At 35.8% G+C, this 57,671-nt stretch carries 58 protein-coding genes and 1 pseudogene (1 of these 59 running past the window's edge); 31 read left to right on the forward strand and 28 right to left on the reverse strand.

Annotated features, from left to right (window positions below; genetic code table 11):
• Positions 1–1,133, forward strand: a 1,133-nt coding sequence (locus tag CY0110_RS07515) for a pentapeptide repeat-containing protein (RefSeq protein WP_008274781.1), incomplete at its 5' end; no start/stop codon positions are given.
• Between the two features lie 354 nt (positions 1,134–1,487).
• Positions 1,488–3,095, forward strand: a complete 1,608-nt coding sequence (locus CY0110_RS07520; RefSeq protein ID WP_008274782.1) for a CTP synthase — start codon at positions 1,488–1,490, stop codon at positions 3,093–3,095.
• 154 nt (positions 3,096–3,249) lie between these two features.
• On the opposite strand, the gene CY0110_RS07525 is transcribed toward CY0110_RS07520, so the two are convergent.
• On the reverse strand, positions 3,250–3,750 hold the full coding sequence (locus CY0110_RS07525) for a MogA/MoaB family molybdenum cofactor biosynthesis protein (RefSeq protein ID WP_008274783.1): 501 nt from the start codon (positions 3,748–3,750) through the stop codon (positions 3,250–3,252).
• 131 nt (positions 3,751–3,881) lie between these two features.
• A complete protein-coding gene (gene psb28 / locus CY0110_RS07530) occupies positions 3,882–4,217 on the reverse strand; it encodes a photosystem II reaction center protein Psb28 (protein ID WP_008274784.1) in 336 nt (111 codons plus the stop codon).
• Between the two features lie 110 nt (positions 4,218–4,327).
• On the opposite strand from psb28, the gene CY0110_RS07535 reads away from it, so the two are divergent.
• Positions 4,328–5,839: a helicase C-terminal domain-containing protein gene (locus CY0110_RS07535; protein ID WP_008274785.1), complete on the forward strand. Its 1,512-nt coding sequence runs from the start codon at positions 4,328–4,330 to the stop codon at positions 5,837–5,839.
• A gap of 179 nt (positions 5,840–6,018) precedes the next feature.
• On the opposite strand, the gene psb34 is transcribed toward CY0110_RS07535, so the two are convergent.
• Complete coding sequence (psb34, locus tag CY0110_RS29885; RefSeq protein WP_008274786.1) at positions 6,019–6,189, reverse strand: photosystem II assembly protein Psb34; 171 nt, start codon at positions 6,187–6,189, stop codon at positions 6,019–6,021.
• 206 nt (positions 6,190–6,395) lie between these two features.
• Between psb34 and CY0110_RS07545 the strand changes: the two genes are divergently transcribed.
• Positions 6,396–7,748, forward strand: a complete 1,353-nt coding sequence (locus CY0110_RS07545; protein ID WP_008274787.1) for a 2-succinylbenzoate--CoA ligase — start codon at positions 6,396–6,398, stop codon at positions 7,746–7,748.
• 84 nt (positions 7,749–7,832) lie between these two features.
• Here CY0110_RS07545 and CY0110_RS07550 read toward each other — a convergent pair whose 3' ends face one another.
• Complete coding sequence (locus CY0110_RS07550; RefSeq protein ID WP_008274788.1) at positions 7,833–8,132, reverse strand: ferredoxin; 300 nt, start codon at positions 8,130–8,132, stop codon at positions 7,833–7,835.
• Positions 8,133–8,234: 102 nt separating this feature from the next.
• Positions 8,235–8,540: a ferredoxin gene (locus CY0110_RS07555; RefSeq protein WP_008274789.1), complete on the reverse strand. Its 306-nt coding sequence runs from the start codon at positions 8,538–8,540 to the stop codon at positions 8,235–8,237.
• Positions 8,541–8,951: 411 nt separating this feature from the next.
• On the opposite strand from CY0110_RS07555, the gene CY0110_RS07565 reads away from it, so the two are divergent.
• Entirely contained in the window at positions 8,952–9,950 is a 999-nt protein-coding gene (locus CY0110_RS07565; RefSeq protein ID WP_008274791.1) for a Gfo/Idh/MocA family protein, read from the forward strand.
• A gap of 90 nt (positions 9,951–10,040) precedes the next feature.
• Here the strand turns inward: CY0110_RS07565 and CY0110_RS07570 are convergent, their stop codons facing one another.
• Positions 10,041–10,919, reverse strand: coding sequence for an MBL fold metallo-hydrolase (locus CY0110_RS07570; RefSeq protein ID WP_008274792.1), 879 nt, complete (start codon positions 10,917–10,919; stop codon positions 10,041–10,043).
• A 196-nt stretch (positions 10,920–11,115) separates the two neighbouring features.
• On the opposite strand from CY0110_RS07570, the gene CY0110_RS07575 reads away from it, so the two are divergent.
• Both CY0110_RS07575 and CY0110_RS07580 read left to right on the forward strand, forming a co-directional pair.
• The gene (locus tag CY0110_RS07575; RefSeq protein ID WP_008274793.1) at positions 11,116–12,663 is read left to right on the forward strand and encodes an efflux RND transporter periplasmic adaptor subunit; all 1,548 of its coding nucleotides are present in this window, start codon (positions 11,116–11,118) and stop codon (positions 12,661–12,663) included.
• A gap of 60 nt (positions 12,664–12,723) precedes the next feature.
• Positions 12,724–13,182, forward strand: coding sequence for a DoxX family protein (locus CY0110_RS07580; RefSeq protein WP_008274794.1), 459 nt, complete (start codon positions 12,724–12,726; stop codon positions 13,180–13,182).
• A 28-nt stretch (positions 13,183–13,210) separates the two neighbouring features.
• Here CY0110_RS07580 and CY0110_RS07585 read toward each other — a convergent pair whose 3' ends face one another.
• The gene (locus CY0110_RS07585) at positions 13,211–15,928 is read right to left on the reverse strand and encodes a CBS domain-containing protein (protein WP_008274795.1); all 2,718 of its coding nucleotides are present in this window, start codon (positions 15,926–15,928) and stop codon (positions 13,211–13,213) included.
• Positions 15,929–16,095: 167 nt separating this feature from the next.
• The gene (locus CY0110_RS07590) at positions 16,096–16,806 is read right to left on the reverse strand and encodes a C40 family peptidase (RefSeq protein ID WP_008274796.1); all 711 of its coding nucleotides are present in this window, start codon (positions 16,804–16,806) and stop codon (positions 16,096–16,098) included.
• 419 nt (positions 16,807–17,225) lie between these two features.
• On the opposite strand from CY0110_RS07590, the gene CY0110_RS07595 reads away from it, so the two are divergent.
• A complete protein-coding gene (locus CY0110_RS07595; RefSeq protein WP_035798826.1) occupies positions 17,226–17,714 on the forward strand; it encodes a GNAT family N-acetyltransferase in 489 nt (162 codons plus the stop codon).
• Here CY0110_RS07595 and CY0110_RS07600 read toward each other — a convergent pair.
• Both CY0110_RS07600 and CY0110_RS07605 read right to left on the reverse strand, forming a co-directional pair.
• On the reverse strand, positions 17,671–18,465 hold the full coding sequence (locus CY0110_RS07600) for a sensor histidine kinase (RefSeq protein WP_008274798.1): 795 nt from the start codon (positions 18,463–18,465) through the stop codon (positions 17,671–17,673). The two genes, CY0110_RS07595 and CY0110_RS07600, sit on opposite strands and share 44 nt — an antisense overlap.
• Positions 18,465–19,064, reverse strand: a complete 600-nt coding sequence (locus CY0110_RS07605; RefSeq protein ID WP_008274799.1) for an L-threonylcarbamoyladenylate synthase — start codon at positions 19,062–19,064, stop codon at positions 18,465–18,467. The genes CY0110_RS07600 and CY0110_RS07605 overlap by 1 nt, the downstream gene beginning before the upstream one ends.
• 96 nt (positions 19,065–19,160) lie before the next feature.
• On the opposite strand from CY0110_RS07605, the gene CY0110_RS07610 reads away from it, so the two are divergent.
• Positions 19,161–20,834, forward strand: coding sequence for a tetratricopeptide repeat protein (locus tag CY0110_RS07610; protein ID WP_035798829.1), 1,674 nt, complete (start codon positions 19,161–19,163; stop codon positions 20,832–20,834).
• A gap of 217 nt (positions 20,835–21,051) precedes the next feature.
• Positions 21,052–21,201 (forward strand): annotated as a pseudogene (locus CY0110_RS30820) (type II toxin-antitoxin system HicA family toxin); the annotation flags it as partial.
• Positions 21,202–21,316: 115 nt separating this feature from the next.
• Here CY0110_RS30820 and CY0110_RS07615 read toward each other — a convergent pair.
• The 4 genes from CY0110_RS07615 to CY0110_RS07630 form a co-directional block, all read right to left on the reverse strand.
• Entirely contained in the window at positions 21,317–22,453 is a 1,137-nt protein-coding gene (locus tag CY0110_RS07615) for a type I restriction endonuclease (protein ID WP_008274803.1), read from the reverse strand.
• A gap of 158 nt (positions 22,454–22,611) precedes the next feature.
• The gene (locus CY0110_RS07620) at positions 22,612–23,196 is read right to left on the reverse strand and encodes a Uma2 family endonuclease (protein ID WP_008274804.1); all 585 of its coding nucleotides are present in this window, start codon (positions 23,194–23,196) and stop codon (positions 22,612–22,614) included.
• A gap of 35 nt (positions 23,197–23,231) precedes the next feature.
• Positions 23,232–23,912, reverse strand: a complete 681-nt coding sequence (locus tag CY0110_RS07625; protein ID WP_008274805.1) for a Uma2 family endonuclease — start codon at positions 23,910–23,912, stop codon at positions 23,232–23,234.
• Positions 23,913–24,000: 88 nt separating this feature from the next.
• On the reverse strand, positions 24,001–25,581 hold the full coding sequence (locus tag CY0110_RS07630) for a glucose-6-phosphate isomerase (RefSeq protein WP_008274806.1): 1,581 nt from the start codon (positions 25,579–25,581) through the stop codon (positions 24,001–24,003).
• Positions 25,582–25,990: 409 nt separating this feature from the next.
• On the opposite strand from CY0110_RS07630, the gene CY0110_RS07635 reads away from it, so the two are divergent.
• The 4 genes from CY0110_RS07635 to CY0110_RS07650 all read left to right on the forward strand — a co-directional run bounded on the left by CY0110_RS07635 (position 25,991) and on the right by CY0110_RS07650 (position 28,421).
• Positions 25,991–26,629, forward strand: coding sequence for a hypothetical protein (locus CY0110_RS07635; protein ID WP_008274808.1), 639 nt, complete (start codon positions 25,991–25,993; stop codon positions 26,627–26,629).
• Positions 26,630–27,068: 439 nt separating this feature from the next.
• A complete protein-coding gene (locus tag CY0110_RS07640) occupies positions 27,069–27,740 on the forward strand; it encodes a type IV pilin protein (RefSeq protein ID WP_008274809.1) in 672 nt (223 codons plus the stop codon).
• 187 nt (positions 27,741–27,927) lie between these two features.
• Complete coding sequence (locus tag CY0110_RS07645) at positions 27,928–28,143, forward strand: hypothetical protein (protein WP_035798833.1); 216 nt, start codon at positions 27,928–27,930, stop codon at positions 28,141–28,143.
• Complete coding sequence (locus tag CY0110_RS07650) at positions 28,140–28,421, forward strand: type II toxin-antitoxin system RelE/ParE family toxin (protein ID WP_008274811.1); 282 nt, start codon at positions 28,140–28,142, stop codon at positions 28,419–28,421. The genes CY0110_RS07645 and CY0110_RS07650 overlap by 4 nt, the downstream gene beginning before the upstream one ends.
• 216 nt (positions 28,422–28,637) lie before the next feature.
• On the opposite strand, the gene CY0110_RS07655 is transcribed toward CY0110_RS07650, so the two are convergent.
• On the reverse strand, positions 28,638–29,051 hold the full coding sequence (locus CY0110_RS07655) for a type II toxin-antitoxin system VapC family toxin (protein ID WP_008274812.1): 414 nt from the start codon (positions 29,049–29,051) through the stop codon (positions 28,638–28,640).
• Positions 29,048–29,323, reverse strand: coding sequence for a hypothetical protein (locus tag CY0110_RS07660; RefSeq protein ID WP_008274813.1), 276 nt, complete (start codon positions 29,321–29,323; stop codon positions 29,048–29,050). The genes CY0110_RS07655 and CY0110_RS07660 overlap by 4 nt, the downstream gene beginning before the upstream one ends.
• A 355-nt stretch (positions 29,324–29,678) precedes the next feature.
• On the opposite strand from CY0110_RS07660, the gene CY0110_RS29890 reads away from it, so the two are divergent.
• The gene (locus CY0110_RS29890; RefSeq protein WP_008274814.1) at positions 29,679–29,849 is read left to right on the forward strand and encodes a hypothetical protein; all 171 of its coding nucleotides are present in this window, start codon (positions 29,679–29,681) and stop codon (positions 29,847–29,849) included.
• A gap of 16 nt (positions 29,850–29,865) precedes the next feature.
• Here the strand turns inward: CY0110_RS29890 and CY0110_RS30365 are convergent, their stop codons facing one another.
• From CY0110_RS30365 to CY0110_RS07680, 4 genes are all read right to left on the reverse strand, one after another.
• Complete coding sequence (locus CY0110_RS30365) at positions 29,866–30,000, reverse strand: DUF3368 domain-containing protein (RefSeq protein ID WP_008274815.1); 135 nt, start codon at positions 29,998–30,000, stop codon at positions 29,866–29,868.
• A gap of 311 nt (positions 30,001–30,311) precedes the next feature.
• A complete protein-coding gene (locus CY0110_RS07670; RefSeq protein WP_008273672.1) occupies positions 30,312–31,661 on the reverse strand; it encodes an IS1380-like element ISCysp11 family transposase in 1,350 nt (449 codons plus the stop codon).
• Positions 31,662–31,788: 127 nt separating this feature from the next.
• Entirely contained in the window at positions 31,789–32,106 is a 318-nt protein-coding gene (locus CY0110_RS07675) for a hypothetical protein (RefSeq protein WP_008274816.1), read from the reverse strand.
• Positions 32,107–32,391, reverse strand: a complete 285-nt coding sequence (locus CY0110_RS07680) for a UPF0175 family protein (RefSeq protein ID WP_008274817.1) — start codon at positions 32,389–32,391, stop codon at positions 32,107–32,109. It lies immediately after the preceding gene.
• A gap of 97 nt (positions 32,392–32,488) precedes the next feature.
• Here CY0110_RS07680 and CY0110_RS07685 point away from each other — a divergent pair, with 97 nt between their 5' ends.
• From CY0110_RS07685 to CY0110_RS31625, 3 genes are all read left to right on the forward strand, one after another.
• Positions 32,489–32,764, forward strand: a complete 276-nt coding sequence (locus CY0110_RS07685) for a ribbon-helix-helix domain-containing protein (RefSeq protein ID WP_083794060.1) — start codon at positions 32,489–32,491, stop codon at positions 32,762–32,764.
• A gap of 14 nt (positions 32,765–32,778) precedes the next feature.
• On the forward strand, positions 32,779–33,105 hold the full coding sequence (locus CY0110_RS07690) for a type II toxin-antitoxin system PemK/MazF family toxin (protein WP_269719935.1): 327 nt from the start codon (positions 32,779–32,781) through the stop codon (positions 33,103–33,105).
• A 91-nt stretch (positions 33,106–33,196) separates the two neighbouring features.
• On the forward strand, positions 33,197–33,355 hold the full coding sequence (locus CY0110_RS31625; protein WP_083794062.1) for a HepT-like ribonuclease domain-containing protein: 159 nt from the start codon (positions 33,197–33,199) through the stop codon (positions 33,353–33,355).
• Between the two features lie 261 nt (positions 33,356–33,616).
• Here CY0110_RS31625 and glmM read toward each other — a convergent pair whose 3' ends face one another.
• Positions 33,617–35,074 carry a phosphoglucosamine mutase gene (glmM, locus tag CY0110_RS07695; RefSeq protein ID WP_008274820.1) on the reverse strand — a complete coding sequence of 486 codons (1,458 nt, stop codon included), beginning with the start codon at positions 35,072–35,074 and terminating at the stop codon, positions 33,617–33,619.
• Between the two features lie 126 nt (positions 35,075–35,200).
• Positions 35,201–35,689, reverse strand: a complete 489-nt coding sequence (locus CY0110_RS07700; RefSeq protein WP_008274821.1) for a molybdenum cofactor biosynthesis protein MoaE — start codon at positions 35,687–35,689, stop codon at positions 35,201–35,203.
• Between the two features lie 143 nt (positions 35,690–35,832).
• Between CY0110_RS07700 and rpsB the strand changes: the two genes are divergently transcribed.
• From rpsB to CY0110_RS27910, 6 genes are all read left to right on the forward strand, one after another.
• Positions 35,833–36,648: a 30S ribosomal protein S2 gene (gene rpsB / locus CY0110_RS07705; protein ID WP_008274822.1), complete on the forward strand. Its 816-nt coding sequence runs from the start codon at positions 35,833–35,835 to the stop codon at positions 36,646–36,648.
• A gap of 128 nt (positions 36,649–36,776) precedes the next feature.
• The gene (gene tsf, locus CY0110_RS07710) at positions 36,777–37,439 is read left to right on the forward strand and encodes a translation elongation factor Ts (RefSeq protein ID WP_008274823.1); all 663 of its coding nucleotides are present in this window, start codon (positions 36,777–36,779) and stop codon (positions 37,437–37,439) included.
• Between the two features lie 170 nt (positions 37,440–37,609).
• Positions 37,610–38,485, forward strand: a complete 876-nt coding sequence (locus tag CY0110_RS07715) for a hypothetical protein (protein ID WP_008274824.1) — start codon at positions 37,610–37,612, stop codon at positions 38,483–38,485.
• A 113-nt stretch (positions 38,486–38,598) separates the two neighbouring features.
• Positions 38,599–39,294, forward strand: coding sequence for a metallophosphoesterase family protein (locus CY0110_RS07720; protein ID WP_008274825.1), 696 nt, complete (start codon positions 38,599–38,601; stop codon positions 39,292–39,294).
• A gap of 439 nt (positions 39,295–39,733) precedes the next feature.
• Positions 39,734–41,443, forward strand: a complete 1,710-nt coding sequence (locus CY0110_RS07725; RefSeq protein ID WP_157464553.1) for an iron uptake porin — start codon at positions 39,734–39,736, stop codon at positions 41,441–41,443.
• Between the two features lie 317 nt (positions 41,444–41,760).
• Positions 41,761–42,408 (forward strand): type IV pilin-like G/H family protein, encoded by a 648-nt coding sequence (locus CY0110_RS27910; protein ID WP_157464554.1) that lies wholly within the window; start codon positions 41,761–41,763, stop codon positions 42,406–42,408.
• Positions 42,409–42,420: 12 nt separating this feature from the next.
• Here the strand turns inward: CY0110_RS27910 and CY0110_RS07735 are convergent, their stop codons facing one another.
• Entirely contained in the window at positions 42,421–43,767 is a 1,347-nt protein-coding gene (locus tag CY0110_RS07735) for an ArnT family glycosyltransferase (RefSeq protein WP_008274829.1), read from the reverse strand.
• Positions 43,768–43,993: 226 nt separating this feature from the next.
• Between CY0110_RS07735 and CY0110_RS07740 the strand changes: the two genes are divergently transcribed.
• Together CY0110_RS07740 and cobM are read left to right on the forward strand one after the other, a co-directional pair.
• Complete coding sequence (locus CY0110_RS07740) at positions 43,994–45,712, forward strand: alpha/beta hydrolase (protein WP_008274830.1); 1,719 nt, start codon at positions 43,994–43,996, stop codon at positions 45,710–45,712.
• Positions 45,705–46,478 carry a precorrin-4 C(11)-methyltransferase gene (cobM, locus tag CY0110_RS07745; RefSeq protein WP_008274831.1) on the forward strand — a complete coding sequence of 258 codons (774 nt, stop codon included), beginning with the start codon at positions 45,705–45,707 and terminating at the stop codon, positions 46,476–46,478. Before CY0110_RS07740 ends, cobM begins: the two co-directional genes overlap by 8 nt.
• A 134-nt stretch (positions 46,479–46,612) precedes the next feature.
• Here the strand turns inward: cobM and CY0110_RS07750 are convergent, their stop codons facing one another.
• The 4 genes from CY0110_RS07750 to CY0110_RS07765 form a co-directional block, all read right to left on the reverse strand.
• Entirely contained in the window at positions 46,613–47,470 is an 858-nt protein-coding gene (locus CY0110_RS07750; RefSeq protein WP_008274832.1) for a 3'(2'),5'-bisphosphate nucleotidase CysQ family protein, read from the reverse strand.
• A gap of 126 nt (positions 47,471–47,596) precedes the next feature.
• Positions 47,597–48,199 (reverse strand): superoxide dismutase, encoded by a 603-nt coding sequence (locus tag CY0110_RS07755; protein WP_008274833.1) that lies wholly within the window; start codon positions 48,197–48,199, stop codon positions 47,597–47,599.
• 356 nt (positions 48,200–48,555) lie between these two features.
• Positions 48,556–49,056 (reverse strand): TIGR00725 family protein, encoded by a 501-nt coding sequence (locus tag CY0110_RS07760; protein ID WP_008274834.1) that lies wholly within the window; start codon positions 49,054–49,056, stop codon positions 48,556–48,558.
• Positions 49,056–49,628, reverse strand: coding sequence for a Uma2 family endonuclease (locus tag CY0110_RS07765; RefSeq protein WP_008274835.1), 573 nt, complete (start codon positions 49,626–49,628; stop codon positions 49,056–49,058). The genes CY0110_RS07760 and CY0110_RS07765 overlap by 1 nt, the downstream gene beginning before the upstream one ends.
• A gap of 127 nt (positions 49,629–49,755) precedes the next feature.
• Here CY0110_RS07765 and CY0110_RS07770 point away from each other — a divergent pair, with 127 nt between their 5' ends.
• Positions 49,756–50,067 (forward strand): BrnT family toxin, encoded by a 312-nt coding sequence (locus tag CY0110_RS07770; protein WP_008274836.1) that lies wholly within the window; start codon positions 49,756–49,758, stop codon positions 50,065–50,067.
• Positions 50,054–50,263: a BrnA antitoxin family protein gene (locus CY0110_RS07775; protein WP_008274837.1), complete on the forward strand. Its 210-nt coding sequence runs from the start codon at positions 50,054–50,056 to the stop codon at positions 50,261–50,263. Before CY0110_RS07770 ends, CY0110_RS07775 begins: the two co-directional genes overlap by 14 nt.
• Positions 50,264–50,311: 48 nt before the next feature.
• Here the strand turns inward: CY0110_RS07775 and cobN are convergent, their stop codons facing one another.
• On the reverse strand, positions 50,312–54,061 hold the full coding sequence (cobN, locus tag CY0110_RS07780; protein WP_008274838.1) for a cobaltochelatase subunit CobN: 3,750 nt from the start codon (positions 54,059–54,061) through the stop codon (positions 50,312–50,314).
• A gap of 107 nt (positions 54,062–54,168) precedes the next feature.
• Here cobN and CY0110_RS07785 point away from each other — a divergent pair, with 107 nt between their 5' ends.
• The 3 genes in view from CY0110_RS07785 to CY0110_RS07795 are tightly spaced (at most 36 nt apart) and all read left to right on the forward strand, a layout consistent with a single transcriptional unit that may run on beyond the window.
• Positions 54,169–56,463: a hybrid sensor histidine kinase/response regulator gene (locus tag CY0110_RS07785; protein ID WP_008274839.1), complete on the forward strand. Its 2,295-nt coding sequence runs from the start codon at positions 54,169–54,171 to the stop codon at positions 56,461–56,463.
• Positions 56,464–56,499: 36 nt separating this feature from the next.
• The gene (locus CY0110_RS07790; protein ID WP_008274840.1) at positions 56,500–57,168 is read left to right on the forward strand and encodes an N-acetylmannosamine-6-phosphate 2-epimerase; all 669 of its coding nucleotides are present in this window, start codon (positions 56,500–56,502) and stop codon (positions 57,166–57,168) included.
• 11 nt (positions 57,169–57,179) lie between these two features.
• A protein-coding gene (locus CY0110_RS07795; protein WP_008274841.1) for an RDD family protein crosses the window boundary here: on the forward strand, positions 57,180–57,671 show its 5' portion. Its footprint extends 114 nt past the window's final position; 492 of the gene's 606 nt are visible here — the first part of the coding sequence; its start codon is at positions 57,180–57,182; the stop codon falls past the right edge of the window.

The following is a 57,671-nucleotide window of genomic DNA, read 5'->3' on the forward strand; positions in this document are numbered from 1 at the left end:
CTAATTTTAGCTACGCTGATATTCGTGGAGCTGATTTTAGCGGTGCAATTCTTAGAGAAGCAAATTTCAGTCATGTCAAAGCTGGCTTAAGATTTTCTGGGTTATTGTTAATTATTACAGTGAGTTTAATAATTATTGTTGTAATTTTGGTCTATTTAACCAGTTCGATGCTATCGAAAGCAGATTCAACCGATTATGGAAATCCAGATACAGCAAAAAACTTGGCTATGGCAATGGGAGCTATAGTGCCTATAGTGGGAATGGCAATCGCACTTGTCACAGAAATATGGCTAGCAGCTAAGTCTAAAGTAACAAATAAAATTTTAGTACAAAGAGCAAGTCATAGATGGACTGTCGATCAATTGGTACTAATAGTTGTAACTGTGTCTATTTTAGTGACAAGTATTTGTACTGTAATAGCGATGAAAGACTTAATGGCTATTTGGGACTATACCAAAGCTTCCGACGGAAAATTCTGGATTTCAAGAGGTTCTTTAATGGAATTTTCCCCTTATGACGATATTGCTTTCAGTATCCTTGCAGTTTTGCTTGGTATTGTAGCAGGTTCTCAAATCTATACTCTAATTAGATACCCAATTCTTCGGGGAAACTCTATTTGGAGACATCTGTGTCTAGTAAGCTTGGTAGGGATTTTAGGAGGAGCCGAGTTCGGATATGGGTTCTTTCTTGTGTGCATCGTGTTAATAATATTGATTGTATTTATACTTTGCATACCTCTTCAAGTTTGTCTCGGTTTAATAAATGTAATAACGAAGGGTCACGCAATAACAGCAATAAACGAGATATCAATTCCTTCTACTATTTTCAATCCTTATTTCACGTTTATAGTAGCTTTGCTAGGACTTGTTGCCTTAAGAGTAGGAAAAAAGACCCGATGGCGGCTTAGTGCATCTTTTTTAATTGCCTTTTTTACTAGCAGTCTCGCTAGAGAGGGATTGGGATTAAATCCTGAACTTATTGCTTACTGTATAGCTCTATTTACAGCACTTATTTATTCCTTTGTCCTTGCTCTTGCGACAGAGAGAACAAACTTTCAAAAAGCTGATTTAACTGATGCGAATTTCACGAAAGCTAAGGTTAAATACGCCGATTTTACTAACACCAAAGGGTAGAGAGTTGAAAATTCCGAAAAATTGTCAATTTTTTATGTCGTTTAGCAGTTCTTCTAGAAATTGAAAATTTATATAACAATAGTAATAAACATATCTATTTGAAAAAATATTTTTTCAAAATAGATTAATTGTCAATTTGTTTAGTTTTTTTAGAATATAATATTTAATTTGCAAATTTATTAAATCAATTCTAATCGTCATTATTACTAATTTTACGAAAAAGTGTGTCAACAGGTCATGTATTTAACTAAGATATTAAGTATAAGGAATTTCTGAAATGTTATAAATGTCTGTCAATTGTTGATTATACTTTTAGTGATTATCTTGTCGATCCTATAACCTAGAAAAATTTTTATGACTAAATTTGTTTTTGTGACGGGTGGAGTTGTCTCCAGTATTGGTAAAGGTATTGTAGCAGCGAGTTTAGGCTGTTTATTCAAATCGAGAAATTATTCCGTTTCTATTCTCAAACTTGATCCTTATATTAACGTTGATCCTGGTACCATGAGTCCCTATCAACACGGAGAGGTATTTGTAACCGATGACGGGGCCGAAACGGACTTAGACTTAGGCCATTATGAACGGTTTACCGATACCCCGATGTCCCGTCTTAACAGCGTTACGACAGGATCAATTTATCAAGCAGTCCTCAATAAAGAAAGACGCGGGGCCTATATGGGAGGAACCGTACAAGTTATCCCCCATATTACTAATGAAATTAAAGAACGGATTCATCGGGTGGCCAGAAATACCAATCCTGATATTGTTATCACTGAAATTGGTGGAACCGTCGGGGATATCGAATCTTTGCCCTTTTTAGAAGCAATTAGGCAATTTCGTAAGGATGTGGGTCGTAATAACGTTTTATATATGCACGTTACTCTAATTCCCTGGATTCCTGCTGCTAGGGAAATGAAAACCAAACCCACTCAACATTCTGTTAAAGAGTTGCGATCTATTGGTATTCAACCGGATATGTTGGTGTGTCGTTGCGATCGCCCTCTTAAAGAAGGGATGAAGGAAAAACTGTCAGAATTCTGTGATGTCCCCGTAGAATCAGTAATTACAGCGCAAGATGCTAGTAGTATTTATGAAGTGCCGTTAGTGGTAGAAAAAGAAGGTTTAGCCCAACAAACCTTAGAATTATTACACCTCGAACCCCGTAAACCAGATTTAAGCCAATGGCAAACCTTAATCCAACGGATGCAGGCCCCAAAACGACAAATTGAGGTGGCCTTAGTAGGGAAATATGTCCAACTCAGCGACGCTTATTTATCGGTGGTAGAATCCTTGGTTCATGCGGGTATTGCTACCGATAGTGAGGTTAAGTTACGGTGGGTGAGTGCTGAAGATATCGAAAATTATGGCGCGGATAAATACTTAAATGATGTCAGTGGAATTATTGTTCCAGGTGGGTTTGGTATTCGAGGAGTCGACGGTAAAGTTAGAGCGATTGAATATGCTAGAAAAGAAAAAATTCCCTTTCTCGGACTCTGTCTAGGAATGCAATGCGCTGTCATTGAATGGGGACGTAATGTTGCTGGTTTAAATAGTGCCAATAGTGCTGAATTTGAACCAGAAACCGCGAATCCTGTTATTAATCTTTTACCTGAACAACAAGACGTGGTGGACTTAGGAGGAACCATGCGTTTAGGACTGTATCCTTGTCGTATTACTCCTGATACGTTGGCTGCTTCTTTGTATAGACAGGAAGTCATTTATGAACGTCATCGTCACCGTTATGAGTTTAATAATGCTTACCGCAATTCGTTACTTGAAACAGGATATAAAGTGAGTGGTACGTCTCCTGATGGTCGTTTAGTTGAGATTATTGAATTCTCAGATCATCCCTTTTTTATTGCTACCCAATTCCATCCAGAATTTCGTTCTCGTCCTAACTGCGCCCATCCTTTGTTTTTAGGGTTTGTTAAGGCTGCTATTGATCAGACTAAAAGCAGTTAATGATAAGAAAAATATAGTGCTAAACCCTGTCCATCTTGAAAACTGTAGTTTTCGAGATAGATCGAGATAGATTAAGTATGATAATCTTCAAGTCAAACGAAGAAATATTTACTCATTTTTTAAGAGTCGCATAGTATAGTCTCTATTTCCAACCTTAACCCCGTATTTGGTTCGTTAAATGAATCAATTCGGGGAGAATTAATTTATCTAAAGCTAATTTAACTGCATTAGATGATCCAGGCAAAGAAAAGATCAAAATATTATTGTAAATTCCTGCGATCGCCCGTGAGGCCATGGCCCGTGAACCAATTTCTTGATAACTCAAATAGCGAAACAACTCCCCAAACCCTGGCAAATTCTTCTCCAATAACCCCTCTAATGCGTCGTAGGTGGTGTCTCTAGGGGCGATTCCCGTGCCTCCATTGAGGATTATGACATTTATCCTATTCTCTTCTTTTAATTGCTGTACATGGGTGATTATGCTGTGGGGTTCATCCTTGAGGATGTCATAATTAATGATTTGATGGCCTGCTTCTGTCAGACGTTGTTTAAGAAGTTGCCCACTGCGATCGCTTTCAGGGGTACGAGTATCACTCACCGTAACAATAGCACAAGCAAGACTAATAATTTGGCGATCGGGGTGAGGAAGGGACATGGGGTGAAATGTAGATATTTTATGGTTAAGTGAGCAGGGAAAAAAAGGGGAAAGTATCTTAATCTCTGACTCCTAACTTCTGTTCCCTAGAGCCGGAGCGGAGCGAAGAACTCCTGACTCCTAAAAAGAGATTAAGCTTTAGAAAATCCTAACCCGTTTTCTTGTGCATAACGTTCCATAAAACGCATAAACCGATCCCATTCATCTTGTGAGTTCATGATTAGAATAGCCTCAACTGAGGTAGGTTTTCCGTTGATAAATTTTCCTTTAACTTCACGGGTAACGATCTCTCCCTCTTCATCCACTAAATACATTCCTGTAATGTCATCGGTACTCTCAGCATCTAGAATGGTAGGAGATTCAAAGCGAAAGGTTGCGGTTCCACTGTTACCACTTTTAGCACGAGTTAGACGCACTTCGGGAACCACTGGTTCAGAAACACCACGAGAAAATTGAATTTGAGCCATGCTTGTTATCCTTAAATTAAATTTACATAATGATCAATTTATCATTTCATCAACTCCTTAGGATAGAAATCATTGCCTAAGAGCTATCTATTCTGGTCAAATTATTGCCTATGACTCTTTTAGAAGCAGAAGTTCATATTTCCTTACGGGAATTTTTACGAGATCAGGGGGAACCCTTATGGGATCACCATTTAACTATGGCCCGTTTGGTTTCTCGTGCTTTACGTTTAGATCGATCTGCTTTAATTCAAACAGGAAGCACTTTTTCTCGTTATGGATTAAGTTATTTAATGCCTTGTTTATTGAGCGATCGCCCTATTTTATTGGTGGTTCCTTTAAGCCTTCAAAAGCAATTAATCGAACAAGATATTCCCTATCTTCAGGAATGGTTAAATACGAATAAAACTATTGTTCATCAATCCCAAAAGGTTAATTTTGATGAATTTAAGGGGTTATTTATCGCTTCTCCTAATGTTTGGTTAGGCGATCGCTTAGAAAATGCGAGTCAGTTTCCTGATGATATTGTTACCTTAATTGATCAAGCTGATTATTTAGAGGAATGGACAAAAGATTATTTAACCCTAACTATTTCTCCTAATCATTGGCAACAATTACAAAAACAGTATCCTGCTTATGGTAACTTAATTCAAGAAGTTAGGTTTTTTCTGCAAAAATCAATTTTCAGTCATCCTTCTAGCCCCTATCAATGCTGTTTACTTGATCAAGAAGAAAAAGAAAGTTTATTGCATCTTTGTAAAACCCTTAACAAAAATCCTTTATTACACAGTTTTGCTCAATCTCTTAATAATGAAAATCAACTTTTATGGGCATCTATTAATCGAGAAGAAAACAACTTTTTTATTCATGTCAGTCCCCTAGATATTTCTTCTATTTTATCTCCTTATTTAGAAAATTCTACTATTGTTTTAATGGGGGGATTTCTTGACAGTCAAAAAGTAGCCCCAACTTATCGAAAAACTATTGGCTTAACTCAGGATATTTTATGTTTAAAATTTTACCCTCATCGTCAAAATGAGTTGATTAATTTATACATTCGCGATCGCTTACCGATGCCCAATACTCCAGAATTTCAAAGGGTATTACTTCAAGAAGTCAAAAAGCTGGTTTTTGGGGGTTATGAAAGCTTAAAACCCATTACGATTATTGTTGATGATGTTCCTTCTAAAGCTCAAGTTGCTACCTTTTTAGCTGCGGAGTTTGGCTCACAAGTGAAGGTCGAAAATGCAGAAATCGATAATCATAGTATTTTAATTAGTGGCTGGAAATTTTGGCATGAGCATCAAAGTCGATTACCGACTCCTAAACTATTTATTATTGCAACTTTACCCATTCCGTCCCTAGAAAATCCCTTAGTAGCTGCCCAAGTTAATTATTATAAGAAACAACATAAAGATTGGTTTAGATTATATCTTTTACCAACAGCGTTAAAAGAAATTCAAAGAGCAGTTATGCCGTTAAGAGAGTCTCAAGGAATTGTGGCTTTATTAGATAATCGAGTTAATTATCGTAGTTATGGTAATCGTATTTTAACAGCATTAGAACCCTACGCTAAAATTAATTATATTGATAGTAATTGGTTAAAAGATCAAAACCTCTTTTAAGTTGAAATCTATCCTTTTTTCTCTTCAAGTTTGAGATGGTTTGTTATCCATAAGTAGCATAAAGAAAGATGCGAACTTGTGTTGGATTATTCCATAAAATACCCCTATAGTAGTCTTTCACTTAAGCTCACTATAGAGGTAAAGTTTTTGTCAAAACTATATCTAGAAAAAGATTCTTTTTAGCTAATAATAGCAGATACCGCTACTAAGCCGGTTACGAATAATGTTGCGATTGCTCCTTGAACTAAGTAACGGCGTTGTTGATAAGGTGCTGGATATTGAGCATAATAAGACTTGGGTTCAATAGCGTAGGTGTTGGTTAATCCGTTATCAAGTTGAGTTGTGTACATAACGATTCATCCTCTTTTCTTATCTTTCTATTACTCAACTTATCAAATTGCTTATGAGTTGTAAAGATAAGTTTATAAAATATTTTAAATGTTATATATAATTTTATTTTATAAAAGCTAGTCCCTTAAATCACATCTTGCACCTGCGTCATAAAGTATTGGTAAGGATAGGGTGTAGGGTGTAGGGAGAATTTGTAAATTTTATAATGAATTATATTTTAGAAACGATTAAAAATCGATTACATCAAGAATGGATAATAGGTTGTAATTCTAAATATTTTTATCAACTAATACAAAGTTATCTTGAGCAATTAACAGAATTAAAAATAAAAATCAATAAACCTAGAATTATTATAGTTCAAAAAGATGATAACTATATTGGATTTTTAGCTGCTTTTTTGGCAAGTATTATAAGCAATTGTCATGTTTTTTTATGTGATAAAAGATGGAAAGAGAAAGAATGGAAACAAGTTTTAAATATAGTTCAACCTCACTTAATCATAGGAATTGAACTTGATTATAGTATAAAAAACTATCAGACTGACTCAGTATTACTTCATCAAAGTTTGATCATGATTCCCACAGGAGGAACATCTGGGAATATTCGTTTTGCTATTCATACTTGGGAAACTTTATCAGCATCTGTTCAAGGTTTTGGTGAGTTCTTTGATACTAAAAATATTAATTCTTTTTGTATATTACCCTTACATCATGTTAGCGGTTTAATGCAATTTATTCGATCTTTTATAACTCAAGGTAAAATTATGGTTTATCCTTACAGTCACTTAAAAAAAGATATTCTACCATCGTTGAATCTTGAAGATTTTTTCATTTCCTTAGTTCCCACTCAGTTACAATTGCTATTAAACTTAAATCCTAAATTTTTAAGCCAATTTAAAACAATTTTGCTAGGAGGCGCACCTCCTTGGAATTCTTTATTAACTAAAGCGAGAGACTACAAACTTAACCTTTCTCCTACCTATGGAATGACAGAAACAGCCTCACAAATTGTTACCTTAAAACCAGAGAATTTTCTGCAGGGCAATAATAGTACAGGACAAATTTTACCTCATGCACATATTACAATAAATCAAGAAAAGATTATTAAAATCCAAGCAAAATCTCTCTACTTTGGTTATTACCCCAATCATGAAAATAAACAATATTTAATAACTGATGACTTAGGTTATTTTGATTATAAAAACTATTTACATATTTTAGGAAGAAATAGCCAAAAAATTATTACAGGGGGAGAAAATGTTTTTCCGAAAGAAGTTGAAAATGTTATTTTAGAAACCCATTTAGTCAAAGATATTGCTATTATTGGGATGCCTAATGAACAATGGGGAGAAGTGGTAACAGCAATCTATGTTCCCCAAGACGAGAAATGTGATCTTAATGTAATTAAAGATGCGATTAAACAACAACTAAGTCCTATCAAACAACCCAAACATTGGATTGAAGTTAAACAATTACCACGAAATCAACAAGGTAAGTTAAACTATCAAACATTACAAAAAATTGCTTCGACCTACCCTAGACAAGAAAATTATTTATAATCATGACAGTAAAGCAGGGACTTCTAATTGTCGCCCCTGCTATAATTCCCTGAATGATTCAGCTATTTGAAAAAATAGCTGAATTTAATACAATGCTTCTTCTTGGTGAGTTTCGATAGTGCAATCAGAAGTAGGATAAGCGACACAAGTTAAAACAAATCCTGCTTCGATTTGATCGTCATCTAAGAAAGATTGATCCCCTTGATCAATGCTGCCACTGACCAGTTTACCAGCACAGGTAGAACAAGCACCAGCACGACAAGAATAAGGTAATTCAATCCCTTCTTCTTCTGCTACATCGAGTATGTACTCATCTTCAGGTACATCGATGGTGGTGTTAATTCCTTCTGCTTCGTTTTTTAAGGTAACTTTGTAAGTTGCCATAATTTTGTCCTCTTTTCCAATGAAATAGGTTGATTTGCTTTAATGCAGAGCATTTTTCAGTATCGTTGTTAAGACTTTGCTGAAATGCCTTCATCAAAAGACTTAGTACAATGCTTCTTCTTGGTGAGTTTCGATGGTGCAGTCAGAGGTAGGATAAGCAACACAAGTTAAAACAAATCCTTGTTCGATTTGATCATCATCTAAGAAAGATTGATCGCTTTGGTCGATGCTACCACTAACGAGTTTACCGGCACAGGTAGAACAAGCACCAGCACGACAAGAATAAGGTAAGTCAAGACCTTGTTCTTCTGCTACATCAAGAATGTACTCATCTTCAGGTACTTCAATAGTCTGGGTACTCTTTCCATCTTCGGCATTGATATTTAAAGTAACTTTGTAAGTTGCCATGAATATGTCCTCTGCTCAGGTAATAAAACAGTTGTTCTTGACAGTGAAGCTTACAGAAATAAGCCTCAACAATAAGCTCATTTCTGATACTAAAGGAAAAAGAGCCAGAGTAAATAAGGCATTAGTAATGAGATTCTTAAATAAACTTAAAATAAGTTTTGCTTATATATTGAAGTCGAGAAGGGAGTGGGAAATGTTGTCAAAATTGTATCCTCTCTAACCTACGGTAGATAGTGCATAACACCAAATCCGTCTATTAAATTTTCCCAGTCTATTTCGCAACTTATTAGTATTAGTTATATTTATCATAGTGATTCATGACTTAAGTGGATAAATAGGCTAGGGATTGAGTTTACCATTTCAATAGAGTGGGATAATGGAGTGTTGAATATTTATTGAGGTAGGGTAAGGATGTCTGTTGCTTCTGGGCTGTCTCTTCCTGTTAAAGTTGGTATTGTTGGCACTGGGTACGCAGCTAAACGAAGAGCCGAAACTTTTATCGAAGATAAGAGGTCGCAACTTTGTTATGTGACAGGATATACCCGTGAGAATGTCGTTGATTTTTGTCAGTCTTACAATATTTCCTCTTATGATAACTGGGAAGATTTAGTAACAGACGATAGTTTAGATTTAGTCGTCATATGTAATGTTAATCAACTTCACGGAAAAATAACAAAACTTGCTTTAGAAAATAATAAAAATGTTATCATCGAATATCCTTTATCTTTAGACTATACTGAAGCATTGGAATTATTACAGTTAGCCCAGAAAAAAGAGAAATTATTACACATTGAACACATTGAAATTTTAGGTGGGATGCACCGAGCTATACAGAAATATTTACCACACATTGGCGAAGTATTTTATGGACGTTACACAACCATTGATAGTAAGAATCCTGCTCCTATAAGATGGACTTTTAATGAGCAATTATTTGGGTTTCCTTTTAAAGCAGCTTTACCAAGAATTCACCGTTTCACTCACTTATTTGGAGAAGTTAAAACAGTAAATTGTCATCACAAGTATTGGAGAAGAGAAGAAAAGGACTATTATCATGGCTGTTTATGCGATGCTCAATTACTATTTAAAAATGGGTTAATTGTAGATTTAGTTTATGGGAAAGGAGATATTTTTATAGAAAGCGATCGCACCTTTGAAATTCATGGAGAAGAAGGTAAGATAATTTTTGAAGGAATAGAAGGAAAATTAATTACAAAAGAAGGAACCCAACCTATTGAGTTAGAAAGTCGTCGGGGTTTATTTGCTTTAGATACAAAAATCGTTTTAGATCATTTATTTAATAATAAACCTCTTTACATTAATCCAGAATCGAGTTTATATGCTTTAAAAATTGGAGAAGCTGCTTATCAATCTGCTATATCAGGAAAAACAATATCAGTCTCTGAATAGAAGCGATCGCATAATTTTGGCCAATTGACTACAATTCTAGCTAATTTTTTGCTATTTGACCTTATCTAAAACATAGACATTTTGTATCCTTCAAGTTAACCACAAAGGTTTGCAAAATTCCTGTTTTAAATCAATAACTAAACTTTCTTTGGCTAAAATTGCATGAGGAAAAACTTGTTGAACTTGTTGTTTAATATCATCCAAAAAATCATCATTATGAGAAGGATCATGATGAAACAAAACTAATTTTTTAACCTTAGCAGATTTAGCTATTTTTACCGCTTCTTGCCAAGTAGAATGGCCCCAACCGACTTTACTTAATTTTGGGTCATAATATTCCTGATCAGTATAAGTGGTATCGATGATTAAAACCTCTGCATCTCTGGCTAAATGGAGAACATTATTATCTAAACTATCTGGAAAGTGTTCCGTATCTGTAATATAAACTGCCGTTAAATTTTTATACGTTACTCGATAGCCTAACGCTTCTCCAGGATGATTTAATTTGCCGGTTTCTACCGTCACATCATTAATATTAATTATTTCTCTGGCTTCAATATCATAAAATTCTAAATGAGCTTGCATAATTTGCAAAGGAACGGGAAAATTAGGGTGTAACATTTGGTCGTGAAGACGCTGTTTAATGGTTGCTCCATTGGGTGCCGGTAAACCATAAATATGAAACTTATTACCAGGAATAAATGCAGGAGCAAAAAAAGGAAACCCTTGAATATGATCCCAATGAGAATGGGTAAAAAAGAGATGACCAGTAACTGGCATCTCTGATAATAAAGACTCCCCTAATATTCTTAATCCGGTTCCTCCATCAAAAATTAATCTTTCCTTACCGACACGCATCTCAACACAGGAGGTATTCCCCCCATAACGGACGGTTTCGGTTCCGGGACAGGGAATACTTCCTCGAACTCCCCAAAATTTGATCTCAAAGCGATCGCCGTTGCTAAACATTATCTTCTGCACAGAAGAGGCTAATAATACTACTAGGTTATCAAGAATCTTGCGCTAGAGGGAATAGGGAACAACAAACAGCTATCAATTACCACATCCTACTCAGGCTTTTGGTTAACAGTTGGTAAAATTTGTAAATAAAAATTAATATAAATTAAAATTGTATAAATATTGTACCCAACTTTAAACTAAGGCTATGAAATCTACCGACCTATCTTCAGAACAATCATCAGATTCAAAGCTTGAATTTGAAGAACAGCAAGAAGAAAATAGACAAAATACAACGAAAAATAAACAATTTCCTAGATGGTTAATCCCTATCGTCATTTTAGGTGGAGGCATCACCCTATGGCAAATATTCAGCCCTTTAGTGATACCAACAACGGAAACAAACAATCAAACCCCACCTCCTAAACCCGTGGAAACGGTTCTCTTAAGCTCAGGACAAGGGAACCGACAGGTTAGATTATTAGGACAAGTTGAAGCAGGAGCAAAAGCCACCCTTAGCTCCCAAGTTTCGGGAACGGTAGAGAAAATTTTAGTTAAAGAAGGGGATAGCATCACCTCAGGGATGATAGTGGCTATTCTAGATGATGCTGATGGTAAAATTGCCTTAGCTGAGGCTCAAGCCAGATTAGTACAAGAACAGAGCAACCTCGAACGCTTAGAAGTGGGAACCCGTTCTGAGATTATTGCTCAACGCAAGGCAGAGTTAACTTCAGCCCAAGCGAGAGAACAAGAAGCACGAGATAATTTAGAGCGTTTAATTGCCCTGCAACCTGATTTAATTGCCCAAGGTCAAGCAGAACTTGAATCAGCCAGAAGTCGGGAAAAAGAGGCACAAGATAATTTACAACGGATTAAAGGATTAAGCTTAGAAGGGGCTTTATCAGAAAGGGCATTAGTGGAAGCAGAGGCCAGGGCTGATGAAACTCGTAACCAAAGACTACGGGCTGAAGCTGCTCTAAAAGCAGAAGAAACCTCAACCCGTCAAGATATCGCCCAAGCACAAACTCGTCTCGATAATGCCAAAAGCGATCGCCTTCGAGCCACCGCTATCTTAGCAGAAGCCCAAGCCGGGCCAACCCAAGAAGAAATTGATGCACAACGAGGGGTGGTTAATGCTGCACAAGCTGCCGTAGAACAGGCAAAATTGCGCCTAGAGCGGACAAAAATCAGGGCTTCTGTGTCTGGGGTCGTTCAGTCCCGTCAAGCCGACCCTGGGGATTATGTAGAGGTCAACGACCCGATTTTAAGTTTAGTTAGCGATCGTTCTTTGGATATTTTCTTAGAAATTCCTGAAAGTTTAAGTGGGCAAATTAGCGAAGGAATGCAAGTCAATTTGTTTGCCAGGGCATTACCTAACTGGGAAAAACTAACCCAAATTACCGCAGTTGTACCCTCAGCAAATAGTAACTCTCGTCGACAATTAGTGAGAGTTAGCCTTAGTAACCCACCTCAAAAATTATTGCCAGGGATGGCAATTCAAGCTGATTTGATTATGCCTATAATTGATAAAGATACGTTTACTGTTCCTAGAGATGCTTTAACAAGACGGGGCGATCAATGGTTATTATTTACGGTTAATAATAATCAGGCAGAACAATTAGAAGTGAAATTAATTGAGGATCTTGGAAAAGATGTTATTATCAGTCATCCTCAACTTAGAAAAGGTCAATCAATTGTTATTAAAGGAGGAGATGGATTACAAGATGATGCTACGGTAACGATTATTAAAAGTTAGTTATCAGTGATCAGTGATCAGTGATCGGTTATTAGTAAATAATTATCTACTATTAAGATTATGTTAGACAGTAAACCAACCATTAATAATAAACCCCAAATTAGTTTAAGAACTAAAGATATTGTGGCAGCTTATACTCTGCTGAGAATTGTAGTAGGGGTTAACTATTTTAACCACGGATTTACAAGAATTTTTGATGTACCTAGCTTTATCAATAGGATGGTTAATACCATGCAAGATTCGGGAATTCCTGAATTTTTAGTTAGAATTAATGCTGGTTTAGTACCTCCTGTTGAGTTAATTGTTGGAGTTTTAATTACGGTAGGATTTTTAACCAGAAGTGCTTTGATTGCTTGTTTTGTTCTTATGATTATTCTTATGTATGGTATTACGATTATTCAAAATTGGGATGGAGCAAGTAGTCAATTAATTTATAATATTATCTTGTTTATTCTTTTAGCTGGGCTCAATTTTAATAAAGTTTCTGTTGATAATTGGCTGAGAAATAGGCCTAATTAATTTCTATTCTTGATTTACTGTATTGATTTTAGTTTAACTGCTTCATCATTTCCTCGACTATCATTTCTGCTTCTTCTTTGCTTTGAATTTCTCCATCTAAAGTTAAACTTAATAACTTATCTAAAACTACCTTATATTTAGGTCCTGGTTTATATCCCATGCGTTTTAAATCATTACCATTTAAAGGGGTTTCAACCTTTGACCATTGGGTTAAATATTGCCAAATAATACGCCTAATTTTTTTGCTGGAATTAACAGCAACTAAAATTAAATCAGGTAATTTATGGCGATATAGCTGCTTATATTTTTCGCTGACTTTTTGACAATTTATTAAATTTTTTTGCAGTTCTGAATGAAGTATGTTGACTATTTTTATTCTTTCTATACTTTCTTTCGGTAGCTGTAAATTAAGAGCAAGTTGTTTTCTTTCTTTGAAGTTTATTTGAGAGATTAATATTTCTAGACGAATCAACCAATGACCAATATTATTATCGGGATCAAGGTATTTTAACCAACGAGAAGCGCAGCGAATCTGCCACCAGATTTCTTCATCTAAAGTAACTTGATAGTGCAAACATTTTAAAGCATCTAAATCTGAGAGTAATTGTAAAGCTGGTTTCCAATAATTTGCTTCCAAAATATATTTTAATTCGGCTTTTAATCGTGTTGTTAAAGCAGGTGCGACATGATTTTTAAGTCGTAATTTCTCATAGATTCCACTTTCGATAGCATAACGAATATAAGCTTCTGTTTGAGGTTCAATTTCAAAGTTTAAACGCACAGCAAAACGGACAGCACGATAAATTCTTGTAGGATCTTCGATGAAACTATTGGCATGAAGTACCCGAACTTCTTTCGCTTTTAAATCTAAAATACCGCCAAAAAAGTCGAGTAATTCCCCTTCTCTGGGTGGGGTTAATCTCACTGCTAAAGCATTAATAGTAAAGTCCCGTCTATATAAGTCTTGACGAATAGAACTTGCTTCTACTTCTGGGTTGGCAGCAGGGTAAGGATAAAATTCAGTTCTTGAGGTCGCAATATCAAGCCATAGTGACCCAAATTCGGGATCTTTATGCCATAATAAAGCTGCTGTTTGAAACTCACCATGTACTGATAATCGACAGTTTGAGTATTTTTTTTGTATACTCGAAGCAAGTTCAACCCCTGCCCCAACATCAGCAGAACGGTGAAAACCATCCACAACTAAGTCAATATCTTGAAGGAGAACTTTTTCATTATTTTGTGTTAGTAATAAGTCCCGAACAGCCCCACCAACAATATATAAATGCCAACCTTTATGTTCTGCTTCTTGGGCAATTTCTTCTAATAGTTTCCAGATAGAAGGTTCTAAAGAGTTACGAATCGAAGGTAATAAACAGGAAACCGTTGCCACTTTTTTTCCATTTTCGTCTTTAACTTCTTTTCTCTGTTGATGAATCTGCCTTAATAAGTCAGTTCGGGTAACAATTCCTAATAATTTATTATTATCAATAACCGGTAATCTTCCCACATCATAAGTCACCATAATTGATTCAATATCGGGTAATAAAGTATCAGGATCAATTGTTTTTAAGTTTTTGCTCATATATCCTTTTACGGGTGCATGACTAAACCCATGATGCAAGGCTAAATCTAAATCTCGGCGGGAAATAACACCTACTAAATGATCGTTTTCATCCACCACTGATAACCCTGAATGACCATAGCGAAACAATACCCTTTCTGCTTGTTCTATGGTGGTTTCTGGACGAATTGTTCTCACCGGTGAAGACATTAAATCTCTAGCAGTTAAAGGGTGAGGAATTTGCTTAATTAATTCTTCTACTAATTGTTTTAATTTGTCTTCAGGTTCGACATTTCTTAACATCAAAGAAGCAGCTTGACTATGGCCACCGCCTCCATAAACTGAGAATAATTGATTGAGGTTAGTTCCTTCAATACGAGTGCGGCCAATAATAATTAAACGGTTGTCAGGATAAGGCTTATTGTTATGTCGTTTGTGATAACTATGGGCAAATAATAAAGCATCACTTTCCGTTAATTCGATTAATCTTTCGGCTAAATTGGATAATCCTGATACAAAATTTTCTGTTTCAATGAGTACCCAAGCAACCTGATATCCTCTAATATTTTTTGTTTCAAATTTATCTAACGCTTCACTAAAAATTTCTTGTAATTGAGGGGTAAAACCAGGGTCACAATATTCAGCAATAATCTTAACACTAGCCCCCATTTCCATTAGCCAAGCTAAGGCTTTAGCATCCCTAGCAGTGGATTGATGGAAGGTTAAAGATCCTGTATCAACATGAATTCCTAACGCCATAATCGTTGCTTCAATGGGATTAGGATTAATCTTTTCTTGCTGCATTTTTTCCACAATTAACGTTGTGCTTGCCCCCACTGGTTCAATTTGTTGAAAAGTAGCAGGAATATCGGATTTACTGTTAAGATGATGGTCATATAATTCCACACTTTCAATGTGAGGTAAGCTAAACCAATCAGAGGCTTTTCCTAAACGATTTAGTTGTTGATTATCGACTACAATTAAGTGACGAATTTGCTTGGGGTTAACACTTCTTAACTCAAGAAGGGGAATTTCGTCTCGATGCAATGCTAGAAAATCTTTAACCGTTGGATGGGCCCCACCGGTTAAAACAATACGACTGCCTACTTTGAGACGAGACAAACCAACGGCTGCCCCTAATGCGTCAAAATCAACCGTTTGATGGCATAAAATTAAGTCCATAAAGTCCCTTTAATGAAGTCAGAAGTTAGAACCTACAAGTTCCCGACTACGTTGAAACGCAACTCAACAGAAGTTGTTTTTATAAATATTCTGCCTTAAAAGACAAGATATAATCTGCTGGTATCTTGATCCATTAGCGATCGCTGAACTTCTTTTTCTATAATAATCTAGGGATAATAACTTTCCATCACTCGCCCAAAACTGTAAATTTTCTGATAATAGTATGTGCTAACTTTATCACCTCGATCGCAAAGATGATCAATCGCAATTTTATTCCGTCCAACTTCTTGACCTGAACTGTGAATATAATAACCATTCCCTAAATAAAGGGCAACATGGTCAACTCTAGTGGTGGCAAAAAAGATTAAATCTCCTGGTAATAATTCCTCATAAGAAATCTTCTTAACAAAAGCTTGTTGTTGATAAGAATCTCTAGGTAACCAGATTCCTGATGCACAAAAAGCAGCTTGCATTAATCCCGAACAATCATAATTAGGGGCAATTGTACCACCCCATAAATAATAATTCGGCTGTTTCATTGCTGCTTTAGTAAACGCAATTATATTCGGAATCTTTCTTTCAATTTTACGACGGGAAATCTTTTGAAATTGATAATTTTCTTTAGCCGAGTCTAAAGTTTGTAAATCACTTAAAGATAACCAAGCTAAGTAACCATCTTCGCACAATTGAACCCGTATAAATTGATTAGTTAGGGTTGCTTCTAATAATTTGAGATGCCTCCCTGTTGCGACTTGAGTAGCTAACTCTTTCCCTGTTGCTGAATTATATAAATTAAGGGAAATCCGACAGCGATATTCTCCAGAAATCGATGGGGGTAACAAGTCTAGGGACGTTGCGGGGGAAGACAATACTAACATATCCTCGTCAGAACCGATAAGATAAAATAAGATGGGTAGGTTTTCGCCTTGATGGTACTAAATATTTTGGCTTTGGACACACTTAATTTTGAATTAATTTCAACTGATTAGAAGACCATAAGCCCTAAAAAACCTATGCTATGGCATTAAGTCTCTATTCGGTTTTTTCACCAGAAAACCGATGTAAATGACCTCTAATCAACTACTAGCACCATCACAGACAACGACAGGTAAGGATTGCCAGATGTTCCACAAATGTCAAGAAATAGACACAAACTCACTCAAAAAGTGATTGTTTTTTTTGTAAAATTCGCTACAATTTTCTTAGCGTCTCAAAAATAATCGTTTCAGTTCTTTTAATTTGGGTTGTTATCTAAACCCATTATTCTCTCAATCAACATTCATAGGAATTACTAACAATGGATTGTAGTAATATTCAGTTTTCTCTGCAAAAGTCAAACGTTGATTATCCCCAACTACAAATATTGTTTAATCAAGCAGCATTTTGGGCTAGAGAACGAACCATACAAGACTTAAAAACTGCGGTTTTAAATAGTAATCCCGTGGTGACAGTTTGGGATGGTAAAACAATGATTGGTTTTTGTCGTGGAACCTCTGACGGAGTTTATCGGGCTACTATTTGGGATGTGGTTATTCACAAAGATTACCAAGGATTAGGATTAGGTCGTAAGTTAGTCGAAACCGCATTAAGTCATCCTTTGATGAGTCAAGTCGAAAGGGTTTATCTAATGACAACCTATCAACAAAACTTCTACCAAAAAATCGGATTTCAAGAAAATAAATCGACCACAATGGTTTTACAAAATGCCTATGAAATTAACCCCATTTCTTTAGGAGATGGTTCTACGATTGCCGAATCAAAGGCATTAGACACTGCAAGCGTGTAAAAGTTTCTGGTTCATTTTCGGGGGAAATATCTAAAATAGTTAAGCTTCCCCCCATTTTTTTTAATAAAGTTTGACACAATATCAAAGTCATGTCTGGAGACAATTTTAAGTTATTGTTCCATTCTTTCAGAGCAGTTAACGTTAATCCAGCAGTTTGTAAGTCTTCTTGTTGTTTTTGCCAGTTCTGAAAACAACAGGGAATATCAATAAACAGTTTGGCAATATTTTCTCTTTCATTTAATTGACTGGTGATTGTAATTGTCCCTTTCTCCATTAAGGTAAGGGCTGTATCCAGCAAAGTAGTTAATCCTTGAATTAAATGCTCTTTATCTGCTTGAATAAAAATATCAATTTCAGGCTTTTTTACGTCAATTTTATAACTATAATTTTTTACTTGAAATTCAATTAATTCGCAAACTTTTTCGATAACCTTATCTAAGGAAGTTCTTTCAATATTTAGGGAAATTGAACCATAATCAATTTTAGAAATAGTAACAATTCTATCGATTATTTTTACTAATTTTTTAGCAGATTCAAAGCCTTGCTGTAGAAATTCTTTTTCTTCTTCGGGATTTTCGCATAAATCCTCTAAAATCAATTGATGTAAACCCATCAAACTGCTTAAAGGAGAACGTAATTCGTGAGCAGTTTTGACTAAATAACTGCTTTTGAACTGACTAATTTGTGCAGTCATTTCGTAAGCTAACTGAGTAACTTCAAGTTCTTTTTGTAGAGTTTCGATCTCTTTCATTATTGATTACCTGTTAATTGAATACTACCTTGACGCAAAATTTCCCATCCTCTATTTGTCCATTTTGCCACAGTCGAAGGTAGGCCACTACCGTATTTTTTCTGATTCTTTATCAATTCTTCATTTAAAACTAAAACATCAGGAAAAATTAAGGCAATGTCACTTAAGTTTTCTATGGGTGGTTCCCCAGATAAATTTGCGCTAGTGGTAGCTAAACACCCCGTTTGTTTAAGTATATTTTGGGCAATGATGGAATTAGGAATACGGACTCCAATGGTACTCGGATCAAGAGGATTTATCCCTTGAGGAACTAACTCTGAAGCTGGTAAAACAAGAGTTAATTGGCCCGGCCAATATTTGTTGACAATCTTTTCCCAGATCCGAAATTCTTCGGGAGTTCCTTTAACATATTTCCAAATAGCTTCAGAAGATGACCCCATCAAAATCAAAGGTTTATCAGGGGGTCGTTTTTTGGTAGCAAAAATGAGAGAAGCAGACTCAGGTAAGGCAGCTAAAGCAGGAACCGTGTCTGTAGGAAAACTAATGACTTTTCCCTCTTTTGCTCCTGTAATTAATTCCTGTTGAGAAACATTTGGCATTGGATATTTTAAGATTGATTTAGAATTTTAATTCAAACCATAAGTTAATGTCTATAATTTTGGTGTTTCCATCAATTTAAAACTTATTGTAATGTTATGAAACTAAAATTCCCTAAGAAATTCCGTTTTTATTTTACCTTTACTGTGGCTTTGTGTTTAATTCTTAATATAGTCCTGGTGACTCAGGTTCAAGGGTTCAACAACACTACTAGCGATCGCACAGTTCCTCTATTAAATAATTTAGGGAAGCATCATCATGAGATTACGACTTCTTCTCAGGTTGCCCAACAGTATTTTGATCAAGGATTGATGTTTATCTATGGTTTCAACCACAAAGAGGCTTATCTTTCCTTCCAAGAAGCCACGAAACTCGATCCCAATTGTGCGATATGTTACGCAGGAATGGCTTTGGCTTTAGGTCCTAATATTAACGCGCCAATGGATGAAAAAGCCATGCCAACCGCTTACGAAACCATCGAAAAAGCCCATCAATTAAGCAAAAATGCCTCAGCAAAAGAACAAGCTTATATTGAAGCCTTGAGACAGCGTTATTCCCCCCAACCTGTGGATGATCGTTCTTCTTTCGATCTCGCCTATGCCAACGCCATGAAAGAAGTGGTTAAACAGTACCCCGATGATTTAGATGCAGCTACCCTCTACGCAGAAGCGTTAATGGACTTGATGCCGTGGAATTATTGGTTAGAAGGAGGAGAACCCAAACCAGAAACCAAAGAAATTGTTGCAACTTTAGAATCTGTCTTAGCCAAAAATCCCCAACATCCAGGGGCCACCCATTATTATATTCATGCCGTAGAAGCCTCTAACCAGCCTGAAAAAGCAGAAGCAGCAGCCGATAATCTCCGTGATACGGTTCCAGGTTCCGGTCATTTGGTACATATGCCATCCCATATTTATCTACGCATTGGTCGTTATCATGATGCAGCTTTAGCCAATGAAAAAGCGATGAAATCTGATGAAATCTATTTAGCCAATACCCAAGAAAAAGGCATTTATTCAGCCCTTTATTATCCCCATAATATTCATTTTTTCTGGTCGGCTGCTAGTATGGAAGGCCGTAGTCAAGATGCGATCGCTGCTGCTAGAAAATTAGTTAATAAAGTGTCTAATTCTCAAATTCAAGGATTTCCTTGGTCTGAAATCTTTTTACCCAGTCCTTACTTTTCTTTAGTACAATTTCGTCAATGGGATGAAATGTTAACCGAACCGAAACCTCCTGAAGAATTTACCTATACTAATGTAATGTGGCATTATGGTCGAGGTATGGCTTGGGTTGGAAAAGAACAATTAGATAAAGCAGTTATAGAAGAGAAAGCAATGAGTCAATTATTGTCAGATAAATCTTTAGAAAAAATAGAAGCCACTGGTGTTCCTGCAACACAATTGATTAATATTGCTGACGAATTATTAAAGGGAAATGTTTCTACATTGAAAGGGGAAAAAGAACAAGCGATCGCTCATTATCAAACGGCTGTTAAATTGCAGGATAATCTACCTTATATGGAACCTCCTTACTGGTATTATCCCACCCGTTATTCTTTAGCAACTGCCCTATTTCAACAAGGAAAATTCACAGAAGCAGAAGCGGTTTATCGTCAAGATTTACAACAACATCCTCACAATGGTTGGTCTTTATTCGGTTTAGCAGAAACTTTAAAGGCGCAAGGTAAAACCGATGAGATAATGACTATTGAAAAGGAATTTAAGGATGCTTGGAAACACGCAGAGTTTGAGTTAAGTTTGTCGAATTAATTACGTAGGGTGGGCAATTTCAAAAATATTTATAGTAGTTTGGGATCATTCTATATTTTGCTCACTCTTGTATCTTTTAATTTTTGAAACGATTAGATATAATGATTAATAAAACATCTAGGTACAGTTACTAATTAGTAGCATGAGCGACCGTTTATCATCTATTACAGCTAAAAAAGCTTTGCGTAAACTGAAAAAAGCCTGATTTGAAAAACATCATCAGAAAGGTAGTCATTTAGTTCTAAAACATTGTGATGGTCGTATGGTTGTCTTACCTATCCATGCTAAAGACATTTCTAAAGGTACACTATATAATATTATTGTTAATCAAGCTCAATTAACTATCGAAGAATGGAAAAATCTTTAGAAATAATATAAAGTTCTTTTGATTAAAAATACTCCGAATTTATGAAGGTGCATTAAAATAATATAATACACCCTCAATTTAGACTAATTACTCATCTATCATTACATTAGAAGCATTAGATTATCTCAGATTGTTCTGGTTGACTTACATAACTATCTTGAGTTAGATGTTTAATTCTAGCTTTAAGAAATTCAGAAAAACCGTAAATTTCATCTAAATTTGAAACACAATGTTTTGCTTCTTTTCCTTTTCCGTCAAGAACACCAATCACTTTTTTATTATTGGTAAATCTTAATCGACAAATTGTTTTAGTTACCTTACCATCTAGATTGATCCCAAAATATGCTATTGTATCCTTATAAGATAATCGAGATGTATCAATAACTTCACGCAAAATGGATTTAACTAAATAAAAGCCTTCTAGTTCTTCTGGAGTGGTGACAATTCTATTATCCTTTTTATTAGATTCTTCTTCATCTGAATTTTCTGAATCGTCGATAACAGGATCTACTGGAGATATCTTGCCATTATCTTCATCATTACCCATAGCAGATTCTAATCTTTCTTTTATACGTTCATTAATGTATTCTTTGAGAGAACACTTCGTTATTTCAGTAAACTTTTCAATGACTGCTGCTGTCTTTATGCCAGGATAAACACCATCAATAACGTATTTCACCAAACCAGGAGACGGATTTGTAAGTTCATCCGCAATAACTCTCTTTATCTCTTTAGTGTATAAAAGATTTTTTGCAACGTCCCCTAATTCATCATGATTAAAGTTAGACTTAGAAAACCTTTTAAGTTCTTTAACCGAAGACTCATCAAAGTTTGATATATCAAACTCAAAAAAAGGCTTGTCATCCATGACATTATCTTTATCGGTATCTGTATAAAAACGATAAAGAATACCATTGGTTAAAATTGCGATTTTTGTATCTGTTACATGAAAATATCGGTGTAACTGAGAACGATGTTTAGGGTTGTCTAAATTTTCCTGACAATGTTTACATTCCATTAAGATAATGGGTTCATCATCGGCAAAAATGGCATAATCGACCTTTTCTCCCTTTAATTCTGGTAAATCAGCCGTATATTCGGGATGTACTTCCATCGGATTAAAAACATCGTAACCCAATGCTTGAATAAAAGGCATGATAAAAGCCGTTTTAGTTGCCTCTTCTGTCTGAATTGAAGAACTTAGCTTTTCAATTTGTTGAGAGATGGTTTTGAGTCGATCAATTAAGTCCATAATAATTGTCAAATGTCTTCAAGGGTTTATATTGTAATAGTTCCCCATTTTTCTGAATTTCTAACATGACAAACTAATTAAAGTTATTGATCGCTTCTTCTTTCTTGTATTAATGATTTCTTGGTCTCAATGAAAAGACTTAAATTCATAATTGAGATTTAAACTTTCTTATCAAAATTAACTCGTTTATATAACTCATCTAAACTAATTTCAAAATCAACAGAATTTAAAGATAATTTATTTTCTTTTGTTTCATATTCCGTTAACATCCATTGATGATCAGCAGTTTTCACAAAATGCTCAACTAATACACTATATTGATCGATTAAGATGTATTCTTTAAAATTAGGAATGGATCGATAAAAACGAAATTTATCCCCTCTATCTCTTGCTTGAGTAGATTTAGATAAAACTTCTACGATAATAGTCGGATTAGTAATAGTTGTGGTTCCTGGAGGGTGATAAACGGGTTGTCCTTCAACTACCATAATATCAGGATAAGTGTACTCACGATAACGAGGAATCCATAAACGAACATCTCCTACAAATACCTCTGCATTTTGTTCTCTTAAAGCAAAATTTAAGTAAGTACAAAATTCAAGAACAAGACGATTATGGTTAGTCGTTCCTCCAGTCATTAGAACAATTTCTCCGTTACGATATTCATGTTTTTCTTCTGATTCTTCTTCTAATTTTAAGTATTCTTCTGGAGTATAAATTTGTTTATCTGCTGCAACAGTCATAATATTTTTCCTAAAATTTTTAAATGTTGATGATTCTATTTTAACAAGTTTTGTCTAAAATTTTGATACTCTCTTGTTTTCATTCCTTCCTGTAATATTTCTAAAACCTTCAATAAATTACCTGTTAATAACGCTTCAACATCTAGCCATAAACCAGGATAAACATCACTTTTGATAATTTCATTTTTATCTATTTTTAATTTAGTATACTGCCCTTCTTTTAAAGCAAACCAGTCAATTTCATTATCATAAACTCGCCATACTAAATATTCTTTAACTTGATTTCGCTCATAAGCTTTAAGTTTATCATGTAAATCAATAGAAACCGTACTAGCTGCAATTTCTACTATTAATTCTGGCGCACCTTCTACATAATCATCTTCACTAATAACTGAGTTTCCTCCTTTATCTATACGAAGTAAAGCATCAGGTTGAGGAACATTTTTGTTATCTAATCTTACGGTTGCATTATCAGCTAATTCAACCCCTAAAGTTACTGCTTCATATTGCGCTAACCAACCAATCATATGAGCATGAGGTTGACCATGTTGTCTAAACCTTAACGTAGCCGGCATATAAACTAAACCCTCAATTAATTCAGCTTTTTTAACATTAGACATTAACTGATAACGATGTTCAAATTCAAAAGAAGTTAAGTGATCGCCATTTTCTAAAGGGGGAATAGATGGATCAGATTTTGTTAAATTTAAAGTCATAATTAAACTTAAAACTAAACTAATATATTAATACTATTATAGTTTTTTTATAAAAATTAAGTAAGGTGGGCAATGCCCACCCAAGAGATTAACTAGCAGAAACTTTCAATGTTTTTAGATCAGTTAAATCACCAGCTAAAGCAACACCTCGCCCATTGGCTGCTAAATGACGGACAATTTTATAAACAAATTCTACTTCATCAGGAGAACCTGCTTTTGCTGCTAAGGTTTCTATATCCAAAGCTTCAGATGTTTCTTGAATCACCGTTTGTACCTTAGTTTGTAAGTCCAAAATAGAGGCCGACATTTTCTTACCAGCTTCTACTCCAGGTTGATGATAAGCATTAATATTCACTAAAGAAGCATAGAAACTAACCGCCCTTTCATACAAGGCGATTAAAGCCCCAACAGTACGAGGATTAACCTGTGGAATGGTAATCGTAATGGAGTCTCTACTATTCTCAAATAACGCTTGTCTGGTTCCTTGTAAAAACCCTGATAAAAAGTCACCAGATGTCACTCCAGGTTCAATTTCAAAATGGGTATCTCTGCCATCTTCTAAGACTTCGATAAAAGTAGCAAAAAAGTTAGGAACCCCTTCCCTTAATTGCTGTACATAAGCGTGTTGATCTGTCGATCCTTTGTTACCATAAACCGCAATGCCTTGATACACTGTATTGCCGTCAAGATCCTTTTCTTTACCTAATGATTCCATCACCAACTGTTGTAAATAACGACTAAACAACAGCAGACTATCTTTATAAGGAAGAACTACCATATCCTTTTCTCCCTTACCATTGCCTGAATAATACCAAGCCAAAGCCAATAAAGCAGCCGGGTTGGTTTTGAGATCCTTTACCCTAGTGGCTTCATCCATTTCCTTGGCCCCGATCAACATTCCATCAATATTGATCCCTTGCAAAGCAGCCGGTAATAAACCCACGGCAGATAGTTCTGATGTTCTTCCCCCTACCCAGTCTTGCATAGGAAACCTTGCTAACCAGTCGGTAGCTATTTTGTCCATCTTACTGCCTGGCATGGTAATAGCAACGGCGTGGGGTTCAAAAGCTAATCCCTTGCTTTCGTAAGCGTGTTTGACTTCTAACATCCCGTTACGGGTTTCTGGGGTTCCCCCTGACTTGGTGGTAATGAGAACTAAGGTACTTTTGAGGCGATCGCCGATATTTTTTAAGGTACTATCGATGCCGGCAGGATCAGTGTTATCGATAAAATGGATGGTCATGGGAGGATTTTCTGAGGGTAACGCCTCAGCCACAAACTGCGGGCCTAAAGCTGATCCTCCAATACCTACCGAGAGAATATCCGTAAACTTGTCTGCTGTGGGGGGTTTAATGGTTCCCTGGTGGACTTTTTTGACAAATTGGGCAATATTGGCTAAAGGTTCAGTGATTTCTTTTCTTGCCTCTTCATTGGGGGCTAATTCTGGGGCCCGCAACCAATAATGTCCCACCATCCGGCCTTCATCAGGGTTAGCGATCGCCCCAGCTTCTAAGGCTTCCATATCTGCGAAGGCTTTCTCAAATTTAGGGGTTAGTTCTTTAACCAATTGATCATCAAATCCCATTCGGCTAATATCAACATAGAATCCTAACCCTTTGTGATAATAAAGCCAGTCTTGGTAACGTTGCCACAGTTGTTGTTTATCCATACAAAATCTTACACAAGTTCTTTACGCAGGGGGAATTTTTTCACACTCCCTCAATTCATCATAGATATATCTGCTAAGAAAATGGGGTTAAGATTTCGTTATTTTTTTGAGAAATGATTACAATTTTTGATTCTTTTTTATCTTAAATTAGATTATTTTATTTTTATCTCTCAACCAAATTCCATGCTCTACTTTTTTGTTATCGATTCATCATAACCATCGTCTTTCTTAATTTTCGTCATGTTTCGTACCACAGGAATCATAAATATTTAAAATTTATAATATTTTTTTAATAAGCAGGGATAAACTTACGCCCTTACCATAAAGTTGAAAAAAAAGATATATTATTGTAAACTTTAATAAAAATAAGTTAAATTTAAAATTTAATATTTATATTAGTCCATTTTTAATGAATTTATTACATCAAACGAAACCTATTTTAAGACGAAAGCAAAGGGATCTCTATTGTCAAGAATATCAATCTTTAGTCAGTCTTTATCTAAAAATAGCAGGGAAAACCATATATTCTGGCCTATATAGCTGTTTAGATCAAGTTTGCCTGATCTGGGGGCTGATTGTAGCTGCTATCTTTTTAACGGCTCAATTTTCTCCCATTAGCTGGACGACTCAGGCGATCGCTTGGTCAATTTTAACCATAGCTGGAACCTTAGCTATGATGATCCTGACTCATTTTTGGGTGAAGCAACGACAACTTAATTGGATTTTATACACTTGGGTTATTTTAATGGGAGGGGGTATTATCCTGACTGACTGCGGTATTTTTTTGGGATGGGGTATGATTCTCACCAACCTATCTCACTTGTGGTTAGGGTTATGCAGTCTGGGGTATACGGTAACAGGGTTAGGCTTAAATTCCCGTGCTTTATTATTAGTAGGATTAGGACATTTGTTAGGCATTTTAATCTTACCCCATGTCATGGGTTGGCAATTTTTAGCCACAGCCATCATTATGGTCATGAGTTTACTAATCTTAGCAGAAACGCAATGGGATATTAATGTTTCTAAGACAAGCAAAGATTCCCAATAGAAGTAAGTAGATAATCTCCACACCCCACACTCCTTACTTTTCACGGGATCTCAAGGTATCTTAAGTTACTGCTTTGAGGCAGACGGCAGGAGGCAGCAGGCAGGAGTATAGACGAGCTTCAAACCTACTAGCCATAAAAGCAGAAAAATCAATTTTATCAGTCCACAATAATCAAGCATTAGCTCCTGGTTTACTCAGAAGTTTAATTGGACAAGCAGGAATCACCGTTGACGAGTTTTTAAGTTACAAATGACAAACGGGTGAAAACATTTTACAGTCTCTTCTGAGTCTAAACGCCTCTAAAACAGACCTTTCAGCCTCCTCGAAAAAAAAATTTAAAAAATTTTTGAGTCAAGTGATATGTTTTTTGATCCAGGTGGGTATGTTCCTTCTAGAAGCGAAAAAACATTAACCTCTACCAAAAAGGAACATTAAACCAATGAATAGCACTTTTAAAGCTAACTTAATCAAAACCCTCGCTAACAAAAAAGGAAACAAAGGTTTCACCTTAATCGAATTATTAGTTGTAGTTATTATTATCGGTGTATTAGCAGCTATCGCTCTTCCTAACCTCCTAGGACAAGTTGGTAAAGCTCGTGAATCTGAAGCTAAGAGTACCCTAGGAGCAATGAGTCGCGCTCAGCAAACTGCTTTCGCTGAAAGAGGACGTTTTGCTGGTAGCATGGCTGAATTAGAAGTACCCGTCGGTAACGAAAAATTCTATGGTATCTTTTTAGATGCGGCAGCTAGTGCTGCTACTCCTGTTGCCAACAACGGTTTTATGGGAGCTACAGGAATTAACAGAGACGCTACTGGTGCCGTAACGGATATCGGTGCTGTTGCTAATGGCCAGAATGGAACCCGCGACTACGCTGCTGGTATCACCTACGATCCCCTCAACCGTGTATTTTCCACCGTTGTTTGTCGTGCTAATAACTCTGCAACCGTATCTGCTGCTAAGTACGTTATCCATACTGGTACAGCAGTTAATGCTACCAACAATAAGGTTATTGATGGTACCGTTGCAGGTGTTAACGGAGACACAGGTGCAACCACTATTGACAACGCAATTGCTACTTGTGATACAGCTAACACCGAAGAAGTTAAGTAGGACTAGGCTGTGCTAACACTAACATAATCTAATCATAATCTCAGGTGGTTCGTTACAGATGCCACCTGTTTTTATTGTTTTTTGGGGGGTGTTTTTTTGGGAAAATTTTTTGAAGAAACGAAACCCAGCATTATTCCTAATTGTATAATTTTAGATAAATAATAGTAAAGTGTACCCACCAAGTAAAATGATGGCAAAAACAACCTTTTCAGACATTGTAGAAGCAGTTGATCAACTAACCCTTGAAGATCAAGAAAATCTAATTCATCTCTTACAAAATCGTATCCGAGAGCAAAAAAGAGCCGAGTTGGTTAGAGATGTCCACGAAGCGCAACAAGAATTTTCTCACGGTAAATGTAAACCAGCTACTCCTGAACAAATCATAGAGGATATGCTTTCGTGAGTTTTGTGTTACTACGCTCAAGTCCCTTTATTAGAAAAGCCCAAAAAACTGTAAAAAAGCAACCTGAGTTAACTAAAAACTTGCAAAAAACTCTAGAATTACTCAGTGAAGATCCGTTTCATCCTAGATTAAGAAGTCATAAACTCAAAGGCGATCTGAAAGATTCTTATGCCTGTAGCGTGAGCTATAATTTAAGAATTATCTTTAAATTTGTTGAGTACGAGCAAAAACAGGCAATTCTTTTAGAAACGATGGGAAATCATGATGAAGTTTATTAGTTATGAATAAACACTATTTAATGATCAAGTAGCTTCTCAAGCTTTAGAAGATTTTTATCAGTAAATAGCGAAGGATTATCAAGCGATCGCAACTTTTGCTTAATCTGAATGTTAACGTAAGTATTAATGATAACTAAAAAACCCTGAAGCCGAAACCGCGAGGAGCAACAGCGACGTGGCGGACTCTCTACCATAACGCTGAACAACATCTCACCACTAATTAGGTAATTTTTGAAATCCAGCTTGTCTAAAATGGTTATCAAAAGTCAAAACCTCATTAATGTCTAGTTTGTGCATGACCACAAATGAGATACAGTCAGTTAATGAATAAGATTTATCCTCATATTTTTCAAAAACATCCCATCCTTGAAAGAATAAATCCTCATCAACATGAATCAATTTAATCCTATTACTGGTGAGTAATTTTTGACCAACTTCAACAGCTTTCTGATGCAAAGAACGACTATTAAAAAAAGTCACTACCTCATCAAAGATATAAGAAGTTGTCACTAAGAGAATTTTCTTTTTATCTAAAGTTTGCCAATGACGTAATGTGATTTGATGATTTTGATCATTGGTTAGTTCTAGAGCGATGAGATAACTAACATCTAAAAAAAGCCTCGTCGTCATAGTGAGTGATAAAGATAATCATCAAGATTGACAGACGCATCTGTTATCGTATCTTCTACCGGATGTTTTCCCAAATCCCAAATAGGATCATTTTCAGGGTCAATGTTTTTTTCGTTTTCTTTCTGAGAATTCAGGATAATATTTTGAGCTTGTAAAGCTTGTTTTAATAGAAAAACCGCTTGTGCGTCAACAGATTGATTGTTCTGTTGTGCTAACTGTTGAATTTGGCTCATCATATCATCAGGGATATGGTTTAAATTAAGTGTTGCCATAATTTTTGTCCCAAAACAGTATTATTAACGCATATTAACTCATATCGAAGATTATTATAAGTTGGTTATCTCGGTATTTCTGACAATTCTTCTCTTGGAATTGCAGTACAACCAGCCGAAATAAATCGAATTATGTCACCGTTAGCTCAAGTGATTGACACTACTGAATTCCTTGAGTGATATGTTTCGGGAGAAATACGGGTACTATATGAATATCCGTAGGGGTTTTCAAGGAAATGAATAAGTGTTTTTGCGAAAATCCCTCAAGAATTTATATAGAAAACTTATATTTTGATATGGACTCTATTCATCGGAAAACCCCTATCTATTCAGTAAAAACCCCGTTTAACCTGTAATGGTATCTGTAAAAATTTCTATACAGTTAACTTCCTTAGAAACCGAAGCACAACAAGCTCTAATTGAACAACGCTACCAAGAAGCTATTTCCCTCTATCTTCAATGTCTAGAAACCGAACAAGTTTATCAACAGGCGATCGCTTTAATTGGAGATGGTTGCATTTATTAGCTGTTATTATTATTATTTATTCATCAGCTAACGTTAAAACCTGTAGATAAAGTCGATTTGAAATTCTCGTACCTTGTCCCTGCATTTTATCTAAAACATCCTTAACATTATTTACTAAACCTCGACGCTTTGCTAACAAGAGAATACCCATTGTCCCGATTAAAGGTAATTGTTTTTGCTTAGCTACTCGCCGAGCTAGTTTTTCATCAATTAATAACTGTTGCGCCCCAATTTCTTCAGCTAAAACAATCGCTTCTGATTCTCCTAAATCTAACCTGCATTATTCATGAAGAAAAAACAAAACCAAAAACATAAGAAATTAGCATCAAAAGCGATTTTTTATTAAATAGATTCTTAAAAAGTAGTGAATTGGCGTAATTCAATCACAGAAAATTAATGGAAGAACAGAAAAAAGACTAATTTAACGTTAGATGGATACACCAATCCTATGAGAGATGAATGTTAGGAAAAAATCAATTGTTTACCCGAAGATAATCGTTGTATTATGCAGAGTATTTCCTCACGAAAAGGACAATGAGCAGCTAATTCTACTAAAGTTCTTCTAACAGAAACAGTCACTTTGGCAGCTATTTTTATGATGGTTTCCCTCAAACGAGAAACTTGAGCCTTCCCCAATCGTGTCCCTTCCGCAGAAGCCCGAAGTTCAAGCATTAAAATATAAGCTGCTTGGCATAAAAATAAGCGAAATTGATTAACAATAAATTTATGGCAACTGAGACGATCTGCATTAATTCCTAGTTTCAATTCCTTGATTCGATGTTCAGAAGTAGCTCCTCTTTGAACATAAAAATTATCATAAATTTCTTGTGCATCTGCCTCCAAATTAGTTACTAAAAATCGAGGATTTGCTCCTTTTTCTAACCATTCTGCTTTCATAATAAGTCGACGAGGTTTTTTCCAACTTTTTGCAGCATAATATACATCATCGAACAAACGAGCCTTCTCTTTAGTCCGAAAATACTGTAATCTGGCTAAGTCAAGAAGATAATTTATTTTCCGTTTTAAAACAGCATTACTACTAAAACCAAAAACATATTTTACATTTTTTTGTTCGCACAGATTAATAATTTCAGGTAAAGAAAACCCTCCATCGCCTCGTAAGATTATTTTGACATCAGGCCAAGCTTTTCTTAAACGCCAAAATAACCATCTTAGTAATCCTAAAACTCCTTTTCCTGCGTGAGAATTTCCTGGTCTTAAGTGTAAAATTAAAGGATAACCACTTTTGGCTTCATTAACTAATACAGGAAAGTAAATTTGATGTCCATAATAACCATGAAATAAGCTTAACTGTTGATGTCCATGAGTGTAAGCATCAAATCCATCTATATCTAATACTATTTGTTCTGGGTTTGAGAGATGATTTTGAAGAAATTTATCGACAAAAAAACGACGTATCCTTTTAATTTCTTGTTTAGTTATTCCATTTTCTAGTCGACTCATTGTCGGTTGACTAGCTAATAATTCTGCTCCCATTTCGGGGACTTTATCACAAATAATTTTGAAAATTGGATCATGTCGTAAGTAATTACTATCATTGGTATCTTCATATCCTGCTGCTATTTGATAGATTCTTTGACTTACTAACTGAAACAGTGAATGTTTGACTTTATGTTGTTCTCTATTATCTTCCAAGCAATTTGAGATTCCTTGGCCAACTTTCAGATTGTCTTCTGCTTGCTTAATTAGCAATAATCCCGCATCCAAACTTAGGTCTAGTCCTGAAAACTTTACCTCCAATGTTTTCTTCGTCTTAAAATTAAAGGGGAGTTTTTCTGAAGACTCTTTCATTAATTATTGATTGATTGATATAACCTTTATTTCTTTATTTATTATAGGCTAAAATGAACTTTTTGTAAACGACTTTTACCTCTTATTTTTGATAGTTAAATAGTCGATAATTAGTAATAGATAAAAATCACAGACTGTTATTGGGGTCAAATCTCCATATTCCTGATGGCATAAGGCTTTCAGGCTTTTTCGCAATTCTCTCATGAATAATGCAGGCTAAATTATATTTTTCTTGCAATGCTTTAACTTTTTGGTAATTATTAATAGATAAAACTTTCAACCACGGTAAATCTAAGATTATTTCTGCTGCTGGATGTTGACCTACTTTTAATTCATTAAAAACACCTTCTGAAATTATAACTTCACCAAACAGTTGAGGTAACAAATCAAGATAATCCACTTTAGTTAATTCACTAATTGGTGTAGTATCTGCAACAATAATCATTTAAGCCTTTTGTTGATTTAGGATATATTCTGCTTGTTCTACTTCTTGCTGTAATTCTTCCAAATCTTGAGAATCATCAAAAAGAGAAATACCCCATTTATTCATCATACTAATAACTTCTAAACGAGAAACCCCTAATATTTTCGCTGCTCGTCCACTGGTAATTTCTCCAAATTCTAACAATGTCATTATGTACCCTTCCCTAGCCTTTTTTAAAGCTTTATCTCGAACTTCATCCGAAAGATTAATATTGTCCAATTGTTCATCTATAATTTTCACACTCATAACTTAATCCTCAAGAAAACAAGATGCTTTTACTATTATAATATATTCTTATATGTTAAAATCAATGTTAGTTACGACATCAAAATAGACATCAAAAATGATGGAAAAATCTCTAATTCGTACCACAGTAACTTTGCCTAAAAGTTTACTAGAAGAAACTGATATAAGAGTCAAAGAAGGTAAAGCTAAAAATCGCAATGATTTCATTGCATTAGCCCTACAGAAAGAATTAGAACAGCTAAAAAGAGAAGAAATTGATAGTCTATTAGCAGAAATGACTCAAGATCCTGAGTACCAATCCCAAGTAGTGCAAATGGAAGCCGAATTTGCTGGAGGAAGTTGGGAAGCTTGGGAGATAGGGGAACAATCTTAATGTAACGAGGACAAATTTATGATGCTCGTCTCGAACCCATCGAAGGTTCTGAACAAGGAGGAACTCGTCCCGTCATTATCGTCAGTCGCGATGGGATTAATGCCTATAGTCCGGTGGTGTTAGCTGTTCCTTGCACAACCTATCCAGACAATAAGCGAGTTTATCCGACGCAAGTATTAATTAGAGCAGGAGAAGGAGGGTTAACGAATGATTCTATCGCTATGGCAGATCAAGTTAGAGTATTATCAAAAACCCGTTTTTTACGTCTGAGAGGAACCCTCAAATCTGAGACAATTAAGCAATTAAATCAAGCTTTATCAATTGCTTTAGATTTAATTTGACGACGATATTATAGATTTGAATATTAACAAGCGATCGCAACGTTTAGAAACTGAATTAAAGGAAGCTTATCCTGATGTAGAATAGAGAAAAATAGCGGGACTTAGAGATGTTTTAATACACGATTATCTTCAAGTTGATATAGAAGAAGTTTGGTTAATTATTGTAAATGAATTGCTCCAACTAAAACTGACATCTTGCATCAGTACAAGAAAACTTAATAATTATCAGAAGGTAATCAATTGTGAATAAGTTAGCGTCAAAATGAAATACTATTGCCTCTTGCCTTTTGCCTCTTGCCTCCCTAAACTAGCTCATGTAATCGAAGGTGCAAGATATGAGTAAAAGAGAAAATTTTAGAAATTATCGAAGATTTATCAATTTCAGAATAAAGTGGGTAGTGTATTATTAAGTAGTGAAAGTCAATCTAAGTCGATAGTATTTCCCACTACCAGATAACTTAAGTAGGGACAATTCATCAATTATCCCTACGATCATAAAACCCGACAAATATTAAGTAGCAAGATAGGTTTCTACAACTTCTACTAAATAGTTCACCCAATGATTCGCAGCATCAGGACATTCCGATTCTACCATTACTCTAATTAAAGGTTCTGTCCCCGAAGCACGAACTAAAACCCGGCCAGTGTTTCCCATACCTGCTTCTGCTTGAGCGATCGCCTGTTGCAAGGGTTCACACTCTTGCCAATACCGAAGTTTCTCTCGATCCTCTAAACGCACATTTCGTAAAATCTGCGGATACGTATCAAAACTATCTTTAACCAACTCCGCCAAGGATACCCCAGACTGATGCACCAACGCAGCCAACTGTAATGCCGTTTGCACACCGTCTCCTGACACCCCATAATGATGACAGATAATGTGTCCTGACTGTTCACCCCCAAGCATCGCGCCAGTTTCCCACATTTGGGACTGAACATAGCGATCGCCTACTGAAGTCCGCACCAATTGACCCCCTAAACCTTGCCAAGCACGCTCAAACCCCAAATTTGCCATAACAGTACCGATCAAGAGGTTATCAGGTAATTCTCCGCGCTCTAAGAGGGATTTTCCCCAGAGGTACAGAATATAATCCCCATCGATTACCTTACCTGTACTATCTACAGCCATAACCCGATCTGCATCTCCATCAAACGCAAATCCCATATCCGCTTGATGTTCTATAATTGCTGCTTGTAATAAGTTTAAATGAGTTGAACCACAGTTAACATTAATGCGATCGCCGTTAGCTGTTTCATGTAAACAAATAACTTCTGCACCCAAAGCTTTAAACATAGCTGGTGCTACATTTACCGATGCCCCCCAAGCTAAATCTAAAACGATTTTCATCCCTTGGCAACTCAAAGAAGCAGGTAGACTATCTTGTAAAAATTGACAATAAGTATCAACTAAATTGGGTTGATATAAAATTCTACCCCAGGCGGACAATTCATCTGTTGACAATAATAGATTACCCCGTAACCCGTCTTCAATTTTTTCTCCTAGGGTTGAGGATAACTTAGTCCCATCAGCGTTAAAAAATTTAATCCCGTTGTCTTCTGGAGGGTTATGACTAGCAGAAATCATAATCCCTGCGATCGCTTCACTGTGACGAGTTAAATAAGCGACACAGGGGGTAGGACATAAACCTAACTGCCACACTTCTAACCCTGCTGAGGTGAGTCCAGCGGCCATGGCCATGGCTAACATATCACTGGAGTTACGGGAGTCTTGACCAATAATAATTGGGCCTGTCGTTGTTTTTTTTGATTTTAAGACCTGTCCTGCCCAAAAACCCAATTGTAGAGCAAAAGGGGCATTTAACAACTCTCCTGCCTTGCCTCTAATACCGTCAGTACCAAATAAAGGGCTATTGGGCAGATAGGGTAATGTTGTAATTAAACTATTACTTAAGTTGGTCGTCTGATGATTTAAACGACCATTGCCATTTGGGGATAGGGAGATAACCATTAATTCACTTCCTCACAACTCACTCACCTTTACAGGATATACGCTTTGGCTAAATTTGCGTAAAATTTTGGTCTACTATAGTCCTGTAAACGTTCAAAGGTTTACTAATGTTCCTGACTGATGACATTAGTTTTCGTCTTCTTCACAAGCACCGATACTAACCCAGGTACTAGAACCATCAGCCCAAAATTCTTTTTTCCAGATAGGAGCATTATGTTTTAAAGTATCAATGCCATAACGACAAGCAGCAAAAGCTTCAGCCCGATGAGGACATCCGACCGCAATTAAAACACTAATTTCTCCAATTTCTAACTTACCAATACGATGATGAATAACAACTCGGTTGGTGTCGGTCCATTGGTCACGAATATTACTGGCAATTTCCTGGAAAATGACGATGGCCATTGGTTCATAAGCTTGATACTCTAAATATCGAACGGCTTTTCCTTGAGTTTGTTTTCGTACCGTCCCACTCATCAAAGCGATCGCACCGTTGCTTGGATCATCAACTAACCCATAAACTTCGTCTACAGATAGAGGGGCAAAGCTAATTCTAAAACTATCGTTAGGATGAATCGAATTCAGGCCAGGAAGAGGATTGATAGAGGTTTTCATAGCAATTGAGATAAATAAGAGAACATATTTTATGCTATCCTAGTAAAGTTGTTAGAATCTCGCACATTCAGAACTTCGGGTGTTTCGATCAAAGAAATACATCTGGATGGAGGATTAACCCGAAATAGGAGAAAAATTAAATCATGCCAGTCGTATCCCTTGAAGACTTGCTTAATGCAGGGGTTCACTTCGGACATCAAACCCGTCGTTGGAACCCTAAAATGTCTCAATATATCTACACAGCCCGTAATGGGGTTCATATCATCGATTTGGTGCAAACAGCCCAATTGATGGAAGATGCGTATCAATACGTTCGTAATGGGGCTGATAAAGGTAGACGGTTCTTATTTGTAGGAACCAAACGTCAAGCAGCCGGTATCATCGCTCAAGAAGCTTCTCGTTGCGGAGCTAACTACGTTAACCAACGCTGGTTAGGGGGAATGCTCACCAACTGGGAAACGATTAAAACCAGAGTGGAACGGCTCAAAGAATTAGAGGCCATGGAAGAAAGTGGACAAATTGCCCGTCGTCCTAAAAAAGAAGCCTCTGTATTACGTCGAGAACTAGGAAAACTACAGAAATATCTCGGTGGCATTAAAACCATGCGTCGTCCCCCCGATGTGGTGGTTATTGTGGATCAACGTCGGGAATATAACGCTATTCAAGAATGTCAAAAACTAGGCATTCCCATGATTTCTTTGTTAGATACTAACTGTGATCCTGACTACGCTGATATTCCTATTCCCGCTAATGATGATGCCATTCGCTCTATTAAATTAATTTTGGGTAAATTGGCAGATGCCATTTATGAAGGTCGTCATGGTCAATTAGACTCCGATGATGATTATGAAGAGTTTGACGAAAGCCTCGCAGAAGGGGACTACGATGACTACGATGAAGACGACGAAGAAGACACTGAAACCGTCTCTTCTCAGGAAGGAGAGGGAGAAGAAGAGTAAGCTTAACTCTACAATCAGAGGATAGGGATGAGGATGAGGAATACTGAATCTATGATTTCTCATTACTCCCTAACCACCTCACCCCTTTTCATGTCAACATAGTTTTTAGCGTAAACACGAAAATCAAAATGGCCGAAATCTCAGCAAAACTGGTTAAAGAACTCCGTGAAAAAACTGGCGCGGGGATGATGGACTGTAAAAAAGCCCTTAAAGAAAACGAAGGTGATACCGAAAAAGCCATCGAATGGCTACGACAAAAGGGCATTACCTCTGCCGAAAAAAAATCAGGCCGACAAACGGCTGAAGGGTTGGTTCATAGTTATATTCATACTGGTGGCCGCATAGGTGTATTAGTAGAAGTTAACTGTGAAACTGATTTTGTTGCTCGTAGAGATGAGTTCAAAGAACTGGTCCAGAATGTTGCTATGCAGATCGCAGCTTGTCCCAATGTTGAATATGTCGCCCAAAGCGATATTCCTGAAGCAGTCATCGCTAAAGAAAAAGAAATTGAAATGGGACGAGATGATTTAGGCAATAAACCCGATAACATCAAAGAAAAGATCGTTCAAGGGCGTATTGATAAACGACAAAAAGAACTCTCTTTGCTTGATCAACCCTTTATTAAAGATCCTAATATGACGGTTGAAGAGTTACTTAAACAAACCATTGCCCAACTGGGCGAAAATATTCAAGTTCGTCGTTTTACTCGCTTTGTGTTAGGGGAAGGTATTGAAAAGCAAGAAATTAGTTTTGCTGATGAAGTCGCTGCTCAAACAGGACAAAAAGCATAAGTAAAACAATTAGTCTTAACTTATTTTCTTTATCCAATCCAACAAGCAAAAAAAGAGTAAGTTCTCTTAACAATGGTTATGGATAGTAAGGCAAAAGTTCGGAAAAAATCTCCTACTCTTGCCTTTTTTCATATTTTTGATGAATGTATGGGATGAATAAGAGTTGACTTATGGCAAAATCTATTCAAAAAATTCGACAAGAAATAGAACAATTAGAACAAAAATCAACAGAAATTTTTACAGAATTAAATGGACTTTATAAACGTTATTTAGAAGCATTAAATATATCGATAAAAAAACAATTAATCTTAGCAGCTTATCAAATCTGCACTAAAATTTATCCTGAAGAATTTCTACAATTATCCTATAGTCAAAGAGAAAAATTACAAGGAAATATTAGAGAATTATGTAAACCTCTTGAATCTAAGTTATTGGCTTACATTAGCTTTCCTCAACCAACACCAACAGCTACTATAACAGAACAAATATTAACACAACTATCCTTAATTAACAATAAGGAATTTCAATTACAAACTCAAGAAGACGATGACTCAATTTCTGAAATTAAAAATCCTGAAGACTTGGTTTTATGGTGTCAAAGGGTAGAACAAGGGATAAGAATGATTATTAATGATCTGTCTCAAGATGTGAATCAGGAGTTACAGAAAAATAATATTATTGCCAGTCAATTACCCCCTAAACTTCTGGACATGGCCTTACAAGCAGAAGACGAGGGAATGTCATCAGGCAATGCTCCCAATATTCTCAATTTACTAATAGAAACAAGTAATAAAGACGATAATGATGACTCAGATAATGAGGAAGATGAAGAAGATAGTCAAGAGTCACAAATAACTAAAATTTCTGCTATCAATTTACGATTATCGGATATTGAATTTGCTGATCCTCAATTAAGTATTCAACGTCAACACATTCGGCAAAAATTAGAGATTATTAAGAAAATACGCAAAGCTTATCAAAAAATTCAACGAGAAAACGCTCAAGCACAAGCAGAAGCAGCATGGCGTTCGAGTTGGCATGAGTGAATGTTATGCTAAAAGTTAAATGAACGATGGCAAAGAATAGACTTTAACCAAAACTTAAACTAAAGATTTTAATATAGATAATCGTATGAATAATCCAATGGGAGCAAACCATCATGCGAACCCTTGCCGTAGGAGATATTCATGGGTGTGCTAAGGCTTTTGACAAACTCCTAGAAACGATACATTTGCGTCCAGAAGATAAATTAATTACATTAGGAGACTATGTGGACAAAGGTCCAGACTCCAAAGGGGTACTAGAAAGATTACTCTATCTTTATGAAAATCATCAATTAGTTCCCCTTAAAGGAAATCATGAGTTAATGATGTTAGAAGCTTATCAAAATCAAAATCATGAAAATTTTTGGGTAACCGTTGGGGGAAAAGCCACCTTAGCATCCTATGGTGACACAGATAAGAAGAATCCATTAGCCAATATTCCTGATGCTCATTGGACTTTTGTTCAACAACATTGTTTAGACTGGTACGAAACCGATAATCATATCTTTGTTCATGCTAATTTAGATCCAGATTTACCCGTTCATAAACAGTCAGGACATGACTTATTTTGGCAGAAACTTTATCCCCGTCAGGGTCATTATTCAGGAAAAATAGTAGTTTGTGGTCATACCTCACAAAAAGATGGTTGTCCTGTTAATATGGGCCATCAAATTTGTATCGATACTTGGGCCTGTGGCAAAGGGTGGTTAACTTGTTTCGATGTTAATACGGGGGAAATTTGGCAAATTAATCAAAAAGAAGAAGTAAAAATCAGTCATATTAAAGACTTTTCTAATCTGTCAATTAATTAAATAACCTACTTTTTGCCAGATAACGGAAGGTTGTCACCATGATAAACCTAGACACATCATAATGCTACTCGGTTAAGCTCAAAAACCTAGTTGAGACTGCAAGGGAGAAGGGAGCAGGGACAGGGAAAAAAACGGAAAATCCTTAACCAAACAGTATTGAGACAGATCAAATCAACATTGATTAAGCTATGCTCATACCTTAGTTAAAGTATTGCAATAACTTCGCCACGATTTAGAAAATTTAATTAAAAATAGCATCCCTTCTCCCGTAGAAATTATCTGTTTTTTTAATAAAAACTGCGATCTCTTATAATTACTACTTTTAAGCTTCTTGTTTTTTGTTAAGTCCTGTTTACTTAAAGGATAGCCTCCCAAAACCCTTATAAGAATGCTAAAATTTGCTCAATATTATCATCTTTTAGTTAAGAAAAATGCAATTATGAAACAACCTGGTTTAATCCCACAAATATATCAGACATTGATAGGGCTTTGTCTATTTTGGTTAACCTTTGGAATATTAATTACTCCTAAACCCGTTAGAGGATCTCCTTTAACTTTCAAACTTCCTCAAACTAGAGTAACTTCCAAACCTCAATTTTTCAGTAATCAACCGATGGGACAGGTTAACTCAGTTAATCGATTAAAAGATATTTCTCCTGGAGACTGGGCCTATGAAGCTTTAAAAAATTTAATCGAACGCTATAGTTGTATGGAAGGGTATCCTAACTTAACCTTTTATGGAGAACGTTCTTTAACCCGTTGGGAATTTGTGGCCGGGTTAAATGCTTGTTTAAGCACCATAGAACGATTAATACAAAATAATATTGCAGTCTTACGAGAAGATATTGAAACCTTTAAACGTCTTGCTAAAGCATTTGAAGAAGATGTACAAGTTTTAGGCACTAGAATCAGTAACTTAGAAAACCGTACTGCATATATCGAAGATCATCAATTTTCTACTACGACAAAACTTGCCGGTTCGGTGGTGTTTTCTGCTAGTGATGTGTATGGAACAGATAACCGTAAAAATAACGCAATTTTAGACTACCGAACTAATTTAAACTTTATCACCAGTTTTACGGGAAAAGACCTTTTAGTGACCAGTTTTTTTGCAGGAAATACCCCTTTAGATATTAGTTTTAACCTAGCTACCATTGATGTTCCTACCCCATCAGGAATTACATTACCGCTACCAACGGCAGAAGGGACGTTATCGTCTCAGTTTGCAGGTAATACGAACAACCAGCTAAAACTCTTGTCCTTTCAATACACTTTTCCTGTTAACGAAAAATTAAGACTAAACTTTGCTGGTAGTATCACTGCTTTCCATCCCTTGGTACCTACTCTAAACCCTTATATGGACGACCTTGACAGCGGAAAAGGCTCAATTTCGGAGTTTGGACAGCGTAACCCTATTTATGCAGCCAGTGGTGGTGGAACAGGCTTAATGTTCAATTATAAGTTTACCGAAGGCTTAAAACTCTCTGCTGGTTATTTAGCTGATGGTTTAACTGCAGGGAACCCCCGTCAAGGAAATGGCTTATTTAATGGAGGTTATGGGGCTTTAAGTCAGTTAACTTGGGACGCAACGGAAAGCTTTTCTATTGCAGGGGTGTATGTTAATGAATACACACCCCCCGGACGGTTTGGCTTTAATTATAATGGCTTAGGGGTGAGTGGAACTGCTGTTGCTAACTCTTTAGCCGGACAAGATATTCCTTTTGGTGGGGTGTTCGGCGTGGAACAGTTTCCGACTATTAGTAATGCTTATGGTGTTAATTTTTCTTGGCGAACCAGTCCTACATTTACAGTAAATGGTTGGTTTACCACCACTAATACTCGTTTAATTGGTCGAGGAGATGGCAATATCTTAACTTACGCCTTAACTTTTGCCTTTCCTGACTTGGGAAAAGAGGGTAATTTACTGGGTTTTGTAGTAGGCGCACAACCCTATTTGACCCATTTTGAAGGAGGAAACCCTCAACCCTTTGAGGTGGATATTCCCTATCATGTTGAGGCGTTTTATCGTTATGGAGTTAACGATAACATCTATGTTACCCCTGGTTTTATTTGGTTATTAGCTCCCAACCAAGATAATGATAACGCCACTGATTTTATTGGAACCATTCGCACTACTTTTACTTTTTAAATGTTTAGCTCACATTAATTACAACAGATAAAAGTCTCTCTTTTAAGTAAAAAATTGATTAATGCTCTAGATATCTACTGATTTAAGATACCAAAATTTTGCCCTTAACCAATCACCCAGTCAGAAAAAATACATAACTTAAGTATGTTTACTGATAAGTCAACGGTTCTTATCAATTAACCTTTTTATTGCTATTCTCATCGGAGGACAAAATGCAATCTATAGGGATATGAAATATGATCACTTTTTATATGATATGAAATATAAATGATCTGGGTACAGTGTAAGCAAAAGTGATTTTTTCTTGCCCTGGACCTATGATAGCTCATACTGACTTATCCTCCCCTCAATATTCCCCCCGTCAGCCCTTGTCAAAAGGACTATGGAATAACATTTTCCGCCATTACCGAGTAATCTCAACCCAAAACAAAAATCATCAAGGATTTACCTTAATTGAATTATTAGTTGTTATTATTATTTTGGGAGTTTTAAGCGCGATCGCTTTACCTCAAACATTACAGATAATTGGCCGTGGTCGAGAAGCAGAAGCCAGAAGTTTAATGGGCGTAATGAATCGCGCTCAACAAGCTTTTGTTGCTGAGAAGGGAACTTTTGCTCAGAGTGCTGTAGAGTTAGAAGTTCCTACAGGCAATGAAAAATATTACCTTGTATTTGTTGATTCTGGTAATGATCTCACTGTGGGAGGACTACAAGGAGCAAAGGGGAAGAATAATCATACCAATGTTACTAGAGATTATGCAGCAGCAGTTGGTTATGATCCCATCGATAGAACATTCTCTACTGTTATTTGTCGTTCTATTGATCAAACCAATAACTATACTATTACTGGTTTAACATCTAGTGATCCTACCCTTGGCACAGGAACAGTTGCAGCAGTAACAGGAGGAACGAGAGCGCAATGTGTTCATCCTTTAGGAGTTGAAACAGTAGAAGAGTTAAGATAATTAGACTCTTTATTAGAAATAAACATTATTACCCGTCCAATAGGGTGAACTAATGACTAGGAGCAAACTGACATACATCCCCCATAATAAAACTGTAATGAATTGAGGATTTCGTCTGATAATTAAAGCAGAGGTGACAGCCCAAGTAAAAGCGATCGCTATTAACGTCAAGATTAATAGTAATCGATCCGATAGTAAGGTGAAATCAAAAGGAAAATTAAAAAAAATGCAAAGACTAATGATACTAATGACTCCAGATAAGCTTAATAGAATCAGTGGCCAAGATTGAGGATAAGGACGATCATCAGGCCAATTATTAACTTCACTTAATATCAGTCCGCTAGCCATAGCTAAAGCAGGATAAAAAGGTAAAAGATAACTCATTGTATCCAGAGGAAGAATAAAGATAATTCCTCCATAAAAACCACCCCAAACAAGGATTAATTTAGCCCATCCCCAATTGAGAGATTTACAAGCTAATCTGACACCATAAATAGCAAAGATTAGCCAAGGCCAAGAATATTTAATGATAGCCAAAGGATAATCGGTCAAAGAACGAAAAAAGTTATGCCAACCTCTCTCTAATGAGTGCAAAAAAACTTCATTTAAAAAAGGTTGTCCATACACTAACCATTCCATCCAGTACCACGTCAAAGCCGGTAAAACACCCAGACTAACACCCACCCAAAAATAGATAGAACTTAACAGTCTAGGGGTATCCCAAGCCAAAAAAATAATTAATAAAACGGTGATCAAATAACCGATTAACCCTTGAGTTAAGAATAACCCACTTAAACTTAAACCAAACCCTAAAGACCAACGAAAATCACGACGCGATCGCAATACACATAATACCGTTAAAATTGACCAAAACAGTACAATTCCGTCTAACATGGCTAAACGACCCCAACGGACCACGGGAAACAGCATCAAGTAAACTAAGGCACTCAATATAGCCGGTTGCCAGAGGACAAAAATTTCTCGTGCTACAGCGTACAATAGTGGCACAGAAACTGAGGCAAATATGGCTCCTATGAAACGAATACGTCCGGGGGTTATTTCATCTTTAACACCAGATAGGGTCAATAAGAATAAGCCTAAAACGGGATGCTGATGATAGGGTTGACCTTCCAGGGTAGGAAACAGCCAATCCCCTGATAAAAAGGACTTTTGTGCAGTTTCTTGAACCAATTGGCTAATAATGCGTTCTGAGTCCAATAAGGGGGAACTATCGAGGTTAAAACCCAACAAAATGAGTGCGATAGCTAATAAACCGATCCAAGAACAAAGACTACGCCAAGTTTCATTACGTGGATGTAAAGACTTTAAAGGATGCCAGGTAAATGTTTTCGAGTTCATAGGGATGGGAATAGGTTACCAATATAATTTAAAGATACGTTGCTGTTAGTAACTGTTATTGAGGAAGTACGAGAGGATGAAACCCTAACCCCACTCTATAAAAATCTTAATCTACTCCTTCAAAAACTGCACTGTCAATTTTGAAAAATCTTAATTCCTAGACTAGAAAACAGAATGCTATATTAAAGTACCTATGGATTAAGGGCGATGGCCTCTGTAAAAAAAGATGTTTGGTTTTATTGCTTCTTTTAAGGGTTTTTTTAATAAAAATATAAAATATTTAACCTTAGCAACCCTGGCAGCTAGTTTCGTAGTTGTTCCTGTCTACGCACAATCAAGGCTTATTTTTATTTATCCTCCTTTTAATTTATCGTTAGGCGTTGATTCATTAGAATTGTTTGCCAATGAAGGCGTGGTTAATAATGAGTTAGCCTATTATATGAATTTAGCAGGGGTCAATGAAGAGCAAAAGGAAGCTTTTCGAGTAGCATTACTCAAAAAGGCCGATCTTGACCCAGTAGAAGTCTCCCGTTTTTTCAATACGCCGATGGGAGAAGAACTTTTAACCCGTGTAGGTACCTTATTTTCCATTCAGGGGGGACGTAATGGTAAATATGCCCTGAGAGGAGCGATTGTTCAAGCGACTTTTGACCAAAAAGAAGGATTAACTTTGCTTAATTTTCTACGTCATCTAGCTGTTAATATGCAGTTTAACCTCTTAGAAGTATTTGAAGCGGCCAGTCTCTTAGAAAGTTTAGGAGAAGGAACCAATGCTATTGTTGCTGAAATGAAAGCATTATCTTCTCAACAAGCACAACTGGAGACGGTTCCAAATTTTTCTACATTAGGAGATATTCGTCAACTCGGTAGTTATGGTGTTGCTCCCTCCCGTCAGATTCGATTATTTGATGAAAGTCGTCAAAGAGAGTTTAATCTGTTGCTCGTGCAACCGCAACGATGGCGAGAGGGAAAAACCCCTGTGATTATTTTGTCTCATGGTTTGGCTTCTCGTCCAGAAGATTTTGAACAACGGGCTAAACAGTTAGCTTCCTATGGTTTTCTGGTGGCGTTGCCTCAACATCCTGGTAGTGATTTTAATCAGTTACAGGCTATGTTACAAGGCTTTTCTAGGGAAGTTTTCAAAGTTAATGAATTTATTGATCGCCCTTTAGATGTTAGTTATGTTATTGATGAATTAGAAAGAAGAAATAGCAGAGAATTTGGAGGGCGTTTAGACTTAAATAATGTAGGAGTTATGGGTCATTCCTTTGGGGGATATAATGCCTTAGCTGTTGCTGGTGCTTCTCTTAATTTTGCTGCTTTAGAAGCCAGTTGCAATCGAGATATTTGGGGACCTAATCTTTCTTTATTATTACAATGTCGGGCATTAGAATTACCTCGAAAAGAGTATAATTTTCGAGATGAACGAGTCACTGCTGCTTTAGTGATTAATCCTGTGACCAGCGCGGTTTTTGGGGCTGAAGGACTCTCTCAAGTGACTATTCCTGTTATGTTAGGGGCTGGAAGTAGTGATCCAGCAACTCCTGCTGCGATTGAACAATTAAAAGCCTTTGTTTGGATTAATACTAATGATAAATATTTTGTTTTAGTAGAAGGACAAGCCCATGTCAACTTTTCTCAATTGGACGGTCAAATGAAAGCAGTTTTAGATTCTTTGCCTGAGTTGAAGCTCCCTAAACAGCAAATTCTTGATACTTATGGCAATGCTTTATTAGTGGCTTTTGCTGAAGTTCATACGGCGAATAATGAGCAGTATCGTCCTTTTTTAACGGCTAGTTTCGGTAACTATATTAGTCGCCAACCTAATCCAATGTATCTTGTACGAAGTGAAGCCGAAGTTCCTTTAAGTGCGTTATTTAATAGTAGAAGAACTTCAAGACTTCCAGCCATTTATCCCCGTAATCTTATTCCTAACAATGACTAATTTAAACCCTTGTGTCTATTTTATTGGTGCTGGACCGGGTGATCCAGACTTATTAACTTTAAAAGCTTACAAAATTATTAGCCAAACTGATGTTATTTTATATGCTGATTCTTTGGTTCCTAAACAAATTTTAAGAGATGTCCATCAAGATTGTGAGTTAATTCCGACGGGAAATAAAACCCTAGAAGATATTATGAAGATTATGATTAATCAGGTTAAAAATAATAAATCTGTGGTACGTCTTCACTCAGGAGATTTAACGCTTTATAGTGCAATTCATGAGCAAATTTCTATTCTTTTAAAAGAAAATATTGACTTTCAATTAATACCAGGAATTAGTGCATTTCAAGCAGCAGCAGCAAAAATAGGCGCAGAATTAACCATTCCTGATTTAGTTCAAACCATTATTTTAACTCGTGTTAGTGGTAGTGCTTCTCAAGTTCCTGATGCTGAAAAGTTAGAAAGTTTAGCAGCGCATCAAGCAAGTTTATGTTTATATTTAGCTGCTCGTCATGTGAAAAAGTCTCAAGCAAAATTACTACAATATTACCCTTCTAATACGCCTGTTGCTATTTGTTTTCGGATTGGTTGGCCGGATGAAACAATACACATTGTTCCGTTAGAAAAAATGGCAGAAGTGACTGAAGAAGAAAACTTAATTAGAACAACTTTGTATCTTATTAGCCCAGCTTTAAATACTCAGCAAAATTATCGTTCTCAACTATATCATCCTCAACATAGTCATCTATTTAGACCTAATAGTTAAGGTAAGCAGAGGAGGTAAAGGAAAAAGAATATTAATTAAGTTTCTAAATAAAAGGTGGGCAATTAAAAAGCCTAAAAACCTCATATAGAAACTATTTTAGACATTACCCACCCTACAAATAGTTAAATTATTAATTATCCATTATCAATTTTCGCTAAAAGTTCAGTTGCTTTTTCACATAATTCTTCATGACAATGACCATTACTAGCGATTAAACAACCCCATTGACGCACATCTCCTCGGTTGTAAATTAAGGGATCTCCATTTTCATGGGTAAATTTTCCACCAGCTTCGGTTAAGATTAATTCGGGTGCAGCAAAATCCCAATCTTTGGCCGCAGATTTACCAGAAAGAGAGATATAAATATCGGAAGTTTTTTCTAATAAAGTGGAAATTTTCCCCCCAACACTGCCCATATAAATGCGATCTTTTAAGGGCAAAGCCTCAATTAAAGCTTGAAAGCGATCGTCTCTATGAGTCCGACTTACCACTAAATATAAATCTTCTAATTTATTGCGTTCTGATACTTTGATGGGGGTAATTTTACCCTCTTTGGTTTCGACAAAAGTCCCGTGTCCTTTACTCGCATAATAAATTTTTTGCGCTTCAGGAATAGCTACAACAGCTACCATCGGACGGCCTTGATAAGCGAGGGCTATATGTAAGGCATATTCGCCGGTTTTATCAATAAAATCTCTGGTACCATCAAGGGGATCAATAATCCAAACCCAGTCTTTAGGAATGGGTTCAGTTCCTTTATGGGTTTCTTCACTTAAATAACCAAATTTATCTTCATGAAAAACCGCTTGTAATTTTTCTAAAATGTAACGATTCGCAGCAAGATCAGCAGCAGTTACAGGCCCATCTTTTTTATCTTCATTAACGTTTAAATCTCCTTCTCCTCGATAATAAGAATTTAGGATTTTGGCCGCACCCCAACCTACGGAACGGGCAATAACTTCGATTTCTTCTAATTTTTGAGTCTGTGTCATCGTTTAATTAATCCCTTGCTGATTACACTGTTATTAATTTTAGATTAGTTGTGGCCTTTATTAACAATAAAAATAGGGATAGGTGTTTTCTATCCCTAAACTAAATAAATTTGTTAATCGGTAAACTTAAGAAGCCTTAGACATATTGTCAGCGACAAAGTCCCAGTTAATTAAGTTATTAATAAACGTATCAATATAACCAGGACGGCTATTTTGATAGTCTAAATAATAGGCGTGTTCCCAGACATCCATCGTTAACAAGGGGGTTTGTCCGGAAGTAATGGGGTTTTCTGCGTTGAGGGTTTTGACAACTTTTAAAGTGCCGTTATTAAGCACTAACCAAGCCCAACCGCTACCAAATTGAGTTGCACCTGCATTTTTAAATTCTTCAACAAATTTGTCAAAGCTACCAAAATCAGCATTAATTTTATCAGCTAACGCACCAGTGGGTTGGCCACCACCACCGGGTTTCATACAATTCCAATAAAAAGAGTGATTCCACGCTTGGGCAGCATTGTTAAATAAACCCTGTTTAGAAGCATCACCAGCGATCGCTTTAATGACTTCTTCAATGGGTTTAGAATCATGGTCTGTGCCTTCTACTGCTGCATTGTACTTGCTCACGTAGGAAGCATGATGCTTGTCGTGGTGGAATTCTAAGGTACTCTTACTAATGTGAGGCTCTAATGCAGTATAGTCGTAAGGTAATTTAGGTAGTTCGTATCCCATAAGTATTCTATCCTCTATCGATTGCTGCGATGGATCTTGATTAAGTTTGCAAGGTTATGACCTATACTTGCCAGATTAAGGGCAATTTTGAGTCATTGCAATAAAACTTAACACTTAAATTTTAACTTAAAAGGTGACGGAATCCAAATCAAATAAATCTGTTTGATTGGTTGGTGGATGTTCAGAAAGGTTGGGTTAAATTCACCTTAAGAAGCACACCCTGTCTTATTTTTTATATGAAAGACATATGATGTAAAGTCACCTTCGCCCTCAGATTCTATCATCAATCGAAGGCATATTTATCTACATTTTGTAATATTCTCTCCTTTGAATTAAGTATATATACCTCAACAATTTTACTTTGCATTTTTAAGTAGATTATGTATTTGTTTAATTGTTGTGTGAGTATTGGTTGCAATAAAGATTAAGTCAGGAGCCAATTTTTTAAATAATTGTTGACTTTCTTGATGTTCACTTAATAAGATAACGGGTTTTTTATTTTTTAAGGCTAAGGCTATTTCTGATAAAGTTCCTAAACCTATTCCACAGGCGATAATGACATTTGAGGATAAAACATTAATATTATTTCTTGCATTTCCTAAGTCAGTTAGAATGGCAATATCAACAGCATCGGAAACATTTCTAGTATGATTTGAGGGTAAGATACCGATAGTTAATCCTTCTGCTTCTTTTGCCCCTTTATTGGCTGCATCCATCACCCCTACATTACGACCTCCTGTTAACAATATCCATCCTTCTTGTGCAATTAATTTTCCTAATTCATGGGCGTTTTTAATATCTATTTCCGTTGCTGAGTCTCCAGGTCCCATGACTCCAATAACTATGTTTCTACTCATTATGCCAACCCAGGAACTTTGCGATAGATAGTTTCAATGGAACCATAGTAATCAATACTGGAAAATGCTACTTCATCCCCTACTTGATAGATTGTTTTTGTCCAATATCCCGACTCATCACGACGGTAATATTCGATTTTTATTATATCTTGGTGAATAAGAACATACTCTTTTAAAGTAGGACAAGTTTGATAATCACTAAATTTTTGACCTCTATCAAAGGCTTCTGTTGATTGTGATAATACTTCTATTAAAAGAATAGGATAAAGAATAAAATCATCAGTATTATTAATTTCTCTTTCATCGCAAACAACGGCAATATCTGGATAATAATAACAATTTGCTTCTTCTAGTCTTACCTTAATATCTGAATTTAAAACCAGACAGGGACTATCTGCAAGATGAATATTTAATAGGGTTGTTAAATTTGCCCCCAAAACAATATGAGACTTTTTTGCCCCGACCATTGCATAAACTTGTCCTTTTCGATATTCATGTTTAATAGGACTGACTCTTTCTCCTTCTAAATAGGTTTCTGGAGAGATATAAAAGAATTGATTATTTGTTACCATGATTGATATAATAGTTTCTACTTTTCCATGAGTCCTCATCTAAATTAATTTTACTCTATCTCTATTGATATCTTTGACAACTGCGATCGCAGTCTCAGTTTTTAGTTTATGGAGTTAAAATTAAAAGATGGAGTTTGAGTGGGATGACCAAAAAAACAAAATCAACATTGAAAAACACGGGATTGATTTTAATTTTGCCAAAGAAGTGTTTTCAGGAGTCTGGATATCAAAACCTGATGATAGAAAAGACTACGGTGAAAAAAGATTAATTGCGTTAGGACTTTTAGGAAAATTTATCCTAGTTATAGTCTATACCCTGCGAGGAGAAAAAATACGACTCATATCTACAAGACGCGCTAATAAACAGGAAAGGAGTATTTATTATGCCTATGTCACGAGAGGAACAATTAAAGAGCCTTGGTCAGATGAAAGAATCTGATATAGATTATTCGGATATACCTGCGACTGATACCGAATTTTGGCAAGAAGCTACTGTTAATAACCCTCTAAAAGTTTCTGTAACTCTCAAGCTTGATCCCTCGGTTTTTGCTTGGTATAAACAACAGTTTCCCCAAGAATATCAAAGCTTAATTAATGCTGTATTAGAAAAATATATGATAGAACATAATTCTTAATAATATATTTTAAAACAGGTTTAATATTATTAAACACTACTTGTTCCATCAATTTTCTTCGATTTTTCCTTCTGCATAATGCACAATATTCCTTAATTTCTCTAGAATATTACTATCAACATCTTGCCATAACCCTCTTTGATTTGCTTCTAATAATCTTTCAGCCATATCTCGCAACGCCCAAGGGTTTTTGTCTTGGATAAATTGTTGTACTGTCTCATCAAATAAGTAAGCTTCTGCTACTCCTTGATACATGAAATCTTCTACACAGTTTGTTGTTGCATCATAAGCAAATAAATAATCTACAGTTGCTGACATTTCAAATGCCCCTTTATAACCATGTCTCATCACCCCTTTTATCCATTTCGGGTTAATAACACGGGAACGATAAACTCTAGTTATTTCTTCTTTTAATCGTCTAACTTTTGGATTAGCTGCAATAGCATTGTCTCCAAAATAAGTCTCAGGATTGTTACCCGTTAATGCTCTTACCGCAACGGTTAAACCCCCTTGAAACTGATAATAATCATCGGAATCTAAAAGATCATGTTCTCGATTATCTTGGTTATGTAAGACAATTTGTAACTGTTTTAAACGTCTTTCAAAGACTTCTGGAACACCGTGACCTACTCCGTTTTGATCATAAGCGTAACAACTCCAGTTAATGTATGCGTTAGCCAAATCTTGCTCATTTTCCCAATTTTGTGCTTCAATTAATCCCTGTAAACCTGCACCATAAGACCCTGGTTTTGACCCAAAAATTCGATAACCTGACTTCAATTTTGCTTGTTCTTCTGTGAACCCTTGCTGTTTCCAAAATTGCTCTTCTTCCTGTACCTTTGCTGCTAAGGGATTAATAGTTTTATCTTCTTGGAGACTTGACACATCTTTGATCACTTTGTATAGTAATTGTAGTAAGTTAGGGAAACTATCTCTAAAAAATCCCGATACTCGTACCGTTACATCCACACGAGGTCGCCCTAACGCCGATGGTTTAAGGATTTCATAATCTACCACCCGACGGGATAAGCCATCCCAGATCGGTTGTACTCCTAATAAAGCCAACACCTGGGCAATGTCATCGCCTCCTGTTCGCATGGTAGAAGTTCCCCAGATGGAAATAGCCAGGGTTTGGGGATACTCTCCGTTATCTTGAGTATAACGCTCAATGAGGATTTCTGCTGCTTTTCTGCCCACATCCCAAGCGGTTTGAGTGGGTATAGCACGAATATCTACAGAATAAAAGTTGCGTCCGGTGGGTAGAACGTCTGGTCTACCTCTGGTGGGTGCGCCAGATGCACCGCTAGGGACATATTTTCCGTTTAAACCTCTCAATAAGTTAGTGATTTCTTGGGGAGTTTGATACAGTTTTGGCAGTAAAAAAGTTTTGATCCAATTTAATTCTTTTTGGGTACAAGGTAAGTGATTAAATTGTTCATTAGTATTTATTATACTTTCGACTAAAGTTTGTGCATAAATTTCTAAGACTTCGATAACATCCCAAAGGATACGACATTGTTTTAATTTTACACTAATCTCTTTAGGGATTATTTGAGATAAGATCGAATAAGAAAATAATTGATCTAAATTATCAGTTAAGGGATTAATATTTAAGTTAAAATCTGTCGCTATTGCTATAATTAAACCCATTCTATCAAAACTCGGATAACGAGTAATAGAAATAATTAAATCTCGTAATTGTGTATTTTGAGGACAAGTTCCTAAAATGTGTAAACCATCTCTTATTTGTGCTTCTTTGAGTTCACATAAATAACCATCTGCTAGAGTTAAAAATTGAGATAAACTATCATTGTTTATATTATTGATTCCTAAATCTTGATTTAAGTTTGTTTCTGTTAATAATTTTGTAATGCGATCGCCGATTATTTTTAAACGTTTTGGGTCTAAAGTTTGTGCTTCGTAATATTCATCAATTAGTGTTTCTAACTTTTGTAAATCACCATATAATTCTGCACGGGTTAAAGGGGGTGTTAAATGGTCTAAAATAACAGCATGAGAGCGACGTTTTGCTTGGGAACCTTCTCCTGGATCGTTAACAATAAAAGGATAAAAATTAGGTATAGTTCCTAATGCTATTTCTGGATAACAAGTTGATGATAAGGCTAAACTTTTACCGGGTAGCCATTCTAAGTTACCATGTTTACCGACATGGATAATAGCGGATGCTTGAAAATGATGTTTTAACCAATAATAATAAGCCAAATAATGGGGTGTCGGTTCTAAGTCTGGTGCATGATAGTTTAAACTAGGATCAAAGTCATATCCCCTAGAGGGTTGAATACCAATAAAAATGTTACCTAATTGAATACCAGAAATAGCATAAGAATCAACGTTATTCAATTCTTCAACATGACTCCAACGCTGTGTAATTTGTTCTTGGGTTTCTAAAGGTAAAGTTTGGAAATATTGTTCATATTCTCCACAAGAAACAGATTGATTAATGGGACGTAATTCTTTACTTTCGGGATCATTAGTTATCCCTTGGGTCAATCTTTGTATCAGTTCGTCCCCTGTTTTTGGTATATTTTTAATAGTGTAACCTTCTTGTTGTAATGCTTGTAGAATTTTTATACAACTTTCGGCAGTATCTAAACCAACACCGTTAGCTATTCTGCCGTCTTTATTCGGATAATTTGCTAAAATTAAAGCAATTTTTTTTTCACTAATTATTGTGTTTTTAAGATGAATAAAATTAGCAGCTAACTCGGTAACAAAATTGATTCTATCTTCTAAAGATTCATAAACAATAACATCAGTTTCTAATTGTTCATTCCAGGTTGCTACTGATTTAAAAGAAACAGCACGAGTGATAATTTTACCGTCCACTTCAGGTAACGCAACATTCATGGCCACATCTCTAGGATTTAACCCTTGGAAGCTATTTTCCCACTGTTCTACGGTTCCACTACTAAAGATTACTTGTAAAATAGGAATATCTAAAGTTTGCCATAAATTGTTGCAAGTATTATCATCAATTTTGCCTAAAGAAAAACTGGTTGTATTTAAAATCAACTCAACAGGATTAGCAGATAGAGATTGACAATAATCAATTAATTGATCTTGAATATCAGGATCACGTAAAGAAGAAATAAAAATAGGAATAGAATTAATTTTTTTCTCTAATAAACTTTGACATAAAGCATCAATCGGTTGCAAATTTCCTGCTAAATAATGAGAACGGTAAAAAAGAATAATAGCATTAGAAAAATTAGTATTATTTTCTACATTATTTTGATAAATACCAAAATCAGGAACAAGATTCGGTGCAGCAGGATTATAATTAGTTTCCCAACAAAGATCAGAGATGAATTTGAAGCCATTGAGCCAATTTTCTTGTCCTCCTTGGGTTAAATAACACCATAATTTATGACTGTAAGAAAAAGCAACAGTAGAATGACTCATTAAAGTTTCATCTAACTGATCATCTCCTGGTAAAATCAAAAGAGTAATCTGATTTAAGTCAGCAATTTCTTTAATAACTTCTAACCCATAAGGCCAATAAGATTGACCTCCTAATAGCCTTAAAATAATTACATTAGCATTACATAATACTGTCTCAGCATAAGTATCAATACTTAATTGCTGTTGTAATTGTAAAATATTTGTTGCACGTATTTCAGGGAAATGACTCGGTAAAAAAGGTAAACAAGCAGCTAAACTTTGAATATCCGTATCTGCTGCGGTTAAAAAAATGATTGATGCTGGATTTTGTTCAATAAAGATAACGCCTTCTTGTTGAGCATTCCAACCTCCAGGGGTAGCAGCTATTCGGTGCATTAAAACTCCTTAATATTTAAACAAAACGAAGTTTCAGGATAGGATAGGAAAATGGAGAGATTCTATTTAAGGATTATGTCTCTTTGCCTCTAACCTTGTCCAATGTAATGAATCCTGTTTCAAAATCTATTTTACGTCGAACTTTACCTATAAGTATATTCGAGGAACTTTGTTCTCTTTGGCGAGAGCTAGTCGAGATTGAAGATTCTACAGCTATATTGCTCAATGATTCTATAATTTCTTCAGAAATCGTAAATTTTTCTGAAATTTTGGGAGCTAGAACTTTTTATTTACTGTTATCCTCCCAACTATGTGCTTTATTACAAGGCACCCTAAACGCTTCATCTTTATCGTATCAGGTTACCATTACTTGCGAACCCCAAGCGATCGCAGAGTTTACTCATAAGTTACAACAGAACCTTGATAATGACTCTCCTTGGCATGATCGTCTAGCTCCCTATATATCTCCTCATCTACCTCTATTAAACCCCCTACAATCCCATTTTAACGGTCGTTTATGGAATATTTTAGTACCGGAATTCTCAGAAACCTCAGAAGTCATGTATGAGGGACTGAGGGTTTGTGAACCCGTTGAAGATGCGCTGCGTCAACAAATAGCTCAAGAAAAACTTTTAAATCAAGTTGTTGGTCAAATTCGTCAAAGTTTAGAATTATCAGTTATTTTACAAACAGCTGTTAGGGAATTACGCAGTTTTTTGCAGGTTGATCGTTTAGTTATCTATGAGTTTAAAGAGTTTAAAGAAAAAATAATTTCAAATTCGTCATCAAGAAATTCACGACAAACTGGGGGGTTAGTAACCTATGAGTCACGGGTTTCTCAAAGTATTCCTTCTTTATTAAATGTCGTTGCAGAAGACACTTGTTTTACTAATATTCCTCAATATAAATATAAATACCGTCAGGGACAAATTGTGTCCATTGATGATGTAGAAATGAGATACGCAGCTTCTTTATGTTTAAGTCGATTTCTCGAACAATATTGGGTACTGTCTAAATTAATTGCTCCTATTGTAGTGAATGGTAAATTATGGGGATTATTAATTGCTCATCAATGCTTTAAAAAACGACAATGGTTAGAGAGTGAGAAAGCATTTTTAGGACAAATAGGAGAACATTTAGCCGTTGCTATTTATCAAGCACAATTATATGCTCAAGTCCAAGAACAAAAAAATAACTTTGAACAGCGAGTGATAGAAAGAACTCAAGAACTTCGTGATACTTTAGTCGCTTCTCAAGCAGCTAATCATTCTAAAAGTGAATTTTTAGGAAATATGAGTCATGAATTACGAACCCCGTTAACTTGTATTATTGGTTTATCAGGAACCTTATTACATTGGTCACAAGAAAGCTCAAACTTACCCATAGATAAACAAAAAAAGTATTTACAAACTATTCAAAATAGTGGTAAGCATTTGTTAGATATGATCAATGAAATTCTAGAATATTCTAACTTACAATCAGGGAAGTATGTGTTAGCGGTTCGAGAATTTTCTTTAATGAAAGTAGCTAAGAATGTTATACAAAGGGTGAGTGATGAAGCTGAACATCGTCGTATTAACTTAGAACTAGATTTACAAATTAATGCTCAACAAGATAGCTTCTATGCTGATCCAGAAAGAGTACAACAGATTCTTTATCATTTGCTGAATAATGCTTTAAAATTTACTTCAGAAAATGGCACAGTCACCTTAAGAATTTGGCGAGAAAACAATCAAGTTTCTCTCGAAGTAGAAGATACAGGAATAGGAATCAAAGAAGAGCAAATTCCTTTATTATTTGAGTCATTTCAACAATTAGAAAATTCTCGACGACGTATGTATGGAGGAACAGGATTAGGATTAGCTTTAACGAAACAATTAGTAGAACTTCATGGAGGAACCATTGAAGTTGAATCTATTATAAATCAAGGTTCTACTTTCATTGTTAGACTTCCTAATCAACCTCAAAGCCAATACAAATCTCTGAATAATTTAGACAAAAATCGAGCGTTATTTACTAAAAATAAAACGATTATTTTAGTAGAAAGTAACGAAGAAATTGCTACTTTGATCGGTGAATTATTAACCGCAGCTAATTACCATTTTATCTGGTTAATGGATGGCTCAAAAGTATTCAAAAAACTAGAATTATTGGAACCATCAGCAGTAATTTTAGATCAAGATTTATCAGAAGTGTTGAAAATTAATAAATCATTGAAACAATTACCAGAAACTAAAGAAACTAAAGTGTTAGTATTAAGAGATGAAATCACCTCAAAAGAATGGACTGAAATTTCTCAAATGGGTATTGATGACTACTTGATCAAACCCATTCAGCCTAATCTTTTGTTAAAGCGGGTTAATGCTTTAATGTTTAATAATAATGACTCAGAAAATGAGTGATCAGTTACCAGTTACCAATTAAATTGTGTCTTATTTATGATAATTCCAGAATCTAGCTTAATTGTTTCCTGTCAAGCACCGCTTGACTCTCCATTATTTGACCCTAAAATTATTGCTGCTATGGCTAAAGCTTCCGTTAATCAAGGGGCAAAAGGTATAAGAATTAATACCCCTAATCATGTTAAACAAGTGAAAAAAGAATTGCCTAATATTCCTATTATTGGACTGTGGAAACAGGACTATTCAGGGTATGATGTTTATATTACGCCCTGTTATAATGATGCAGTTGTGATCGCTGAGGCCGGGGCTGATATTATTGCTATTGATGGGACTTTAAGAAAGCGTCCCCAAGGAGAACAATTAGCCGATTTAATCCATAATATTCAAGAAAAATTAGGAAAATTAGTCATGGCTGATGTAGATACTATAGAAAATGCGATCGCCTCAGCGCAAGCCGGAGCAGATTTTGTCGGAACGACTCTTTATGGTTATACCAAAGAAACTGAAAATTTGAATCCTCCAGGATTTTCATTATTAGAAGAAATGAGCCAAAAATTAACCATTCCTATTATTGCAGAGGGAGGAATTGCTACCCCAGAAGATGCCAAAAAAGCTTTAAATTATGGGGCTTATTCCGTTGTTGTCGGAACTGCAATTACAGGAATTGATTTAAAAGTTAAAGCCTTTCAAGCGATGTTTCAATAAGTAAAAATTGTATGTATTCTAATCAATTACCTCCTACGGATAGACGCTTTCCAAAAGTTCCCCTTGATCGTCGTGCCTATGCTTTTTTATTAGATTTTGTAACCGTATGGTTTCTGAGTTCTTTTTTTCAAGGATTGGTAAAAGACCTAGTATTTTTCGGTATTTGGCTAATTTTACGAATTATTATTGTTGGCAAAAATAAAGGACAAAGTTTAGGCAGTTGGGCATTTGATATTAAAGTAATTGACATGAGATTCTTGCGTGTTCCTGGGTTACAAGAATTAGCTAAACGAGAAGCCATTTTAGGATTTGCTGCCATGTTAGCTATGGTGGGATTAAATATCAATTTTAAAAATGGATTATCAATGTTAATCTTTATTACTCCTTTAATTATTGATTGTGGCATTGCCATCGGAGATGAAGAATATAATCAGGCGTTTCATGATAAGGTGGGTAACACCATTGTTATTCAAACAAAACGGGGTTTTTCTTTGGATTTGCGG

Source organism: Crocosphaera chwakensis CCY0110 (assembly GCF_000169335.1).
Taxonomy (GTDB): Bacteria; Cyanobacteriota; Cyanobacteriia; order Cyanobacteriales; family Microcystaceae; genus Crocosphaera; species Crocosphaera chwakensis.

What these genes read in the sequence shown, in the direction of transcription:
- CY0110_RS07760 (WP_008274834.1), bottom strand. Translation starts at nt 49,056, where the DNA reads ATGAGTAGAAACATAGTTATTGGAGTCATGGGACCTGGAGACTCAGCA.
- CY0110_RS07570 (WP_008274792.1), bottom strand. Translation starts at nt 10,919, where the DNA reads ATGTTTAGCAACGGCGATCGCTTTGAGATCAAATTTTGGGGAGTTCGA.
- CY0110_RS07735 (WP_008274829.1), bottom strand. Translation starts at nt 43,767, where the DNA reads ATGAACTCGAAAACATTTACCTGGCATCCTTTAAAGTCTTTACATCCA.
- CY0110_RS07625 (WP_008274805.1), bottom strand. Translation starts at nt 23,912, where the DNA reads ATGACTTTAAATTTAACAAAATCTGATCCATCTATTCCCCCTTTAGAA.
- cobM (WP_008274831.1), top strand. Translation starts at nt 45,705, where the DNA reads ATGACTAATTTAAACCCTTGTGTCTATTTTATTGGTGCTGGACCGGGT.
- CY0110_RS07770 (WP_008274836.1), top strand. Translation starts at nt 49,756, where the DNA reads ATGGAGTTTGAGTGGGATGACCAAAAAAACAAAATCAACATTGAAAAA.
- rpsB (WP_008274822.1), top strand. Translation starts at nt 35,833, where the DNA reads ATGCCAGTCGTATCCCTTGAAGACTTGCTTAATGCAGGGGTTCACTTC.
- CY0110_RS07765 (WP_008274835.1), bottom strand. Translation starts at nt 49,628, where the DNA reads ATGGTAACAAATAATCAATTCTTTTATATCTCTCCAGAAACCTATTTA.
- CY0110_RS07580 (WP_008274794.1), top strand. Translation starts at nt 12,724, where the DNA reads ATGTTAGACAGTAAACCAACCATTAATAATAAACCCCAAATTAGTTTA.
- CY0110_RS29890 (WP_008274814.1), top strand. Translation starts at nt 29,679, where the DNA reads ATGGTATCTGTAAAAATTTCTATACAGTTAACTTCCTTAGAAACCGAA.
- CY0110_RS07645 (WP_035798833.1), top strand. Translation starts at nt 27,928, where the DNA reads ATGATGGCAAAAACAACCTTTTCAGACATTGTAGAAGCAGTTGATCAA.
- CY0110_RS07660 (WP_008274813.1), bottom strand. Translation starts at nt 29,323, where the DNA reads ATGGCAACACTTAATTTAAACCATATCCCTGATGATATGATGAGCCAA.
- CY0110_RS07605 (WP_008274799.1), bottom strand. Translation starts at nt 19,064, where the DNA reads ATGCCAAATGTTTCTCAACAGGAATTAATTACAGGAGCAAAAGAGGGA.
- CY0110_RS27910 (WP_157464554.1), top strand. Translation starts at nt 41,761, where the DNA reads ATGATAGCTCATACTGACTTATCCTCCCCTCAATATTCCCCCCGTCAG.
- CY0110_RS07720 (WP_008274825.1), top strand. Translation starts at nt 38,599, where the DNA reads ATGCGAACCCTTGCCGTAGGAGATATTCATGGGTGTGCTAAGGCTTTT.
- CY0110_RS07590 (WP_008274796.1), bottom strand. Translation starts at nt 16,806, where the DNA reads ATGTTAGTATTGTCTTCCCCCGCAACGTCCCTAGACTTGTTACCCCCA.
- CY0110_RS07715 (WP_008274824.1), top strand. Translation starts at nt 37,610, where the DNA reads ATGGCAAAATCTATTCAAAAAATTCGACAAGAAATAGAACAATTAGAA.
- CY0110_RS07610 (WP_035798829.1), top strand. Translation starts at nt 19,161, where the DNA reads ATGAAACTAAAATTCCCTAAGAAATTCCGTTTTTATTTTACCTTTACT.
- tsf (WP_008274823.1), top strand. Translation starts at nt 36,777, where the DNA reads ATGGCCGAAATCTCAGCAAAACTGGTTAAAGAACTCCGTGAAAAAACT.
- psb28 (WP_008274784.1), bottom strand. Translation starts at nt 4,217, where the DNA reads ATGGCTCAAATTCAATTTTCTCGTGGTGTTTCTGAACCAGTGGTTCCC.
- CY0110_RS07525 (WP_008274783.1), bottom strand. Translation starts at nt 3,750, where the DNA reads ATGTCCCTTCCTCACCCCGATCGCCAAATTATTAGTCTTGCTTGTGCT.
- cobN (WP_008274838.1), bottom strand. Translation starts at nt 54,061, where the DNA reads ATGCACCGAATAGCTGCTACCCCTGGAGGTTGGAATGCTCAACAAGAA.
- CY0110_RS07585 (WP_008274795.1), bottom strand. Translation starts at nt 15,928, where the DNA reads ATGGACTTAATTTTATGCCATCAAACGGTTGATTTTGACGCATTAGGG.
- CY0110_RS07670 (WP_008273672.1), bottom strand. Translation starts at nt 31,661, where the DNA reads ATGAAAGAGTCTTCAGAAAAACTCCCCTTTAATTTTAAGACGAAGAAA.
- psb34 (WP_008274786.1), bottom strand. Translation starts at nt 6,189, where the DNA reads ATGTACACAACTCAACTTGATAACGGATTAACCAACACCTACGCTATT.
- CY0110_RS07600 (WP_008274798.1), bottom strand. Translation starts at nt 18,465, where the DNA reads ATGAAAGAGATCGAAACTCTACAAAAAGAACTTGAAGTTACTCAGTTA.
- CY0110_RS07700 (WP_008274821.1), bottom strand. Translation starts at nt 35,689, where the DNA reads ATGAAAACCTCTATCAATCCTCTTCCTGGCCTGAATTCGATTCATCCT.
- CY0110_RS07755 (WP_008274833.1), bottom strand. Translation starts at nt 48,199, where the DNA reads ATGGGATACGAACTACCTAAATTACCTTACGACTATACTGCATTAGAG.
- CY0110_RS07750 (WP_008274832.1), bottom strand. Translation starts at nt 47,470, where the DNA reads ATGACACAGACTCAAAAATTAGAAGAAATCGAAGTTATTGCCCGTTCC.
- CY0110_RS07520 (WP_008274782.1), top strand. Translation starts at nt 1,488, where the DNA reads ATGACTAAATTTGTTTTTGTGACGGGTGGAGTTGTCTCCAGTATTGGT.
- CY0110_RS07630 (WP_008274806.1), bottom strand. Translation starts at nt 25,581, where the DNA reads ATGGATAAACAACAACTGTGGCAACGTTACCAAGACTGGCTTTATTAT.
- CY0110_RS07535 (WP_008274785.1), top strand. Translation starts at nt 4,328, where the DNA reads ATGACTCTTTTAGAAGCAGAAGTTCATATTTCCTTACGGGAATTTTTA.
- CY0110_RS07640 (WP_008274809.1), top strand. Translation starts at nt 27,069, where the DNA reads ATGAATAGCACTTTTAAAGCTAACTTAATCAAAACCCTCGCTAACAAA.
- CY0110_RS07655 (WP_008274812.1), bottom strand. Translation starts at nt 29,051, where the DNA reads ATGACGACGAGGCTTTTTTTAGATGTTAGTTATCTCATCGCTCTAGAA.
- CY0110_RS07685 (WP_083794060.1), top strand. Translation starts at nt 32,489, where the DNA reads ATGATGGAAAAATCTCTAATTCGTACCACAGTAACTTTGCCTAAAAGT.
- CY0110_RS07620 (WP_008274804.1), bottom strand. Translation starts at nt 23,196, where the DNA reads ATGACTGTTGCAGCAGATAAACAAATTTATACTCCAGAAGAATACTTA.
- CY0110_RS07675 (WP_008274816.1), bottom strand. Translation starts at nt 32,106, where the DNA reads ATGATTATTGTTGCAGATACTACACCAATTAGTGAATTAACTAAAGTG.
- CY0110_RS07635 (WP_008274808.1), top strand. Translation starts at nt 25,991, where the DNA reads ATGAATTTATTACATCAAACGAAACCTATTTTAAGACGAAAGCAAAGG.
- CY0110_RS07725 (WP_157464553.1), top strand. Translation starts at nt 39,734, where the DNA reads ATGAAACAACCTGGTTTAATCCCACAAATATATCAGACATTGATAGGG.
- CY0110_RS07790 (WP_008274840.1), top strand. Translation starts at nt 56,500, where the DNA reads ATGATAATTCCAGAATCTAGCTTAATTGTTTCCTGTCAAGCACCGCTT.
- CY0110_RS07565 (WP_008274791.1), top strand. Translation starts at nt 8,952, where the DNA reads ATGTCTGTTGCTTCTGGGCTGTCTCTTCCTGTTAAAGTTGGTATTGTT.
- glmM (WP_008274820.1), bottom strand. Translation starts at nt 35,074, where the DNA reads ATGGTTATCTCCCTATCCCCAAATGGCAATGGTCGTTTAAATCATCAG.
- CY0110_RS07595 (WP_035798826.1), top strand. Translation starts at nt 17,226, where the DNA reads ATGGATTGTAGTAATATTCAGTTTTCTCTGCAAAAGTCAAACGTTGAT.
- CY0110_RS07785 (WP_008274839.1), top strand. Translation starts at nt 54,169, where the DNA reads ATGAATCCTGTTTCAAAATCTATTTTACGTCGAACTTTACCTATAAGT.
- CY0110_RS07680 (WP_008274817.1), bottom strand. Translation starts at nt 32,391, where the DNA reads ATGAGTGTGAAAATTATAGATGAACAATTGGACAATATTAATCTTTCG.
- CY0110_RS07775 (WP_008274837.1), top strand. Translation starts at nt 50,054, where the DNA reads ATGAAAGAATCTGATATAGATTATTCGGATATACCTGCGACTGATACC.
- CY0110_RS07575 (WP_008274793.1), top strand. Translation starts at nt 11,116, where the DNA reads ATGAAATCTACCGACCTATCTTCAGAACAATCATCAGATTCAAAGCTT.
- CY0110_RS07740 (WP_008274830.1), top strand. Translation starts at nt 43,994, where the DNA reads ATGTTTGGTTTTATTGCTTCTTTTAAGGGTTTTTTTAATAAAAATATA.
- CY0110_RS07545 (WP_008274787.1), top strand. Translation starts at nt 6,396, where the DNA reads ATGAATTATATTTTAGAAACGATTAAAAATCGATTACATCAAGAATGG.
- CY0110_RS30365 (WP_008274815.1), bottom strand. Translation starts at nt 30,000, where the DNA reads ATGGGTATTCTCTTGTTAGCAAAGCGTCGAGGTTTAGTAAATAATGTT.
- CY0110_RS07615 (WP_008274803.1), bottom strand. Translation starts at nt 22,453, where the DNA reads ATGGACTTAATTGATCGACTCAAAACCATCTCTCAACAAATTGAAAAG.
- CY0110_RS07550 (WP_008274788.1), bottom strand. Translation starts at nt 8,132, where the DNA reads ATGGCAACTTACAAAGTTACCTTAAAAAACGAAGCAGAAGGAATTAAC.
- CY0110_RS07555 (WP_008274789.1), bottom strand. Translation starts at nt 8,540, where the DNA reads ATGGCAACTTACAAAGTTACTTTAAATATCAATGCCGAAGATGGAAAG.